We start from the raw sequence: 42557 nt of genomic DNA, 5'->3' as shown, positions 1-42557 counted from the left end.
GGGCATGATGGATTTGAACCATCGACCAATTGATTAAAAGTCAACTGCTCTACCAACTGAGCTAATGCCCCGCTCTGGGTGCTTAATTTAATAATTAATTAAGCTTACGTAAATCCGCCGATAATAGACCATTATTACTATAAATATAATGGTGGGTCATGATGGATTTGAACCATCGACCAATTGATTAAAAGTCAACTGCTCTACCAACTGAGCTAATGACCCGCTCTATTTTTGTCGCATTTCGAGTGGGGTAACCATTCGTTTGCTGCGGGCGCTTATAATACTTATTTATAAAATGAGTGCAACCGAAATTGTCTCTTTTTTTAAGTTTTTATGCTTAGCTGAACAATTTTAGACCGCTTATGACAAAAAGCAGCCTAATCAAGTCTCTTGTATTAATTTTATAAGCGCTTTGTGGCCAATTTTGCAGCAGTGGTACTTGGATACTGATTAATTAAATCGTTCAGTATTTTTTGCGCTTCGGCTGCTAAATTTTGCTCTTGTAGCAAAGTGCCTAACTTTAACATGGCATCTGGGCGCTTATTTGAATTTGGAAATTCATTAACCACCACTTTAAAATGCTCCGTTGCTTTAGCTGGGCTATTTTTTATCGTGAGCAGCTGCCCAAGCCAATAATGTGCATTTGATGCATACACAGAATTTGGGTAGGTAGTTAAAAAAGTTTGAAACTCTGGGATCGCCTGATCATAGCGTTTATCTTTCATTATTAACGCAACAGCACGCTCGTATGCTTCGTTTTCAGATAAATCGGCACTGTATGTCTGAGTATCGCTAGCTTGCGTGTGATCAACTGCAGGCGCTGTAGCAGCTGGTTGACTATAGGCTTGGCTTACGCGGTTTTCAATTTCTTGATAAAGCTCGCGCTGACGCTGCAGCACTTTTTCTAGCTTATAACTTTGCTCTTCGGTTACACCACGAATTTGGCTTACTTCATCTTGCAATAAATTAAGCTGTTGCTGTAACTCAACTTGTAAAAAGTTACGTTGTTGCATCATATTCTCTAACGACGCTAAACGCTTTTCAATACTCGATTGTGAACTTGCAGCTTCTGAAACAGGAGCGGGAGCAGCCATTAACTGGGTGCTCCCGCTCAATATCATGGCTGCCAAAATAATTTTCGGCTTCATAATATCTCTTATCTTAGTAAACTAGTACCGCACGGCGGTTTTTAGCGAAAGCTGATTCAGTGCGAGATTTAACCATAGGTTTCTCTTCACCGTAGCTTACCACTGACATTTGGCTTGCAGAAACACCTAAGCTTTGTAGGTATTTTTCAACTGCTTGGCCACGGTGCTCACCTAGCGCAATATTGTACTCTGGCGTACCGCGCTCATCTGCGTGGCCTTCAATAAGTACTTTAACAGATGAGTTTTGAACTAAAAACTCAGCGTGTGCGCGTAATAAATCAGCGTACTTGCCTTCAACTGTCGCTTTATCAAAATCAAAGTAAATTACTTGCTCTTGACGAAGTGCTTCGTATTTTTGACGAAGTTGCTCTTCTGCACGTTGCTCTGGCGAAATTGTCGCTACTTCAACTGTGTCAGTATTTGTTGATTGCTCAACCATACCTTGATTTGATTGGTTAGCTGCGCCTTCATCTATATCTGAAGATGAGCTACAAGCTGCTAAAGCCATTACTGGCACAGCAATTAGCAGGCCTTTAAGTATTTTATTAAGTTGCATTGAGTAGATTCCTATTTTGAGTAAACCAGCAATTATTACTGTAAATATGGCGACCAAGCTGGCGCCTTTACTTGTCCGTCTAGCACAGGTAACCGTGCTTTAAAGCGACCGTCCATCGATACCAGCGCAAGTACCTGTTTATTATTATGAAGCGTGCTATATATAATCATCGAGCCATTTGGCGCTATACTCGGTGATTCATCAAGGCGAGTTCGTGTTAATACTTGAAACGCACCTGTAGCCAGCTCTTTTTTAGCAAGATGGTACTGCCCGTTGGTACGGTTAACCATCACTAATTCTTTGCCATCGGGTGTTATTGAACCTGCTAGGTTCATATCACCGTCAAAGCTTAATCTTTGTGTTCTGCCAGTTTTTAAATTTAACTTATAAATCTGGGCATTACCACCCCTTTCAGATGTAAATACAATATCTTGGCCATTAGGATGCCACGATGGCTCTGTATCTATACTGCGATGACGAGTAAGACGCGTTTCTTTGCGTGTTACTAAGTCTAGTAAATAAACTTCGGTTGCACCGGTTTTATCTTTTGAAAGTACTAATAGTAACTTTTTACCATCGGGCGAAAACTGCGGTGCACCGTTAATACCAGGGTAACTAGTAACCAATTCACGTTTACCTGAGTATAGGTCTTGAATGTAAATTTGGCTCTGACGATTTTCAAACGTTACATAGGCTAACTTAGTGCCATCGGGCGACCATGCTGGCGACATTAACGGCTCTTTAGAGCGCAGTAATACTTGCTCATTAAAACCATCGTAATCAGAAACTACCAGTTGATAAGGTCTGTCGTCATTATCACGTACTATAACATAGGCTATTTTAGTTAAAAATGCGCCTTTTTCACCGGTTAACTTTTCGTAAATCACATCACTTATACGGTGTGAATAACGACGAAAGCCGGTGTCGCTAATAATACTTTCACGTGCTTCTAAAATATGGTCTTGGTTTTTAATTAATTTACCGTTAGTCATCATTTGCGTTTGACCACCGGTAATTTGCCCACGAATAACATCAACCAGTTCATAACGCACCAAGTAGCGGCCATTAGATTGCTGCTCAACTTCGCCAACTAATATCGCCTCTACTCCTTTGTTTACCCAAGAAGCATAGTTAATATCGCTATCTTTACTTGGCTGTTGCGGCATTTGTGCTACATCTACAGGCTTAAATTTACCACTGCGCATTAAATCTGCAGCAATAACTTCGCTGATTTTTTGTGGAATAGGGCCAATACCTTGATACTTAAATGGCACAATAGCAATTGGTCGTGCGCCATCTATACCCTCTGTTATTACAATTTCCAGAGCTGCATTTGCAACGCCCTGAAAACCCAATAATAAAATTAAACAGGCTACTTTTACTTTGTTGAACATATCATTCCTTTAAAATTCTGGCTTGATTGTTAAATTTATATTCTTAAGTTGGTCGAATACGTCTTTATCTTTTGATACCGGTAATGTGTCGGCCATACGCACCGCTCTTAATGCAGCTTCACACACTAATCTATCGCCGCCTAATGAAGTCACTTGCGTTACTAAGCCATTAAAGCCTAAACGAATGTTAACTCGGCACTGCTGATTTTTCATTTTTTCGTCAATAAGTAAGTTTTGCTGTATACGCGCCATTATTAATGCACGGTACTTATCTACTTCACTCACTACTTGTTGTTGGCGTATTTTACTGCGGGCAGCCTGCTCTTTAGCAAGTTGCTCTTGTAACATTTGCTCTTGCATTGCTTGCTCACGCTTACGTTCGGCTTCTGCTTCGCGTTTTTTGCGTTCAGCTTGTGCTTTTTTAAGCGCATCTTCCTCAGCTTTGCGTTTATCAGCGGCAGCCTTTGCAGCGTTTTCAGACTCTTGCTTTTGCTTTTCGGCTTGCTTAGCTTTAGCACGCTCTTGCTGCTCTATGGCACGTGCTTTTTTAGCTTGTGCTTGCGCCTCTGCCGTTTCTTTCTCTTTGGCTTTACGCTGTTGCTCTAACTTTTTAATTTGTCGTGCTTCTGATTCTCGCTCTTTGCGCGCATTACTAGCTCTGCGCTCTAAATCGCGAATACGTTTGTCTTCAGCTCGCTTTTGATCGTCTTCTTTTTTTCTAAGTTGCGCAATTTTTTGCTCAACCTGTTTTTGATCAACCGTTACCGCAGACACCGCTTTATCTACATCGGGAATAGCCGAATTAAGTGTAACTTCCATTACCTTAGGCGCTGGCGGATGAATATTTGCGGTGGCATACAAAAACCCACCTAATGCCACATGTAAAAGTACTGATTTAATTAATGGTGTTTGCATAAGGCTACTTCGTCCCCTCAAAGGATTCTGTCATTAACCCTACCGATGGCACGCCTGCTCTTTTTAAAAAGTCCATTAATAGTAATACTTCTTGATATGACACTTTGCCCGAGCCTTTTATCATTACAGGTACATCTGGATTTTTCATCAGCTGTAACTTAATTACGGCAGCTACATCTAGCGCTTCCATTGGCTCTTCAGGGTCGGTGCCTACGCTTACATAGTATCGGCCATCAGCATCTATAGAGGCAATAATAGGTGGCGTATCTTTAGTATCAACTAAGTCTGACTCTTCCATTTTTGGTAAGTCAACTTTAACACCGTGAGTAATAAGTGGTGCTGTAGCCATAAATATAATTAGTAGTACCAACATTACATCAATGTAAGGCACTACATTAATTTCTGCGACCGGACGGCGCTTTTTACGCTGATACATTCGCTTGGGCCTCTATTTGAGTAGCTGCTTGACGGTGTAGGATATTAGCAAACTCTTCCATAAAGTTAATGTAATGCGTTTCTAATTTTTCAACTTTATTAGCAAAACGGTTATAAGCAATAACAGCTGGAATAGCTGCAAATAAACCCATTGCAGTAGCAATCAACGCTTCAGCAATACCTGGTGCTACCATTTGTAGCGTAGCTTGCTTAACTTCGCCCAGTGCAATAAAGGCATTCATTATGCCCCATACTGTACCAAACAAGCCTATATATGGACTAATTGAGCCCACGGTTGCTAAAAATGACAAACTTGATTCTAATTTTTCTACCTCACGCGAAAGCGCCACGCGCATGGAGCGATGTGTGCCTTCCATAACAATGCCAGCACTTTGAAATGTATTTTTTTTATGACGTGCAAACTCTTTAAAGCCAGCGGTAAATAATGCTTCTATACCTTTTGATTGCCCACTACGTGATGAAATTTCGCTATACAGCTTACTTAAATCAATTCCAGACCAAAACTTTTGTTCGAACTTTTTGGCATTACTTAAAGCGTCTGAGATTGCTTTTTTACGCTGAAAAATAATAGCCCACGACATTACCGACATCGCTACTAACGCTAGCATCACTAGTTGCACAAGCAAACTTGCTTCTAGAATTAGATCTAAAAAATTAAGCCCTGATCCCACGTTAAACTCCTAAAAAATTAAAAACACATCAAATTGATTTATTTGGATAATATGACCTTACACCAGAACTACAAAGGGTAAGCGTCTAAAATTGTAGCTAGTGTATATAGTGTATTTCCCGCTTACAACGATCTTGCTATGAATAGACAACAAAAAACGTTAAAAAATTCTTTTATTTTTATTAAACCGTAAAATAACCCGTTTATTATAATTGCGTAATTAATATTAGTGTTTATTAATGCGCTATTATAAAGGTAACACTCAGTTAAATTAGCTGTTTATTCAAAATATAAGCATAAGCACGCAAAACAACCTAAGGTTTACTTTAACGTAATAGTAAAACTAATACCGAAATTTACTGTAAAATACAATATAAGCAAATAATTTCATAAAGTTATAATGTTAACGATTAATTAACGTGCAATAATTGAACATTCATAAAAAGCATTCAGATTAGTTTTTTTTATCTGAAATTATAAATTTTCTAGTTTGAACAAAAAACAACTCTTCGGTATTATTACCTCATACCGAACTAACGCATTAAATGAAAGTTTTCATTGCACCCAGTTCTTCGTAATATGACATTTCATCGTATTACATTGTTTTACTTTTTTAGGATAAAACCTAAGTAAGTAAAATAGAGTTCCCAAGATTACTTCCTTCAACTTGTTGTTTGCCCGCATTATTTGCGGGCTTTTTTTTGCCCATAAATAATCTTCATAACATTAATACCTAGGTATTAAGTTAGCATCACAACTTTAGCGTTTATAACAATTGCATAAAGCCTAAGCTAGTGCGCCACAGCAAACCACCTATTAGTTAACACCAGCAATATAACGCAGGCACAATAACCTTGATTGACTTAACGCATCGTGAATTATTGCTAAATTTAAGTACGCATACCAACCACATTAAAGCTCACCAAGTATAGCGCCAATAACGTGCCTATAGAATGAATATAACGGCAGCGCAAAGCAACATAAAACACGGCTAAGCATAAACTAAAAAGCCATTGCAATTAATTAATCGCAATGGCTTTTTAAATTGGGTATAGCTTTTTATTAGTCTTGCTTTGGTAGTAAACCAAAGTGATGATATGCGTTGTCTGACACTATTCGTCCACGGGGTGTACGCTGAATAAAGCCCTGTTGAATTAAAAAGGGTTCTATTACATCTTCAATAGTCTCTTTTTCCTCGCCAATAGCTGCAGCTATATTGTCGAGCCCAACTGGGCCGCCCATAAATTTTTCTATAATGGCGAGTAAGTACTTACGATCCATATAATCAAAACCGCTTTTATCTACATCTATCATATTAAGTGCCAGCTCTGCCACTTCGGCGTTTACCGTACCGTCTGACTTTACTTGGGTGTAGTCACGCACTCGGCGTAGTAATCTATTGGCAATACGGGGGGTACCGCGTGAGCGTTTAGCAATTTCAACTGCACCCTCGTCGCACATTTCTAAATCAAGAAAATGCGCCGATCGCCCTACTATGTACGATAAGTCTTCTACTGAATAAAACTCTAAGCGCTGCACAATACCAAAGCGGTCACGCAGTGGCGAGGTTAACGAACCCGCGCGAGTCGTTGCGCCAATAAGCGTAAACGAGGGTAAATCTAATTTTATCGAGCGTGCTGCTGGGCCTTCACCTATCATAATATCAAGTTGGTAGTCTTCCATTGCTGGGTAGAGTATTTCTTCAACTTGTGGGCTTAACCTGTGTATTTCATCAATAAATAATACATCACCTTCTTCAAGGTTGGTTAGCAATGCGGCTAAATCACCGGCTTTTTCGAGCACTGGCCCTGAGGTTGCCTTTATATTTACCTGCAGCTCGTTGGCAACAATATTAGCTAATGTAGTTTTACCCAAACCTGGTGGGCCAAAAATAAGCAGGTGATCGAGTGCTTCGCCTCGGCTACGGGCCGCTTCAATAAAAATTTCCATTTGCTGTTTAACATGCGGTTGACCACGGTAATCGGCGAGTAATTTTGGCCTAATTGCACGGTCTATAGAGTCTTCGTTGGGTTTTTCAGTCGCGTCAATTAAGCGATCAGCTTCGATCATAGGTTACTCACAGCATTGATTTTAAAGATTCTTTAATAAGAACCTCAGTAGACATATCGGGTTTACTTACTGATTTTACTGCTTTTTGCGCTTGTGGCAATTTATAACCTAGCGACACCAAAGCCGACACAGCATCATCGGCGGCATTATTAGCAATTGTTGCGTCGCTAAACGGCTCAATAACCGCACTGTCGCTGAAAGGGGTGAATAAATCGTTGCCCCAATTTTTTAACCTGTCTTTCATTTCGAGTACTAGCCGCTCGGCGGTTTTTTTACCTACCCCGGGTAATTTAACTAAGCTTGTGGAATCTTCGTTATTTACACAGCTTACAAATTGCTGCGCCGACATACCCGACAAAATAGCTAAACCTAGCTTTGGCCCTACGCCATTGGCCTTTAATAACTCTCTAAATAAGGCACGCTCTACTTTATTGTTAAAGCCAAACAATAGTTGTGCATCTTCGCGTACTACAAAATGAGTATAAACAATGGCATTTTCGCCAACTTTAGGTAAGTCGTAAAAGCAGGTCATTGGCATTTGCACTTCGTAGCCAACACCATTTACCTCTAATAATATTTCGGGAGGTTGTTTTTCTACTAAAATACCATTTAAGCGACCAATCATAGTTATTTCCTTAAACGTCCTCTAACGGTTTTGCTTGCGCTACCCGCTAGTTTTATTAAATTTTGTTCTGAGTGCGCATGGCAAATAGCAATAGCCAGTGCATCGGCGGCATCAGCTTGTGGCGTACCAGGTAGTTTTAAAATGTTTTTAACCATATGCTGTACTTGAGTTTTATCGGCGCCACCATTGCCTACTACGGCTTGTTTTATTTGCCTTGCTGAGTATTCAAATACTGGTAAGTCGGCCATTGCAGCGCCTACAATAGCAGCACCACGTGCTTGGCCTAGCTTTAAGGCTGAGTCGGGATTGTGCGCCATAAACACTTTTTCTATCGCGAAGGTTTCTGGCGAAAACTGCTCTATAAGCTGGGTAATGCCTTGGTAAATCATTTTAAGTCTTATATGAAACTCATGATCCGCTAATTTAATGCAACCACTGCCTAAATAAGTGAATTTAGACCCCTGATGCGCTACAACACCGTAGCCAGTTAAGCGTGAGCCTGGATCAATCCCTAAAATTATGGCCAAAAAGCACTCTCATTATTGTTATTCGTTTATTAGGCTAATAATGCCAGAGCACTGTATAAATTACCAGTAACAATAAAACAAAAACGCCCACTTAAGTGGGCGTTTTCCTTTTGCTTAAATATTGGCAACTTAACCTAACGCACGCACCAGCCCTTGGGTGTTTTGCTTAAGTGTGCGAGCAATCATAAAATAGCCTAACCCCGCTACAAACACTCCACCTGCCACCGGTCCTATTATCCAAATATGTGGATGTAATTTACCCGCCAGATCAAATAACTGCTGCTGTACAACTAATAGTGCAATATCACTAAAAAAAGCGGCAACTAAGCCGGCCAAACCACCAAGCAATAAAAACTCATATAAAGTAGCGTTTTTAATAAGCCGGCTTTTTGCACCAAGTGTGCGCAGTATTACAATTTCTTGCATGCGCTCGCCTAAGCTTGCTTGCACTTGCGATATTAATACCAGTGCACCACACAACACCACAATAGTAAGTACAAAGCCAATTGCAAGTGACACTTGCTCTATGGTTGATTGTATTTGTTTAACAAAGTTACCTACATCTATGGCGGTAACCGTTGGATAGCTGCGCAGCAATTGGCTAAAGTCGCGTTTTTGATTAGGCTCAATACGTACCGACGAAATATACGTTGCCGGAAAGTCTTTGAGCACATCAGGGCTTAAAATAATAAAAAAGTTTGGCTTAAGGGTGGCCCAGTTTACTTTACGCACACTGGTAATTTTAGCGTCAAACGACTGCGCACCAATTAAAAACGTTAACGTGTCGCCAAGTTCAACATCTAAACGCTCAAGCATAGACTCCTCAATAGATGCCTCTGCTAATGTGTTTTCATTAAACCACTGCCCTTGCACTATTTCGTTTTGCGCTGGCGGCGTTTCAAGCCAGGTTAAGTTTAGCTCGCGACCAATACCAGCGCGTGCCTCTTCATCTTTTTTCTCGTTGTCTTGCAATGATACTTCTCGCGCTACCAGCTCGCCATTTACCGCATTTACCCGGCCACGAATGGTGGGATAAAACTCCGATACCTGAATGTTTTTTTGCGCCAAATAAGTATTAATTGGCTCAAGTTCGTTTTGGGTAATATTGACTAAAAATGCATTGGGAGCATCGTCTGGTAACTGCGACTGCCAATCGGCTATCATGTCGTTTTTAAGTACCACTAAAAATAGTAATAGCTTAATAGCGAGGGAAAAGCTGATCAGCTGGACTGCATTCACATTTGCACGCTTTTGAATTGACGCAATTGCCAGCGACCAACTATTACCCGGCTTTAAGCCCAATTTACGGCCACCACCAAATATAACTTTAGACACCAAAAACAACACGCCAATTAAAGTAAGGGTTGAGGCAAACAAAATCAGAGTAATTTTTATATTATTGCTAAATAGCCACATGAGTAAAAATACGGTAAACGCACTCATAGCTAAGTGCACCCGGCTAACCGCTAGTTTATCGCCTAAGTTACGACGCAGCACTCGCAATGGCGGAATATCAAATAAATCAAATAACGGCTTGATAGAAAACATCACAGCACAAATTACACCTGTACTAATTGCCACTAACCACGGCTTAAAACCCGCCATTGGCAACGTTGTACCCATGCTTTTTGCTAAATAATGTGTCGCAATTTCTTGTAAACCATAGCCAATTAATAAACCCACTGTTACCGCCATTAAACACACCATTAATAAATGTGTAAGGTAAATTTTGCGGATCATTGCCCGGCTACCACCTAAGGTTTTCATCATAGCAACTGGGTCGTATTGGCGTTCACAATAACGCTTTGCAGACACCGCAATTGCCACTGCGGCTAAAATAATGCCCAGCAAACCTGCTAGCAACAAAAAGCTTTCTGCACGGTTTAAACTATTAGATATTGGCGATTGGCGATCTTTTACGCCATACCATTGCTGGTTTTCTTTTAACTGCGGTTTTAGCCAATCGTAAAAACTATTTATATCGCTTTCATCGCCGGCATAAAGCTGACGATAAAATACTCGGCTACCCGGTTGTATTACTTCTGTTTTTTCCACGTCGTTAATGTTTATAAGCACCCTGCGGCTACTCGAAAACACATTAAAAGGCGCGTCGGGCTCTTCTACAATTACTTTTTCAACGTTAAATAATGCAGCACCTAGCTCTACTACATCGCCTATATCTATATTTAAACTATAAAATACCGACTCGCTAAGCCACACATTGCCAAGTGTTGGTCCGCCGTTAGCAACTTCGGTTTCTCCATTTAGGCTCGATTTAACCTTAAGTTGCCCCTTTAACGGGTAACCACTTGAAGCCGCTTTTACCGAACTAAATTGCATTTCGTCGTTGGCAAATAACATAGTGTCGAAGTAAAGCATTTGTGCGGTTTTTAAATTTTGTTGCTCTGCTTTAGCTATATAAGAAGTGTCGATTACGTGATTACTGCCAAGCACTCGGTCGGCGGCAATAAAGGCGCTACTTTTTTGCGCAATGCTCTGTGCTATACGCTCGGTAACCATAGATAAAGTAAGCACGGTAAGTACCGCAAGCGCTATAGCCGCACTTATCACCGTAAGCTCACCACGGCGAAACTCCCGCGAAAATAACTTAAGCGCTAACTTAGCCCACATTTGCTATTTCCTCTGCTGAGTTTTCTACTAATCGGCCACCTTCAATTTGAATAATATGCTGGCATTTTTGTGCAAGCGCCTCGTCATGCGTTACTAAAATAAGCGTAGTACCGTGCTGCGAATTTAGATCAAACAATAGCGACTCAATCATTTTACCGTTTTTACTGTCTAGGTTTGCCGAAGGCTCATCGGCAAACAGTATTTTTGGCGTGCCAATAAATGCCCGCGCAATTGCAACGCGTTGCTGCTCACCACCAGAGAGTTGCGACGGATAATGGTCGATGCGATGACCCAAACCTACCTTTTCTAGCAAAATAAGTGCTTGCTGTTTAGCGTCGCGCTCCCCTGCAAGTTCAGCGGGTAGCATTACGTTTTCAAGCGCTGTTAAACTTTGTACTAACATAAACGACTGAAATACAAAGCCTACTTTTGCGGCGCGCAGCCCAGCACGCGCTTCTTCATCGAGATTATGTAGCGGCTCGCCATCTAAAAATATTTCACCGCCACTCGCCGTATCAAGCCCAGCTAACAAACTAAGTAACGTAGATTTACCAGAACCAGAAGTGCCCACTACCGCAACAGATTCGCCATGCTTGACATTAAAGCTGATGTCGCTGAGGATGGGCAACTCACCTTCAAAGGTAGATACCACTTTAGACAAACCATTTACTTGAATTATATTTAATTGAGAAAGCGCTGACATATGACTCATTCAATCCTACGTTTTGTATTCATTTTATTTTTAGTTATCAAGCCACTAAGTGCAGCAGCTAATAACACCATTTTAATACTTGGTGACAGTTTAAGCGCAGCCTACGGACTTAAACAAGAACAAGGCTGGGTACAATTGTTACAAGATAAATACGATGCTGAGCAAAGTAATATCAAACTTATTAATGCCAGTATCAGTGGCGAAACAACCGGTGGCGCACTGCGCCGTGTAGATGCTTTGCTAGCGCAGTATCAACCAACTCATGTACTTATTGAGCTGGGCGCAAACGACGGTTTACGTGGTTTTCCGGTGAGTAAGCTACAAGCTAACTTAACCGAATTAATCAAAAAAAGCCAAGCAGCCAATGCCACCAGCGCTTTAATGGAAATTTATATTCCACCTAATTACGGGCCACGTTACAGCAAAATGTTTACCGATAGTTTTACACAAGTAAGTAAAAATACAAACGCTTACCTTATGGACTTTTTTGTACTTAAAGTTGCTGGGCAAAACGACTTAATGCAAAACGATAACTTGCACCCTAACAAAACTGCGCAACCAATACTACGAGACGAAATGTATAACACGATCAAACTTTGGTTAAATAAAGACTAGCGCCATGCTTAACTACTTTTAATTGCGCAAGGAAACTATTTTCAGCCTGCTTGCGCAAAAAACACTCAAACAAACAAATGCTTATTGATTTTTAAAAAAATACACGTACTATTGCAACCTCAGTCGGTATGTGGCGCAGCTTGGTAGCGCACTGTCATGGGGTGGCAGGGGTCGAGAGTTCGAATCTCTCCATACCGACCAATTAACAACACCTAATATCAGAATCAAATTTAATTTCAAGCCTTCAATATTCTCATAAAAACACTTATAACTTTAATTGATAACACGAGAATGTAGGTGTAAAGTTATTTCCAGATATAAATTTATACGAGGTGGCAATTATGAATAAAAATAAGAAAAAAATCACAAAAAGTATGATTTTAAGATCTGTTGCTAGCTCTACTGCTATCGAAACTGGTGCAACAGTTAAAACAATAGAAAAAAAGCTAAAAGAAAATAAACTCAAATACGAGTCTCTTTCACTCGCTATTTAATTATATCTCTCACGAGCCTTTCAATGTGTTGATAATCTCTGTTTACACCCGCTTGAATTGACTTGATGTAGAAATCTTTATGCTCATCCCACAAGCTATAATCAAGCGTTCCTTTTCCAGCTTTGCTACACAAAAAGTCCATTAACAGACGGCTTACCCTGCCGTTACCCTCACGAAATGGGTGAATTAGAATAAACTCAACATGGCTCTGCGCTAAAAATGACACAAGCTCTTCATCGGTCATTTCTGGTAAGTTATTAAATCGAGATAAATACTCATCTTCAAATAACCTAATGTTTTTTTCAATTTGTAAAGGCGACATAAACTGAAATCCGCCTTTGCCCATATCAATACTTCTTATTTTACCTGCCCATTCATATACATTACCTAGCCACTGTCTGTGCCAATTAGCAACATTTTGAAAAGAAAAAACATCACTTTCTGTGTCTGGCGTTGTAAATATTTTTTCATATAGTTTAACTAAAAGGATAGCCTCAACATCATCCATTTCTGCTACATCAACAATCGCTAACTTGTTCGCTAAAACTAGTTTTTCAGATCCTAGTTGATATTGCGCTTCAATAGAATCAGTCTCGTATTTAGTCATTTAATTACGCCAGTAAAATGATTAGTGTAAAAGTGCTTAACAACCAATGCAAGTAACCTTTAGCGTTGTCCATTTGATATTAGTCGAAACTGACAATAAAAAATTAATGTGACACCCATTTTAATAATTAATCGCTTTAATTTTTACTAAGATAAATATCGTTTGGCTTAAAGTGTCCTAAATATTCAAAATGCTTCCGCTAGCTCAAATAACATCGTTTTTACCTACTTTTTATTCATTTTTAGGCATGCGAAATACTGTGCTTTCACAGTGAAGGGAAATAACGGGTAACTTTTTGAAGTAACGCTTTAAGCCAGTAGCTTTTCGCAGTTACTAACGTTGGTGCGCCGCTTTCTGTTTAGGTGTTCGCAGTATCCTTCGTGTGACGCTGGGCGACCTACTGCGCCATGAAATACGCGACTAAATTGTGTGGTGAGTTTTAGCCAGTTTTCGGGGGTAATGTTGACTCTTTGTAACAGGGGTAAAGTGATACTCTCAATATGGCCTTTCTTGCCTTCGCGTATACAACGTCCAGTTAATTCTACTAGTTCAAGGTAAGATTTAAGCGCAAATGGTAATCCTTTTGCCATGTGCTTTTTTGATTTACCTGAAAAGCGCAGGAGTTGCTTCGGTTGCTTACCTGCCGTGGCACTTTCAATGCGTATTTTTACACTGGTATGCTCTGATGTTTCTGGTGTTGTTGCTGCCTTTGCTCTTATTGGGTTTAAATCAACATATGCCATACAGGCGATTAATGCCGCTTCATCTAAGAGGGCTTGTGATTTAAAGCGTCCTTCCCAAAAGCGGCCGGTACAGTTATCTTCTTTATTAGCTCTGCGCGCAATGTCTTCATTTAATAAGCGCATAAACCAACTGATATTAGCTAAGCGTTCTCGGTATTCAATGATTGTTTCATTTAGAAAGAGCCATTCAATTTTACTTAGCTCTTCACCTTGCAGATATTTGTTAGTGAGTACAGTGCCTTTACAAAGCCTGTGCCACCGCTGAATAATGGCTTTATCGGTTAGTCGCTTGGCTTTTTTATCATCAACATAGAGTACTAAGTGGGTGTGATTACTCATTACTGCATACGCACACACATCAATACAAAACACGTTAGCGAGGGCAAGTAATTTGCTTTCAACCCACTCTCTGCGATGTTCATACGATTGATTAGTAAAGTTGTCTACGCCGCATAAAAATGCACGGCGTACACAGCGCGAAATACAGTGATAGTATTTTGTATCGACCAAACTAACCTGACGTTTTCTTGCGATAGCCATGTGACACCCTGCTTAATTATTGCACTAACCAGAGCTTAGTTAATTACACTGATATTACAAATATTAAGATGGGTGTCTGTTTAATATCTTTTTACAAATATTAAGATGGGTGTCTGTTTAATACCTCTCCATACCGACCAACTTTAAAAGCCTTTTAAATAACCAAAATCAATTACTTCGCAACACGCTCAGTTACTTTATTGCTACCTTTCCTGAATTTAAAAAATATACAGTAACCTAGTCTGGCATGCAGCTTCCGCTATAAACCACTTTGCTATATTCACCTGAAAAATCACTCATGCTTACCGAATTTATTATAAATGCACTTTTGCTGATCAGCCATTGACCGTCTCTTTGCTTTTCAAATTCGTCGAGGTAGTAGCCACCTAATTGCACATGGAGCTTATCTTTGGTGTTGATACTTTGAAAGCGAAGGTTAATTTTAGTCTTGGCTGTATTGTTGGTGAGCTCTAAAAAAACCGGATTTTGTGCGTGATGCATATCAACTATATGGTCGTGGCAACCAAGATCTTTAAAAACAGCCACAAAATCTTCTCGTCGGTTAAATTGGCCAATGTGACCAAAGTTAATATCTACTTCGCCGCTAATAAAACAATTAGTTACCACCTCAGGTTGTTTTTCATCGCAGGCATTTAGGTAGCGATATTTCAACTCTAATATTGATTGCTTGTCTTCTAGTTGCTGTAAACGTTGCTCGGTAGTCTTTGTATATTTCATAGCAGCCCTTTGTTTTTTGGTCGATTTTTAAGCTAGGCTTTTATACTAAGGCTTTACATGCTAATTTCAATACAAATATATCTTTATTACTAGTACGACTACTATCGAAACTAAATTGAGCTGGTTAGCCAATTTAACCTTTAGTACTTTTAATGTGTCATCTTTTTAAATGAGGGAATCCATGCAACAGGAAGAAGCAAAAGTTGCCATTGTAACCGGTGCTAGCCGCGGTGCAGGCAGAGGCATTGCCTTAGCTTTAGGTAAAAAAGGCATGACAGTTTATGTTACTGGCCGCAGTATAAAAACAGGCTCAGTTTTAGGGTGGGATGGCTCGGTATTACCCGGAACAGTATATGAAACTGCTGAGCAAATTAATCAAGCAGGTGGTATAGGTATTGCTGTGGTGTGCGATCACAGTGACGATGCACAAACCGCCGCATTGTTTGCTCAGGTTGAAAAAGAGCAAGGCCGATTAGATATTTTGGTTAATAACGCTGCATTTATTCATGATCAATTAGTTGAACAAAAGCCATTTTGGGAAAAAGAGGTTAATGCGGGTAAAATTTTAGATGTAGGTTTACGCTCTGCTTACGTGGCTAGTTGGCATGGCGCAAAACTAATGGCTAAGCATAACAGTGGCTTAATTATGTTTGGTTCTTCATTTGGTGCTAGTTGTTATATTCATGGGCCTGCTTATGGTGCACAAAAGGCGGGCCTTGATAAGCTTGCTCATGATATGGCGGTAGACTTTAAAGGCACAGGTATGCGTGCTGTATCTATTTGGATGGGGCCACTCTTAACCGAACGTTCGGCCATTATAGGTAAACTAGATAAAGAGCAATACCAGCAGTTTATGGCAACCGCAGAGTCACCAGAATTTATTGGTGATATTGTTTATGCTATTGCTAATGACCCTAAAGGTGACGAGCTTAACGGGCACACTGTAATTGCTGCCGAAATAGCTAAGCGTTTTAATATTACCGACAGAGAAGGTTTGCAGCCACCATCTTATCGCGAAATGTTAGGTTCGCCGAATAAGCCAAACCCTGCCGTTATTTATTAATAAGTTATAAATGAGGCTGTTGAAGTTGATAGCGCCTATAAACCTTAAATAAGCTTATAGGCGTTTTAACTATTATAGTTAATGCTTGCGCCCTACACCATTACGTACCATGTATTGCCCTGTTTGGAATACGTTTTCTGTAATCATGCGTGCTAAAAGTAGCTTTTGATTATCGTCAAACACAGCAACAAAACGGCTGCCATCTGCGTTATTTGTTGCCATACCAATGCCTGCAACACCTTTTAAGCCAAAGCCACCGCTTTCTACATTAAGTAAAAAACTTTCAAGGTCGGCTAGGTTATCAATTACACTTTGCTCTTCACTCATTTTTTATAACTCTTTTAATCATGCTCCGCGTACTGCAAAGCTTAGTAATACAATATGCTCGCTATTTTATATACTCTTGGTAGAAACTTAAACCTTTTCGCCAACAACACCGCATATCAATATAAGTGCTACACTGTGGCCTGGTTATTATGCTAACTGGCAAACTATGAAAGACTGTAATCAATGCGGTAAATGTTGTATTAAATACGGCGATGGCGACTTGAGTGCTACCCAAGAAGAAATTGATTTATGGGAAATATTTAACCCTGAAATCTTTGAATTTGTTAAAAATAATGAAATATGGTTCGATCCTAAATCGGGCGTTAGGCTAAGCAGATGCCCTTTTTTAGAGGTTGAGCCTAAAACAAACCCTCAAGCGCAAAATAAATACACTTGCAGTATTTACTTAGACCGCCCCGAAGACTGCCGTCATTATCCGAGCCTAATAGCTGAAATGATCAGAGATGAATGCGAAATGATTGAAATAACTGATCTGTCGCAGCCAATAAAAGCACAAATAAAACTAGATTTTATCATGCGTGATAGCCGCCCTGCTGGCTACTAAGTATTAAAACGGCCAATGTAGTTTTATAAACAATATTTTGGCCGTTTTAATTAAACACGCTCTAGTAAACTTTCAGAACTAAAATGTACTCACTGCAAGTTCTAAATGACTTATAGCACAGCCATATTGATCCTTATTAATACGATGATACGCAGTGTTAGCTTGTACACTTAAGCTCAATATAAACTGATCTTGTTGAGCAACTGTACTTTGTTCTTGGCTTAAGCACATAGCTTGAATAAGTGAGCGTAATTTTGCATTCGTTAATATAGAGCCAAATCGTTGTAGCGGTAATGCTGGTATTTTAATACTTGCTAAAGCTTTATTAATGCTGCGCTGGCTTAGGGTAAAATCTTCATTTGCAATATCAATAACGCTGCCTACAGGCCAGTATGAGTAGTTATAATGCTGATTGCCTTTTGCTTTTAAATATACCACACCACTTTTACCTATTACGGTCATTAAGTTACCTGCGGATGACTTTATAACGACTAATGCCGTGGCTTCATCAATACCAAAACCAAACTTTTGTTGCGTTTTATCAAGTACTGTTGCCAACCTTAATGTACGGTTTTGTTCACTAAAGTGAGTATCGATCATGCCATAATTAAATGTTGCAAGGCCACCAGCAAGATTAAACATAGAACTATCGTTAATATCTGCCTGTAAAGCCAAAAGGCTCGATCCTTTAGTAATTGTAGCTATGTTACCACTTGTGTTTTTGCCACCGCTTTGAATAGCCGCCCCCGCGCCGCTACCTATAACAACAGGGCGTGTTTGCAATGCTTTAGTCCACGGGTAAGCTTGGTTGTTTTCATCAAACAGTACGCTGCGCGTTAAGTCTTGCTCGCCATTATTAAAAATCACTCCTGTACTGTTGTTTATTAGCTTTACCAAGCTATTAACGCCATTACTGCAAAGGGTATTTTCTGCTTGGATGCGATCGGGATAAATAGCCTCACGGTTATACAAGCGCATTTCTGATTGCCTATATTGTGGTAATTTTTCACAGGTGTTTGTAGTAATTGCTTTAACTAATGCAGGGGTCAATGCTAACCATTGGCTGTTTACACTTGCCGTGCTCAATAAACCTTGAGTAAAATCGGCAGCAGCATAAGGGTCTCGGCTTGCTGCTGTAATTGCCAACACACTTGGTTGCTCGTTAGCTACCTTTAAACTACCCGTTATAAATTGCAGTATATTGTTTATAGCCGGTTCATTATTCAAACTAGGGTTAACTTGCTCCGCTAATCGCTGCCCTTGAGAACTCAACTGAGGCACTTCAAGCATATCCATAACAAAATGATACTCTTGCTCCGATAGGCTATTAAGCTGGGTATTATCAATATCGCGCCAGTGCCATAACAGTGCAGGCTTAGTTATTGATGTTGATGATTTAGCCTTTATCGCAAGTAAAACTTTAACTGTACTGCTTTTAACTTCTTGATTAGTACTCGGCCACTGCTGAGTGATTTTTTTAACTTTTTTAACCGTAACGCTAAATAAATGCTCTGCTTTACCCGCTATTTGGGTGTTTTTATCGCACTGTTGCATGTTTAAACTACTGCAGCTACTTAGCTCGCTACCAACTAAAATTAACGTTTGGCTTTGCTCTGCGGCCGTTAAACTAGCACAAAACGTAATGCTTAATAACACAGCTAAAAAGCGGACCAATTGTTGTTGTCTATAATGTGTAAATGCATGCGTCATGATATAACCCAAATAAAAAGTGGCTTGTAATTACATCATGTTAATTTTTAATAACTTGGGCTGCAACTTTATATCTTAATCTAGCTCTAGGGTTAAGCTAATAACGCGCCGTATCGCTTTGTTTAGCTAAAGATACTAACTACCTAAAACGGTTAAAGACTAACTAAACAAAATTAAACACGCTGTTTATTGAGCCGGTGTTTTGTTTAACTTATGCTTATATTTTAGGCAACCCGAGTATGGAATATGGATTTTTCTGCTGAAGAAATAGACTTTTTATCTGACTTATTTAAATCCGATCAAAAACCTGCATTACCTCATGAGCCTATGTTAACCATGCAAAGCAGTGTGCCTGTTAGTATTGCGCAGTTACTTAGCAATGCCAATTTAACTCTACTGGCTGAGGTTGCCCATTACCAACTGTGGTTTCCGCTACACTTAAAAATTAATAGCTCCGGCACAATTACACCTACTTTAAGCGCTCCTGAAGTTATTGATACTAAAGGCACTCAACGCAGTTGGCGCTGGAGCCATTTAAATATTAAAAGCCAAGGCTTTTGCATTGAATCAATTTCAAGCACAGGTGTATTTTTAAAGCCCACCGGTAAACACAAAAACCTATCAAAAGTTCAACACGTAGAATTTACCCTACCAAATAAAGAATCTGTATCTATGGATATTGAGCCTGTCAGGCAAAGCAAGCATGGCCTTGCAGCTAAAATAAAACACATTCATACTGGTAAAGAACAATTAAGAGCTTATTTATTTGCCGAACACCAACGTCAATACGCTAATTTATATCAGCATGAACCATTAATTAACTCACCAAGTTAGCGCTTAACAACAGCCTCTGGTTACAGTCACTGCATACTATTGCTTTTTGTTATTTGCTAAACAAAGTAGATGCAATATGAATTGGATAGTTGTCATTTATTAATTCTTTAACAAATAACGACGGCTGTTTAGCATCGGCAATTAAGTAAGCCTTATGTTTTGCTCGGGTAAGTCCCACATATAATAAACGCCGCTCTTCTGAATAAGCAAAGGTGTCTTGGCTAGGTAGTAAAGCCTCCAGCAGCGGATTATTTTGCTGACTGCTCGGAAAGCCAAACTTCCCCTGCTCTAACCCTATAATAATACAGTAATCTGCTTCTAACCCTTTGGCGCTATGCAGGGTTAAAAATGCTACGTTTGCACTTTTTTGTTGTGAGGCTAAACGCTGTTGCACTTTGTTGAGCGTATAACGATAACGGCTCAATACAGCAATACTCGCGTTTGCATGGTGTTTTTGAATAGTATTGATAGTTTGCTGGGTTTTTAGCTCTAACGACTTTTTACCTTGGTACACGTCATCTAATAAAATAACTTGAGGCTCAGCCACTTGTGTATGAGTAATAATGAGCTTTTTATACTGCTCAGGGTTTTGCATAACAAAACGCCCCGCTACGTCACTTATACTATTGTTATACCTAAATGTTTTTTGCAACAACGTTAACGAATGACTACCCACTAACTCATTAAAACGTGTGGTAAGTGCTAAGTTACCACCAGAAAACCGATAAATTGACTGCCAGTCGTCACCTACAGCGGTAAAACGCACCTTATGACCATGCTTAATTAAACTGTTTAATAAAGCCATACGTGCAGCAGAAATATCCTGAAATTCATCCACTAAAATATGCTGCCATGGCACATTCACTTGCTGCTTATTTACAGCCTGAGTAGCTTGTAAAATCATATCGTCAAAATCAATACAGTTTTGCGCAATGAGTTGCGTTTTATAAGCGCGATGCATAGCAATTAATAACTGCGCGGCCGCACTGTGATGATTAGTGCTTTTTTGATTGCTATTAACTTGACTCGTATTTAATTGATTGGTACTTAGTTGAACAGTATTTAATTGATTATTTTGGCGCTTAAGCCGCTGAGTAATTTCGCTATCGGTTAACTGTTCAGCCCTTATAGCTGCTAAGCATTTTAAATATTTATCAACCTCATGCTTAAGCTGCCCTGAGTCTTTTAATATTGCCAGTACTTGCGTAGCATTAAACTTACTTTTATGAGTATCGCAGGATACTAAAGGCTTATCGAGCATAGCAATAAAGGCGCTTAATAATACCGGTTGGGCTTGTACTTGCTCACTTAGCCATGATGTTAGCCAGCTCGGCAGCGCGCCAAAATCACTTACAAAAGGCGATATGTTGCAACCTTTACCTGCCTGCTGTAGCAGCTGCAACCCTAACGCATGAAAAGTTAAAACCTCTGGTGACTTGCTTGATAATTTAGCCTGCTGGGCGCGTTTAATAAAGCGTGTTTTAAGCTCTTGCGCCGCTGTTTTATTATAAGCAAGTACCAGTATTTGCTCTGGCATTGCTTGTTTTGTGGCAATTAGATCAAGTGCTTTGGCTACCATAACTGAGGTTTTACCGGTACCTGCAGCAGCCAATACTAAATTTTTATCGTTATTGCGTATTACAGCAAGACGCTGCTCATTAGTTAATGGGTTTGACTCCACGTTATTATAAAAATCAGCTCGTTGAGCAAGTTGCTTGCGCTCATATTTATTACGCAGTTGTGCAATAGCATCATTCTTATTTTTTGCACTGGCCAATACCGATAAAAACTGGCTACTATTTGAAGGTAAATACCCTTGCCACACATTGCGGTTTTGCTGATAGCGCTTGCTCAGTGAAAACACCTCAGCGCTTAAAATTGTGGTATTACTGTCGCGTAAATACTCATCTAACGCAGTGCGCTTTAATAAAGCTTTAGCATTATTTATTTTGTGTTCAAGCGCTTGCGAAAAATATTGGTTAATTGCAATGTTTAGTGCTTTTGCCTGTGCTTTGTTTAAAAAGCTAATAGTAGTATGAGCACTATTTTCACCTAGAGTTAAATTAATTTTGGCGCTAAATATCCGGTTTTGCAACTGCGAAAAATCGTTAAAATCCTTGATTAAAAACGATTGCTTAGTCGCGTTTTTAAACTCAATCACTAAGCTTTCCTGCTCAATACTGAGTAATTTAATACGGGTGAAAAAACGGCCTAACCAACTAGGTGTGGCAAAATACTGCGCCATAATACTCAATATCTAAGTAGGTAATAAAACAATTGTAACATACTCTTTTATAATACATTTAATTTAACAACTTACTATAACTGAGCTTAGTAAATAGCTAATTTAAAAAATTAAAACAGCTGTTTATCGTTTTAATTTGCGCCTTATTTTAGTCAGCGTTAAGCTGTGCTTTTATTTACTAATTATATTAACTGCATTTGCTATATAGCCTTGCTATATAGCCTTGCTATATAGCCTTGCTATATAGCCTTGCTATAAGGTTAATTATAATTATTATTAAAGGTTTATTATGACTAACAGCACATATCCTATTGGCACACCTGGCACTAAGTGGAATAACAACGATAAAGCCGATTGGTTAACCCGCCAAAATATTAAACGCAGCTATCAAAATGAAGTAGTAACCCTCATTAACGAGCTCAAAGATGCGCTTAATGTAGAACAATATGGCGAACTAAATTACGTTGCAGGCAAATATCCTTTATTTGTTTTAAAAACCGCTGACTTTAACACTAACAAACCTACCGTTTTAATTACCGGTGGTGTACACGGCTACGAAACTAGTGGCGTACACGGCGCGCTTAGGTTTGCAAAAACGGCAGCGCAAAAATATAGTCTGCATTTTAATATTGTAATCGCACCTTGTATTAGCCCTTGGGGGTACGAAACGATAAACCGCTGGAACCCAGAAGCCATTGATCCTAACCGCTCATTTTATGAAGGTAGCCCAGCGCAAGAGTCGGCGGCGATTATGGCGTATGTAAAATCCCTTGAGTTAGATTTAATTGCTCATATTGATTTGCACGAAACGACCGACAGCGACAACAGCGAGTTTCGCCCGGCACTAGCTGCACGCGAAGGCACAGTAAATACTAATTGGAATATTCCCGATGGTTTTTATTTAGTGGCCGATAGCACTAAACCTGAGGCTGCATTTCAAAAAGCCATTATTGATAGCGTAGCAAAAGTAACCCACATTGCCCCAAGTGATGAAAATAACCAACTTATTGGTGTGCCACAAGAGCAATTTGGGGTGATCAACTACGCTGCTCGCGAATTAGGTTTATGTATGGGCTTTACCAATGCACCTTATGTAACCACCACTGAAGTATACCCAGATAGCCCTACAGCAAGTGACGAAGAATGTATTTTGGCACAAGTAGCCGTAATTACGAGCGCATTAGATTACATAATTAATCTGTGATCTGGGTTTAAATATATACAATTAATAATCCTATTAAAATGCCCAAGTAGGTAAACTAGCTTGGGCATTTTTATACTTTTAATTTTTATAAAAGTAACTATCTTTCGTTATGCTAATGCTCGGATCTTCTTCTGCAAAAATAATAAATTTAACTTTACTTACCTTGTTTGAAATATCAAAGCCATCTGCAGTCACCGTTACGGGTATACGCCTCATCATTCCAGGTTGAATTAGTGTTGTATCTGGGCTAGTTAATTTAGCCTCTGCTAAGCCTGATATAGCAATAGTGTAGTGCAATGTTTGTTGGGTTTTATTTATAATCGTTAACGTATAAGGGTTTTCTACTAAACCCTCATAATTTACTCTGTACAAGGCGCCTCTATCGCGCAGTACCGAGGCTTCAATTGGTGTTCTTTGTGCCACCCAAGCAAACATAGCTACAATTAGCATCACGGTCAAAACACCATATCCAACCAATTTAAGCCTAAAAGGGTTGGTTTTTTTACCCGCCATTTGCTCTCCACTAGCGTATTTTATTAACCCTTTTTCATAACCAAATTTATTCATAGTATCGTCGCAAGCATCAATACATAAGCCACAGTTTATACATTCATATTGCAAACCATTTCGAATATCTATTCCTGCTGGGCATACCTCTACACATAAATTACAATCTACGCAGTCACCTAAGTTAAGTGCTTTTGGGTCGGCCTTACGTTTACGTGGGCCACGGTTTTCACCGCGTGCGCTATCGTAAGTAACCACGAGTGTATCTTTATCAAACATAACCGATTGAAAACGCGAATACGGACACGCCACAGTACACATTTTTTCACGTAAAAACCCTGCGTTACCATATGTACACAAAGCAAATAAAAACACCCAAAAGCTGGTAATACCCGACCACTCAAAAGTAAGCATTTCTAAGTACAATGTTTTTGCGGGTATAAAATAAGTTAAAAATGAAGTGGCAGTTAATAGTGATAGCACTAACCAAGCACTGTGTTTAGTAAGCTTTTTACGCCATTTGGTAAAACCCCATGCAGATTTATCAAGCTGTATACGCTGATTACGTGTGCCTTCAACGCGTTGCTCAACCCACGAAAACATCAACATCCAAATAGTTTGAGGGCAAGTATAACCACACCAAACGCGGCCTAACCAGTTGGTTACAAAAAATAGCGCAAAGGCCCCCACCATAAACAACATGGCTACAATAATAAAATCTTGCGGGAATAAAGTTAAAGTGAAAATAGTAAACTTTTGCGTTGCTACATCTAATAGCACCGCTTGTTGGCCGTTATATTGGATCCACGGTATTGCAATAAACGTAAGCATTAATAACCAGCCTAAGTTACGGCGTATACGTTGAAAAAAGCCTTTTTGCTCACGTATATAAATTGGCCCTTCGCTTTTGTAGGGCTTGATGATCATATCTTCTTCTTTAATATCAAACTTCATAGTACTTACTTAATCATAACGGATGTTAGTTAAGTATTTGCAACTTTCAGACCAAACTGAAAGCAAAGGCATTGTATTGATATTTAAGTGATTTATTTATTATTGAAAACCTCAAACTCGCGAAATAAAGCGATACTCGCGATATATCACGAAATCTTGCTAATCCCTAACTTGTACATTTTAGAGCGTAAGGTACTCTCTGGCATACCAAGTTTTGCAGCGGCACCTTTACTCCCCGATATTTGCCAAGCCGACAGCTTAAGCACAGTAATAATATGCTGTTTTTGCATTTCATTGAGCGTTAATGCTGGGTTTATAGTACTTTGTGATATTGCTTGTAATGGCTGACTTAATTGTAAAATAGCTTGCTTAGATAAAATGGCCTCGCGCTCTAGTACATTTTGTAACTCTCTAATATTACCTGGCCAGTCATAAGCTTGTAGTTGAGAAATTGCCTTATTACTTAATCCCTTAAGCTGCTTAGTTAAACGTTTATTTAACTGCACTATTAAATTACTACATAAATAAGGAATATCTTCCTTGCGCTCTCTCAGCGCTGGCACTTTTATAGGAAATACATTTAAGCGATAGTATAAATCGATTCTAAAACTGCCTTTTTGCACCATTTCCCATAGATCGCGGTTAGTTGCTGCAATAACGCGAATATCTACCTTTAATGTATTGCTTGCCCCAACACGTTCAAATTCTTGCTCTTGCAACACTCTAAGCAACTTACTTTGCGCTTCAAGCGGCAGCTCTGCTATTTCATCTAAAAATAAGGTACCTTTGTCGGCTAGTTCAAAACGCCCTTTACGGCGCTCATTAGCACCAGTAAACGCGCCTTTCTCATGGCCAAACAGCTCTGACTCTAATAAGCTTGGCGTAAATGCTGCGCAGTTCACTTTTATAAAGGGCTGTTTATTACGCTTACTTAATCTGTATAGGTTTCGGGCAACCAGCTCTTTACCTGTACCATTTTCGCCTAAAATAAGCACTGTGGTATCGGTTTCGCTCACTAACTTAATTTGCTCTAACATGGTTTGAAACACGTGGCTTTTACCTACTAAGCCAGAGTCTTGCCAATCTTCGTTTAATTCTGCTATTAAATAATTATTTTCATCTTGTAACTGTTCACTCAAATGTTTTACTTGTGCAAGTGCATCTTGTAATGCATTTTGTGTTTGTTGCTGCTGAGAAATATCGCGAAATACCGCTACCGCACCTATCAATTCATTATTTCGATAAACTGGTGTCGATGTGTACTCAACCGGGAAAGAGCTGCCATCTTTGCGCCAAAAAACTTCGTTTTTCACTTCACGGCGTTTACCGTCAAACATGGTGCAATATATTTGGCATTCGTCGGCTGGATAAGGCGTGCCATCGGCATGAGTATGATGATGGTATTGATGAATTTTTTTACCTAATAGTGTCTCTGCACTCCAGCCCGTCATGCGCTCGGCCGCAGGGTTAACAAACACGGCATTACCCGACAGATCAAAGCCATAAATTCCTTCGCCCACTGCGTTGAGTAATAAACTAGGATCGTTTAAAAATTGTTTTATCATAAAATAGCCCTCGCGAAATATCGCGATCATTATGACAATTTAATTCAAAAAGTGCACTGCAAAAATTATTATTAGTAATTAATAGCGCTGGAGGAAGGGAGTGACAATAGAATTACGAAAATACAAAAATTTATGACAAAAAATAAAGCCTAGTTACCTTATTATGCTAACTAGACTTTATTTACAACTAACTTAAAGGCGTGGAACCAATTTTATAGCGCCTGCAACCACTTTCATATCAAGTGGTAGTTTACTTAGCAAGGCCATTTTAGGATCGTTCATATTTAGCTCATACACTGGGTTTACAGCTAAAAAGCGGTTAATAATATCCATAGCTTGTTCGTCTAGCGCACCTAAATTACCTTTAAAACCACCAGCATCAACACTCGAATCTAGTAATTTTATATTACGTAAAAACACCGCTTTTTTCTCGCTGTCGTAAAATGGGCTACCTTCTATTTGCAGCTTTAAGCGTACTGGGTATTTTAATGCAAAAGCACTAATGTTAGCGCTTGAATCGGCGCCTAGCACTACAACATCACGATTTTCTGGACCAATATTTACACTCACATCGTTTACATCAAACTCTACTGGTAATCCCATTAAACTTACCTGTTCGCTTAATTTAGGAAGCTGTTTTGTTAATAACGACTCCACGTCGGCGTTAGTAAATGAATAAACAGACATTCCTTGTGTAGCGTTACATGCAGTTAAAAATAATGCGGCAATAATAAATAATATTTTCATAAAAAACTCTCTAAATTATTATAAGTGATGGGTATAAAAAAGCCGCTTACGAGCGGCTTTTAAAAGAGTAATACTCTATTAGGTGTAACTACACTAAGCTGTAAAAACAGCCTTTAGCCGTGCTAGTGTGTCAGCATCAACTGAACCTTCACTGAGCGCTAACAACTGCTTTAAATAATAGCTTATATCTGCATGTTCGCCACGATGCTTATCATCTAACATGGCAACTTGCTCTGCCATTCTTTGCATTGCATCATTACTACTTACATTAGCTAAAATTTCCATTCTAGTAAGTAACTGTGCGCTACTAAGTGATGTTTTAAGTGCAGCTTGGTACTGGCTCGGTATCGCTTCATTATTTTCAAGAGCGTTAAATAAGGCCACTAAATTAGCTTGTTCGGCTTTGCTCGTTAGCCCTGCAAGCTTCTCTTCTATGGCGCTAAGTAACGACGTTACTTTTGGCGATAGTGACTTAAACTGGGTATACCCTTTAACTTTAGTTTCTAAGTCGTGTAATTGCGCTTTTTCGTTAATTTGACCCAGCGCCAATTCAAGTTCGTTAAGCTCAGCGACTACTTGCTTGTCGTTTTCGCTTTGATCTAACTTTTGCTGTTCAAACTCGCTACTGCGTTTAGTAAAAGTTTCGTCGTTAAATTGACGAAATTTTTGCCATAAGGCATTTTCAGCTTTTAAGCCGGCAAAGCCAATTGCTTGCCACTGCTGCTGTAATTGTTTTAGCTCTTGGCATGCTGCTGCTAGGTCATCACTTTGTGATAATTGCTGCGCTTGCTCTACTAATGCATTTTTAAGTGCAGCATTGCCTTTATGAAACGCATTTAACGCCGCTAGCACACGCTGCTGCTCGTTTTTGTAACGATCGTTTAATACACGGTACGTTTTAGGGTCAACTTTACCCACACTACGCCATGCTTTGTTTAAACGATTGTATTGGCTTTCAAACTGCTTCCAATCAAAACCCTGCTCGTCAGTTGCGAGTAAGTGCAGTGCATGCATGTCAGCAATAATACTTTCGCGCTGCGCTTTTGACGCTTCACGTTGTACTTCTTGCTCTGCAAAATAGTTACGGCAAGGTGCAAACAATAATTCGATTTTTTGATCAAATTGCTCACCTTGTTGCTTTTCTTCGTCTGTATCTAAGCGGCCAAGCTCATTCCAACGTTTACGCAACACTTTAACTTGATCAGCCCGTTGCTGGGGATCTACGCACTCCTCTAAAGCGAGCGTGCTAACTTCTTCAAGTAATGCTTCGCGCTTTGGTGCTGCAGCATATTTTTGCCAATCTTTGGCGTCAGCTAGCTGCGCTTCTAAATCGGTTTTTAAGCTTACAAGTGGTTGCTGATACTGCTCAGTTAAGGTATTAAATAACTCTTCAAAGCCTTTAAACACACCAAATGCAACGTTAAAACGACCTTCTTCTATTAGGCGCTTTACATCACGGGCTTTGCGTTTAGCTTGGCTTTGATTTTTTTCAAGCGGTTTTATCAACTCATTCATTGGCACTAAAAATTGCTTTTTATGCGCATTAAGTTGTGTTTTAAACGTACCTTGCAATGCACTATCTAATATATTTAGATGATTACGCGCTGCTTTAAAACCACTATTAAATGCAGCTAGGGTTTCGTCGTATTGGGCTAAATCGGCTGCTGGTTTTATTTCACACAGTGCAGTAAATGCCAGCTTATAATCTTTAATAGCAGACGTTAGCTCAGGTAATTTAGCTACTTGAGTAAATGACTTTTCTAACTTATTAATAACCTGCTTTGATTGCGGGTTATTGGCTAACTCTGTTTCATTTATTGCTTGTTGAGCCTGCGCTACTTTTGCATCAAGCCAATCTTGCTGAATTTGCTCTGGCGTTTCTAGGCCAAGTTGTAATGCATTTTCAATTTCTTCACTTAAAGCTTCAAGCGTTGCTAATGCCAACAGTTGACGCTGTTGTAGTGCAAGTAATTGCTGCTCTTTTTCGTGCTCACTGCGAAGCTGTGCAATATGGGCATTTAGCTTTTCGGTAATTGTGCTGTACTTTTCGTTTAGCAGTTTTACTTGCTCGGTGCTAAGCCACTTAAGCTCTAAGGCTTGCCATTGCGCCATTAACTCACCGGCTTTTGGGTTTACTAATGCAAAATCATTTTTATCGCGCAAAGCATTTAGCTTGGCTAAAATAACACGGGTTTCCCCCTCAACTTGCGCTGGCATTTCAATTGCTAAACGCTCGTTTTCTAAATGCGTGTTAAGCGCTGTTTTAGCACTGTTTTGTGCATGCTTTAATAATGGTTTAGTTAACTGGTGGGTAATAACCAGCTCAACTAGTTGCGCTTGTAACTCTTCGCTGCCCTCTTTAAAGGCTTTTTCTATTAGTTTAGGGTTTCCTAGGCGCTTTAGTAACTTAACCCGCACTTGCAACTCTTTTTCTGCAAAGGCAAGTTTTTCAAGGGTTTTTACTGGTGCAAAACGCTCTATATATTCGCTTTTAATTTGCGGCGACAGTGTACTTTCGCTACTTAAAACAGCGGTAGATATTTGTTGTTCAGCAATATCTTTTAATGCTTGATCTTGTTTATAGGCTTTCCACCACAGTGGCAAGTCGTTTACTTTTTGCAGTGCCTTACGACGAATTTCTGCTGAGCTATCTTCCAGCGCTAAAGTGCTTAAAATTATTGCGTCGCGTTGTACATCTAACTTTTCGATTGCGTCTAGACGTATTTGCAGCTTTGGGTGTTTCCATTTTGGCGTAAAAAGGTGTTTAAAGATCATGTTCACTAAACCTAGCTATTTCGTTATCTGAGTTAAATTCTTTTTGCAGTTGTGCTTTTGTTTTTTGCACCATTTCGCCATTTGCACCAATAGTAAATTGCTCATTCGATTGAGCAACTTTTGCTTGATACAACATAACTAACTGCACTGTTTGCTGTTTTTGTTCATCTGATAAAGGAGTGCCATCTGGCCATTTGCCAGTTGCTGCTCCGTATTGCAAACGTTCAAATAATTCTGGGGTAATATTTTGTACAAGATTGTCGATATTCATGTCATTTTTTCTTTTTTAGAGTCACTAAAATAATACGATTAATAAGGTACCAAATACACCCCACGCCAATAGCGATGGTGTAAGCATACCACTGAGGTGTTTTTTCTTGCGGTTGTAAGAAGTACAAACAGAAAAAACCGCCTAAAAATAGGATAAGTGCTAAAAATGAGTGAGTTATAAACATTTGCTGTTTTTTAATTCGCTGCTCACGTTGAAGCTGTTGAACTTGCTCATTATTTAAGTCGGCAACGTTACTTTCGCAATGCGGACATTGCGCGTGTTTATCTGATATTGATTTGGCACATTTAGGGCAACGGATAATCGCCATACATCTCTCCATACTACGCATAAAAAAAGCGCCTTGCGGCGCCTTTATTGTACTTGTTTTATTTCTCGTTGTCTTTTTTGAATTTGACCCAGTAGTCATCTACCGATTCTTTCATCTCTTTACGCAATAACATAATGCCAATTAAGTTAGGTAGTGTCATTACAACAATAGCCACTGCCGCTAACTTCCATACCAAGGTAGTATCGGCGAACGATGCCCAAAAGAATGCAGCCACATAAAATACGCGATACGGCATTACTGAGCGATGCCCTAATAAGTAAATCATTGCGCGATCTCCATAGTACGACCAAGCAATGGCAGTAGAGAACGCAAACAGCAATAAGCCTATTGATACAATGTACTGGCCACTATCGCCAAAGTAACCACGTTTAAAAGCCTTGGTAGTTAGCTCTGCTGAATGTACCAATGATTTGCCCACTAAACTAATGCTGTCATCTGTTGGCATGCCATCTATTACTTCTACAACACCTGTGTATTTGTGCTTTTCAGTAATACCAAAGCGTACATCCTCTGCAATTGAGCGTGAATGTAGTACCGTAAAACCTGTACTCAATGCCTCACCATTAACCACTTCAATATTGCCGGTAAACGTCTCTATATTACTTTTTTGACCATTAAGGTATTTATAGAGGTCTTCGCGCTGTGTTTGGTTTTCTTCTGTGTAATCGCCTTTAATAATACTCATAGCCGAGCGCTCAAAATGAGTTTGAAATTTTTCATTCCACACCCCCGAGGATAAAATAACCAACCCCGTAAGCGTACAAATAATAATGGTATCGATAAACGGTTCTAGGATAGATACTATACCCTCTGATACTGGCTCATCAGCTTTTGCCGAAGCATGCGCTATAGGCGCAGAACCTTGACCCGCTTCGTTAGAGAATAAACCACGGTTTACACCCCGGTTAAACGCATAAGCAAATGACGCCCCCAAGAAGCCACCTGCGGCAGCAGAGCCAGAAAATGCGTCCATAAATACAGCAGAAAATGAAGGACCGATGTTTTCAGCGTTATAAAAAATAACAGCCAGAGCACCAATAATATAAATAGCCGCCATTAACGGTACTACGCGTGATGTAATTGCTGCAATACGCTTAATGCCGCCTAATATAACCAAGGCAAGTAAAATAGATAACACTGCACCTGTGGCCATAGGCGCAAAACCAAAGGTGGCTTCCATACCTTGTGCAATATTATTAATTTGTGGCAGGCTGCCTGTACCAAACGAGCTAATTACAGTGGCTACGGCAAATAAAATGGCCAGCCATTTCATGTTAAGGCGTTTATCCATGTAATACATTGGGCCGCCAGACATAGTGCCATCTTCAGTTTTTTCACGGTATTTATGCGACAAGGTAACTTCTACAAACTTGGTAGTCATACCAAAAAATGCGGTCATCCACATCCAAAACAACGCCGCAGGCCCACCAATTGATATAGCCAGTGCTACGCCACCAATATTACCTGTGCCTACTGTGCCCGATAGTGCTGTAGCAAGTGCTTGAAAGTGAGTGGTATCCCCTTCTGTATCTTTTTTATCAAACTTACCCGAAACAACTTGGCAAGCATGTTTAAAATACCGTATTTGGGGAAATTTTAAATAAATAGTAAAAAATAAACCAACCCCTAATAACACATAAGGAAACCATACTGCTCCTCCTAACATGCCATCTAGGCTATCTAAAAGTTGTCCGAATGCATCCACGCTAAATTCCTCTTATTATTTTATTTTGAAATTGCTGACTAAACATTCGTTAAGCCACAGTTTATTGTGCCGTTGCGCACTTTTTATTTTTGTAAGTGTTGTAACAAAAAAGGGCAACATTTTAATGTTGCCCTTACCTTATACTAATTTATCTTAATTTATCAACGACATTTACGATAGCCGCCAAAGTATCTTGGCCAAATTGATATGAACGACGATCTGACCAACCGTAATCTGGGTCGGGTAAGTCGTTATTATCTTTAAATGGCATTTCGACTGTATAGGTAAGCGCCTTAAATTCTTCTGCTGTTGCAGATGAACCTACTGTAAGGTTAGCTTGGCCTGGCTCGTCTTTAGGGTAGCCATGCTCGTCTTGAAACTCAGGAGTAATGGTTAACAAAGCAGCTTTAAAGCTATCTTCTAGATCTTTTAAGCGCGCATCATAACTTGGAATGCCTTCACTGCCGGCTACAAAGTTATACGGGATTGCTTCATCCCCATGAATATCAAGGTGCATATCTAGGCCTGTTTCACGCATTTTATTAAGCACTAAATAAACTTCTGGGCTATTTTCCATGCTCGGCGTTTGCCATTCACGGTTTAAGTTAACGCCTTTAGCGTTAGTACGTAAGTGCCCACGAGCACTACCATCTGGGTTCATGTTTGGCACAATATAAAATACTGCTTTTGATAGTAATGCAGCAGCATGCGGGTCTTCGTCATCAAGTAGTTTGTGAAGTATTCCCTCTACAAACCACTGCGCCATTGTTTCACCCGGATGCTGGCGAGCTGTGATCCAAATGTTTTTCTTATCTGCACTTGGCTCACCAATTTTAAGTACGCTCATGTCGCGGCCATCAAGGGTTTCGCCCAATGTTTCTAATTGGCAAATTTGCTGGCTTTGCGCCCACGTAAGTAAATCTAAATGACGCTCATAGCTATATGGTGCAAAATAAGCAAAATAAACACTGCCGCACTCTGGCTCTATTTCAAAGCTTAATGTGCCATTTTCGTAGCTTGAAGGTACACGAAACCACGTTTGACGGTCATACGATGCAACCGCCTGATAATCTACCCAGCCATCTGGATAAGCTGAATTTTCGAGCTTGTTTATATTTAGCTTATGTAATTGGTAAGGGGTTGTTTCTAGGCGAAAATGAAACCACTGATAAAATTCAGACTGGAAATCGTTATTAATCTCTAACTGGATATTTAATGGATCGGTGGCTTCAATAACCTTAATATTACCACTATCGAAATTGCTACTGATTTTCATGACAAAAAACCTATAAGTTGACTAAGTGTCTCTGGACTGCATAAATAGCCAGGATGTAAGTACGCTGCGATTAGCCGTATCTAATGTATAAAGCGTACCATAAGCGCTGCGCTTTAAAAATATTGATAATCAAAAAAGCCAGCAAATGCTGGCTTTTGTATAACGACTAATAAATTAGTGAGGTAAGCTTGGGAATGCCACTTCGGCCATATCGCGCATACAACGTACCACTTGGCAGCTGTAACCAAATTCATTATCGTACCAAACGTAAAGTACAATACGGTTGTCATCAACAATAGTTGCTTGCGAGTCAACCACACCAGCGTAACGACTACCTACTAAATCGGTAGATACGATTTCAGTAGAAGCGGTGTAATCAATTTGGTCGCGCAGGTCTGAGTGAAGTGCGGTATCGCGTAAAAATGCATTTAGCTCTTCTACCGAGGTGCTCTTTTCTAAGTTTAGGTTCAAAATAGCCAGCGACACGTTAGGTGTAGGTACGCGAATTGCGTTACCCGTTAGTTTGCCCTCAAGCTCTGGTAGTGCTTTTGAAACCGCTTTTGCAGCGCCTGTTTCAGTAATTACCATGTTAAGTGCAGCAGCACGGCCACGGCGGTCTGCTTTGTGGTAGTTATCAATTAAGTTTTGGTCATTAGTATACGAGTGAACCGTTTCTACGTGACCATTTTTAATGCCAAACTTATCGTTTAATGCTTTAAGTGTTGGTGTAATGGCATTAGTTGTACAGCTTGCTGCACATACAATTTTGTCTTCAGGTAAAATATCTTTGTTATTTACACCATATACGATGTTTTTGATATTACCTTTAGCAGGAGCCGTTAATAGTACTTTAGCAGCGCCTTTACATTCTAAATGCTGACCAAGGCCTGCTTCATCTTTCCAAATACCTGTGTTATCAACAATAAGTGCATTGTCGATGCCGTAGGCTGTGTAATCTATTTCGCTAGGAGAGTTAGCGTAAATAACCTGGATGTAGCTACCATTAGCTTTAATTGCATTACGTTCTTTATCAACAGTGATAGATCCATTAAATGGACCATGAATTGAATCACGACGTAATAAACTGGCACGTTTTTCAAGGTCGCCATCTTTACCACCACGTACAACAATTGCGCGTAGGCGTAAGTCAGCATAAGGACCTGATTTTTCAATTAGTAGGCGTGCAAGTAAACGGCCAATTCGACCAAAGCCATAAAGCACCACATCGCGTGATTCTTTAGCTGGTAAATCAGCAATTTCAGCGAGCTCATCTTTTACAAACTCTTCAACAGAACGACCGTTTGCAGCATCATTATACAAATAGCTGTAAGCAAGCTTACCAATATCGATACGTGCAGAGTTTAAATCCATTTTGCTAATCGCTTCTAAAAATGGGAAGCTTTCACGTAAACGTAATTTTGTACCTTCAAACTGCGCAACTGATTTGTGAGATTTGATAATTTCAATTGGGCTTGCATTTACAAGTGGGCGGCCATAAACAGCAATTTCGATACCACGACTACGATAAAGCTTACCAATGATTGGTTGCATGCTTTCTGCGTAACCTTGGCGTTCTTGCCAACTATTTGTGTATTCTAACTCGTGAGATGAGGTCATTTTATTTACCTAAGTTAAACATTTTTGAACGGATAGCCCTAGAGCATTTAACCATCAAAAGTTGAAATGATTTCGACCCTGATAAGTCAACGCACTCTAGTGACTTCCCTATTCTAATTTAATCTTGCTTTATTCTCTACTGTTAGAGGCTAAATGATTGCGTTAGAATAACATTATATTAATATATTTAAGGGTTGAGGATGGTTATAAGACTAATAGTAGTGCTTGGAGTACTCACCTTAGCCGGATGTGAAAAGCCACTAAGCTTGGCCCAAGTATGTAAAGAAACGCCCGGTTTTTGCAACGATCTAAATAAAGATAATCATTGTCGGGAGCAGCGTTCTAACACTATTTTGCAGCGTTATATTGAATATAAGCACCCAACTGATGAAAATAAATATCAGCTACTTAAAGAGTTTGAATCATATAATCAGTGTATTACGCTTGCAGCTAAAATTGAGCATATAAAATTAAAAGAAAAAAAGACCTCACGTGTAGAAGGTAAATTAACCAGTATTAAAGAAATGACGCGATTATATCAAGATACTAAAAGTACTAATCACCCAGGCTTACTTTACTATCATTGGTCGCGTAATAACGATCAGCGAGCACTGACTAAATTTTTAGCTTTGGAGCATGATGAAAGGGTGACAACAAGTGCTGAAATGCAACTTTTTTTGGCATCGTATTATATTAAATTTGATGATGATAAAACGATTGATTTGCTCTACAAAACATTAGAACTTAATAAAGCACAGCAAATACCTGATCCCGAGGTGTTTACCTCTTTGGTCAGTTTGTTTTATAAACAACAAAATTATAAACATGCCTATGTTTTTTCTAAAGTTGCGCAGATGTCGGGGATAGAAAACGTTGATATATTTGCTGTAGAGCAGCAATTGGCAAGCAGCAGAAAAAATCTTGATAGTTTAGATTCTTTAGCGCAACAAACTTTTCAGCAAATTCGCGCTGGTAAGTTTGTATCACCTAGGGAGTTTTAAGTAACCTAGGCGTAGTTAAATAAAACATTAATAATAAAAAAGGCAGCTTACGCTGCCTTTTTTATATTACTTTGCTTTACTTGTGCCCACTTCTACTCGGGTTTTAAGTTTTTGCCCAGGTCTAAAGGTCACCACGCGACGCGCCGAAATAGGAATATCTTCCCCTGTTTTCGGATTACGTCCCGGTCTTTCTTTTTTATCACGAAGATCAAAATTACCAAATCCAGAGAGCTTAATCTGCTCGCCTTTTTCAAGCGCTGAGCGGATTTCTTCAAAAAACGCTTCAACTAAATCTTTGGCATCTTTTTTATTGATCCCGAGTTTTTCAAATAGGTGTTCAGCTATGTCGGCTTTAGTAAGCGCCATATCTAGTCCCTCAACGATGCATTAAACTGTTCGGCCAGTGTGGCCACCACGTTATCAACTACTAGATTGATATCTTTCTCTTCGAGTGTTCTATCAACCGATTGCAGTGTTAGAGCAATCGCCAAACTCTTATAATTTGGCTCAATACCTTTGCCCTTATACACATCGAATAAGTTTAGGTCAACTAATTGATTTCCGCCAACTTTTTCTATCGCTGTTAAAATATCGCCAATATTTACGCTCTCTTGCACTAAAATCGCGATGTCGCGGCGATTTGAAGGGAATTTAGACACCCCTGCAACTTGCGGTAAATTTCTTTTTTCGATTGCCGACATTTCAATTTCAAACACGAAAGTAGCATTATTGATATCTAACGACTTTTGCGCTTGAGGGTGTAATGCACCAAAAAAACCAACCTTTTTACCAGCAACATAAATTACCGCTGATTGACCAGGATGCAAACCATCTGACTGCTCTGCTTTAATTTCAAAGCGGCTCATATCATTGGTAATTGCCAGTAGTGCTTCCACGTCACCTTTCACATCGTAAAAATCGACGTTGCGTTTTTCTTCAACCCAATGTTCGCCATGCGCAAGACCGGTAATTACACCGCCAATTACTGGCACTTGGTTAACACCATTTTCGGCATTTTCGTCACTTAAAAATTTAAGGCCGTGTTCAAATAGACGAATACGCGGTTGCTGACGATTTTGGTTATACGCTAGCGACGCCAATAAGCCAGGCATTAAGCTTACTCGCATTGCAGACATTTCAATTGAAATTGGGTGCGGTAATACTAGCGGCTGACTTTCTGGGTGCAAAATAGCTTGCGCTTTAGGGTCGACAAAACTGTACGTAATAGCCTCTTGATAACCACGGGCTACTAGCGTATTACGAAACTTGCTTAGTGCGATAGTCGCTTCGTTATGGGTGGTCATTTTAAGCTTAGCAGTCGGTGCAACATTAGGAATACTGTTGTAACCGTAAACACGCGCCACTTCTTCAATTAAATCTTCTTCAATACGCACATCAAAACGGTAACTAGGTACATCTGCACTCCAGCTGTCGTTTTCAACTTTTACGTTAAAACCTAAGCGAGTTAAAATATCAGTAACTTTTTCATCTTCAATATGATGGCCAATAACACGGTCTAAACGGCTACGACGTAAACGAACCTCAGTCACTTTAGGTAGTTTATCTGCGGCAACGGCTTCAACCACTGGGCCTGCTTCACCGCCTACTATTTCAAGTAGTAACGCTGTTGCACGCTCTATTGCATCATGCTGTAGCGCAAAATCAACACCACGCTCATAACGATGCGATGCATCTGTGTGTAAACCGTAGCTACGTGCTTGCCCAGCTATTGCTACAGGGTTAAAAAATGCGCTTTCAAGTAATATATCAGACGTTTTATTTGTAACACCCGATTGCTCGCCACCAAAAATACCCGCAATGGCTAGTGCTTTATTATGATCGGCTATCACTAATGTAGATTCGTTTAATTTAACGCTATTACCGTCAAGTAAAACTAGCTCTTCACCGGCGTTTGCACTACGTACTTTAATTCCACCTTCAATCGCATTTAAATCAAATGCATGCATTGGATGGCCAAGTTCAAGTAATACATAATTAGTAACATCAACTACTGGGTCGATTGAACGCACACCGCTGCGACGTAGTTTTTCAACCATCCATAACGGCGTTGCTGTATCAAGGTTAATGCCTTTAATCACACGCCCAAGGTAGCGAGGACATGCATCTTCATTAACTAATTCAATCGATACTTTATCGTCAATTGTTGCTGTAACCGCTGGAATTTGTAATACGTTTACGTCAATGCTGTTAAGTACGCCCACTTCGCGCGCTAAGCCTTTTATACCTAAACAATCACCACGGTTTGGTGTTAAATCAACATCAATAATATTATCATCAAGGCCTAGGTATTCACGTAAATCTGTACCTACTGGCGCATCGCTTGGCAATTCCATAATGCCATCGCCTTCTTCGCTAATCCCTAGCTCAACAAAGGCACACAACATGCCATTTGAAGGTTGGCCACGTAACTTGGCTTTTTTAATTTTAAAATCACCAGGAAGCACTGCGCCAACAGTTGCAACCGCAACTTTAATGCCTAAACGACAGTTCGGTGCGCCACATACGATATCAAGTAGTTCATCACCACCGACATTAATTTTGGTAACGCGTAGCTTATCTGCATCAGGATGTTGTCCACATTCAACAACTTCACCTACCAATACACCATTAAATTTTGCTGCTGCAGGTGTTACGCCATCAACTTCTAGGCCAGCCATAGAAAGCTGTTCCGACAGAGCTTGCGTATCAATGGCTGGATTAACCCACTCTCTTAACCACTTTTCACTAAATTTCATATTATTGTTTCACTCTTAACGGAACTGGTTTAGGAATTTTAAGTCATTTTCAAAAAATGCACGTAAATCGTTTACGCCATAACGCAACATAGTTAAGCGCTCTACACCCATGCCAAAAGCAAAGCCGGTGTATTTTTCAGGATCAATGCCCACAGACTTAAGAACGTTAGGGTGTACCATGCCGCAGCCTAATACTTCTAGCCACTTGCCGTCTTTACCCATTACGTCTACTTCTGCTGAAGGTTCTGTAAAAGGGAAAAATGAAGGACGGAAACGAATTTCCATGTCTTCTTCAAAAAAGTTACGCAGGAAGTCGTGTAAAATACCTTTAAGTTCAGTAAAGCTCACATCTGTGTCGACCATTAAGCCTTCAACCTGATGAAACATAGGCGTATGCGTTTGGTCATAATCGTTACGATATACACGTCCAGGAGAAATAATACGCAGCGGCGGTTGCTCAACTTCCATTGTACGTATTTGTACGCCACTCGTTTGCGTGCGCAATACCAGCTTAGGGTTGAAGTAAAAAGTGTCGTGATCAGCACGGGCTGGATGATGCTCAGGAATATTTAACGCATCAAAGTTATGAAAGTCATCTTCAACTTCAGGACCCGATTTAACTGCAAAGCCTAACTCACCAAAAAAGCTTTCTATGCGCTCAATGGTACGTGTAACCGGATGTAGGCCACCAGTAGGCATAACACGCCCAGGTAATGTTACATCGATAGTTTCAGCGGCTAGCTTTTCTTCTAGCGCTTTACTGGCTAACAGCTCGCGTTTATCGTTTATAGCAGCTTGCACATCTTGTTTAGCTTGATTAATAACTTGGCCCGCTTCTTTACGCTCTTCAGGGGCAATTTTGCCTAACGTTTTAAGTAAGCTGGTGATCTCGCCTTTTTTGCCAAGGTAATTAACCCGCATTTCTTCTAACTGCGCGATTTCACTGGCACTGGCTACCGCCTCAAGTGCTTGCGCTAATATATTTTCTAAGTTCATTGGATACCTGATCTTTCACAGAAGGTGATTGCTGTTAAGTAATAACTTATGATAACTGAAAGCAGTGCCTAGATTCTAGACCTACTAGAGCTTTAACGTTGATTTTATAAAAGGAATTGTTAATTTTCGTTGTGCGGCCATAGATGCATGATCTAATTTGTCTAATACGTCGAGTAATGTACGCATATCACGGCTTAAGCGCGTTAATAAAAATCGGGCGCATTCGTCACTTAGCTCTAAGCCACGCATTTTTGTGCGTTTAACTAAAGCTTGTGCTTTATCGTCATCGCTCATTGAACGAATTTGCAGTGTAGTTCCCCATTTTAGCCGCGATTCTAAGTCTGGTAAGCTAATATTTAGCATGTCGGGGAGTAAGTCAGCGGTCACCACTAACATTTTTTTAGGCTCGTTAAAGCGATTAAAAAAATTAAATAAGGCCTTTTCCCACGCATCATCACCCGCTACCAAATGCACATCATCTATGCATAAAACATCAAGGGCTTCTAAGCCTTCTAATACCATAGGGCCAAAATCAATAACTTCTCGCATAGATAACAGCATATTTGATAAGCCGCGCTCTTGCGCTTGAATACACGTAGCGTACAAAAGGTGAGATTTTCCTGAATCGCCCAAACCACATAAATAAGTGTATTGAAAAGATTGCGACAATTTTGAAAAACTGTCTTTTAAATGACTTACTTCTAAAGAGTCCTCACCACCAAAGTACGAGGTAAAGGTTTCGTCATCGGGCAAAGTAACCGGCAATGCCATTTGCATTGGCTCATGAGTTAGCATTACTCACCAATCCATTGATACTCTAAACTGTTTTTATCAACAATATGATAAAAAGCACTTGGATCAACATAATCTCTAAACGCAGCATCAAGCCCTAATGCTTTTTTTAAATCAACCACACTACCCGTATGATTAAGTTTGAACTCAACTAAATCTGGGGTTTTTCGTATAATAGTAGCCTGAGTTACCACACTTAAATTTGATAACCGGCGTTTAGCCAACTCAATATCAACAAAGCTTTGCGTACCTTTTAGAGTTAAAGTTGCCGCTGCTTGCTCGTAATAAGCATTTGGATCAATTGCATATTCATTAGCTAGCCCTTTCGCTAACGTATCTATCATTTGCGCAACAACTTGTTGTTTATCACCCGTTAATCTATTTAATTCAAAAAGATCATCGTTAGTAAATCGCCAATCTAAAACCCAGTTTTCACTATCTGGTTGCTTATACATTCTGGCTGTAATACTGCGCTCAGCACTATAACGCTTAGAGGCCTCTTCTACTGGCTCTGAAAAGTTACCCCATACTTCAGGAATACCTACTAGACGTCTGTCTTGTAAATCAAGTAAAGGCACCACAACCGGTAAACCACGTCGCCCTGCTTTATCGTATATTAACTGTTCTAGTTGTGGGTAGCTTTCTTGAGTAACTAGCTCTCTGCGCCAGTTATCTTCAATACCTAACCATATTGCAATTAATGGCCGTTGCACACCCCATAAGGGTAAACCGAGCTCTTTAATTAATGCATTAATTTTTCGCGCTTCAAATTTAACAACAAGTTTTAAGTTACCGGTTGTACTCTCGTCGTACTCAAACTTGAGCATGTAGTCTGAAATATCTTGAGTTTTTTGTTGCGCTAAGCTGTTTTGATCAGCACTTTCATCACCGCTGACTTTCACTAGAACATTCAGCAATGCTTTACGACTTGCTGCTAAACGCGTGTCTCGAGTTTTATCATCAACTTTTAAAATATCTTGATAAAGATCAGTTACTTCAACCGCTGATGCAGTAAAGCAAAATATAATTGATAAGGCACTTAATAATAATCTATACACAGGCTATTTGTTCTTAGTTTTAAACTGATTTGATCCTAAATCAAAGCAACCCACAAAGCAAAATTATATTTTATTTGTAGGAAAAAGTGCTAGGTGCTAGCAGAGATTGCTGATGGGGTTATTTTTGTCTAACAATTTAATGTTTTTATACTAATCGCATAAAGTTAATGAGTAATTTAATATTAAATAACGAGCTCAATAACAAAGCGATAATTAGAATCGGAGTCTTTAATTAGGCCTGGTAGTGTCTTAATGCCCACAGCAGTGGAGAGTCACAGTGCAAATACACCACACTCATTGACTAGTGACGATGTTTTTATGATTTGAATGTCGGTGCGCTACTTCGTAGCGACAACGCAGTAGAATGTCGTAGTGCCCACAGCGGTAGAAAATCACAGTGCAAATGCACCACATTCATTGGCTAGTGGTGATGTTTTTATGATTTTTTATGATTTGAGTGTCGGGTGTCGCTACGCTCGCCCGACCTACGCGGGAGACTTGTGTACATTACTCACCCACATTTCACTTTTCTGCAGACGTAAAAAAGCCCGAATCGTTAAATTCGGGCTTTCTACAATTTGGAGCCTGGTAATGTCGTGGTGCCCACAGCAGTGGAGAGTCACATAGCAAATGCTACACTATCATCGGTCGTGGTTCGCCTTCGAGCTGTTTCGTTTCACTACTGAGTTCGCATGGGTTTTTGGCTATTTATTAAATTCCAGACGTAAAAAAGCCCGAATCGTTAAATTCGGGCTTTCTACAATTTGGAGCCTGGCAATGTCCTACTTTCACATAG

38 protein-coding genes and 2 tRNA genes are annotated in these 42557 nt (G+C 39.7%); 8 read left to right on the top strand and 32 right to left on the bottom strand.

The features are described from left to right. Positions 1 to 149 precede the first annotated feature (149 nt). The 12 genes from I6F41_RS16315 to I6F41_RS16260 all read right to left on the bottom strand — a co-directional run bounded on the left by I6F41_RS16315 (position 150) and on the right by I6F41_RS16260 (position 11698). Positions 150 to 225: transfer RNA gene (locus I6F41_RS16315), tRNA-Lys, on the bottom strand. Positions 226 to 404: 179 nt separating this feature from the next. Then, a complete protein-coding gene (ybgF, locus tag I6F41_RS16310) occupies positions 405 to 1151 on the bottom strand; it encodes a tol-pal system protein YbgF (protein WP_197108770.1) in 747 nt (248 codons plus the stop codon). 13 nt (positions 1152 to 1164) lie between these two features. Next, a complete protein-coding gene (gene pal / locus I6F41_RS16305; protein WP_011328542.1) occupies positions 1165 to 1707 on the bottom strand; it encodes a peptidoglycan-associated lipoprotein Pal in 543 nt (180 codons plus the stop codon). Between the two features lie 35 nt (positions 1708 to 1742). Continuing rightward, entirely contained in the window at positions 1743 to 3101 is a 1359-nt protein-coding gene (gene tolB, locus I6F41_RS16300; RefSeq protein WP_011328543.1) for a Tol-Pal system beta propeller repeat protein TolB, read from the bottom strand. A 9-nt stretch (positions 3102 to 3110) separates the two neighbouring features. Further along, positions 3111 to 4016: a cell envelope integrity protein TolA gene (gene tolA, locus I6F41_RS16295; RefSeq protein ID WP_011328544.1), complete on the bottom strand. Its 906-nt coding sequence runs from the start codon at positions 4014 to 4016 to the stop codon at positions 3111 to 3113. A 4-nt stretch (positions 4017 to 4020) separates the two neighbouring features. After that, a complete protein-coding gene (gene tolR, locus I6F41_RS16290; RefSeq protein ID WP_041454479.1) occupies positions 4021 to 4452 on the bottom strand; it encodes a protein TolR in 432 nt (143 codons plus the stop codon). Continuing rightward, on the bottom strand, positions 4439 to 5143 hold the full coding sequence (gene tolQ, locus I6F41_RS16285; RefSeq protein ID WP_041454480.1) for a protein TolQ: 705 nt from the start codon (positions 5141 to 5143) through the stop codon (positions 4439 to 4441). The genes tolR and tolQ overlap by 14 nt, the downstream gene beginning before the upstream one ends. A gap of 1061 nt (positions 5144 to 6204) precedes the next feature. Further along, entirely contained in the window at positions 6205 to 7212 is a 1008-nt protein-coding gene (gene ruvB / locus I6F41_RS16280; RefSeq protein WP_011328547.1) for a Holliday junction branch migration DNA helicase RuvB, read from the bottom strand. A 7-nt stretch (positions 7213 to 7219) separates the two neighbouring features. Continuing rightward, the gene (gene ruvA / locus I6F41_RS16275; protein ID WP_089368500.1) at positions 7220 to 7837 is read right to left on the bottom strand and encodes a Holliday junction branch migration protein RuvA; all 618 of its coding nucleotides are present in this window, start codon (positions 7835 to 7837) and stop codon (positions 7220 to 7222) included. Between the two features lie 2 nt (positions 7838 to 7839). Beyond that, the gene (gene ruvC / locus I6F41_RS16270; RefSeq protein ID WP_011328549.1) at positions 7840 to 8364 is read right to left on the bottom strand and encodes a crossover junction endodeoxyribonuclease RuvC; all 525 of its coding nucleotides are present in this window, start codon (positions 8362 to 8364) and stop codon (positions 7840 to 7842) included. A gap of 129 nt (positions 8365 to 8493) precedes the next feature. Further along, positions 8494 to 10995, bottom strand: a complete 2502-nt coding sequence (locus I6F41_RS16265; protein ID WP_197108768.1) for an ABC transporter permease — start codon at positions 10993 to 10995, stop codon at positions 8494 to 8496. Beyond that, positions 10985 to 11698 (bottom strand): ABC transporter ATP-binding protein, encoded by a 714-nt coding sequence (locus I6F41_RS16260; protein ID WP_011328551.1) that lies wholly within the window; start codon positions 11696 to 11698, stop codon positions 10985 to 10987. The genes I6F41_RS16265 and I6F41_RS16260 overlap by 11 nt, the downstream gene beginning before the upstream one ends. Between I6F41_RS16260 and I6F41_RS16255 the strand changes: the two genes are divergently transcribed. The 3 genes from I6F41_RS16255 to I6F41_RS16245 all read left to right on the top strand — a co-directional run bounded on the left by I6F41_RS16255 (position 11699) and on the right by I6F41_RS16245 (position 12816). After that, a complete protein-coding gene (locus I6F41_RS16255) occupies positions 11699 to 12322 on the top strand; it encodes an arylesterase (protein WP_011328552.1) in 624 nt (207 codons plus the stop codon). A gap of 124 nt (positions 12323 to 12446) precedes the next feature. Then, positions 12447 to 12523: transfer RNA gene (locus I6F41_RS16250), tRNA-Pro, on the top strand. 140 nt (positions 12524 to 12663) lie between these two features. After that, positions 12664 to 12816, top strand: a complete 153-nt coding sequence (locus I6F41_RS16245; RefSeq protein ID WP_197108767.1) for a hypothetical protein — start codon at positions 12664 to 12666, stop codon at positions 12814 to 12816. Here the strand turns inward: I6F41_RS16245 and I6F41_RS16240 are convergent. From I6F41_RS16240 to I6F41_RS16230, 3 genes are all read right to left on the bottom strand, one after another. Then, the gene (locus I6F41_RS16240) at positions 12809 to 13423 is read right to left on the bottom strand and encodes a Fic/DOC family protein (protein WP_197108766.1); all 615 of its coding nucleotides are present in this window, start codon (positions 13421 to 13423) and stop codon (positions 12809 to 12811) included. The genes I6F41_RS16245 and I6F41_RS16240 overlap by 8 nt on opposite strands. 308 nt (positions 13424 to 13731) lie before the next feature. Beyond that, positions 13732 to 14706, bottom strand: coding sequence for a transposase (locus tag I6F41_RS16235; protein WP_197108765.1), 975 nt, complete (start codon positions 14704 to 14706; stop codon positions 13732 to 13734). 237 nt (positions 14707 to 14943) lie between these two features. Continuing rightward, a complete protein-coding gene (locus I6F41_RS16230) occupies positions 14944 to 15444 on the bottom strand; it encodes a nuclear transport factor 2 family protein (protein ID WP_197108764.1) in 501 nt (166 codons plus the stop codon). Between the two features lie 181 nt (positions 15445 to 15625). On the opposite strand from I6F41_RS16230, the gene I6F41_RS16225 reads away from it, so the two are divergent. Next, on the top strand, positions 15626 to 16507 hold the full coding sequence (locus I6F41_RS16225; protein ID WP_197108763.1) for an SDR family NAD(P)-dependent oxidoreductase: 882 nt from the start codon (positions 15626 to 15628) through the stop codon (positions 16505 to 16507). Between the two features lie 78 nt (positions 16508 to 16585). Here the strand turns inward: I6F41_RS16225 and I6F41_RS16220 are convergent, their stop codons facing one another. Further along, entirely contained in the window at positions 16586 to 16834 is a 249-nt protein-coding gene (locus tag I6F41_RS16220) for a hypothetical protein (protein WP_197108762.1), read from the bottom strand. Positions 16835 to 17000: 166 nt separating this feature from the next. On the opposite strand from I6F41_RS16220, the gene I6F41_RS16215 reads away from it, so the two are divergent. Then, positions 17001 to 17399: a YkgJ family cysteine cluster protein gene (locus I6F41_RS16215; RefSeq protein WP_197108760.1), complete on the top strand. Its 399-nt coding sequence runs from the start codon at positions 17001 to 17003 to the stop codon at positions 17397 to 17399. Between the two features lie 78 nt (positions 17400 to 17477). Here I6F41_RS16215 and I6F41_RS16210 read toward each other — a convergent pair whose 3' ends face one another. Then, the gene (locus I6F41_RS16210; RefSeq protein ID WP_197108758.1) at positions 17478 to 19109 is read right to left on the bottom strand and encodes a cyanophycinase; all 1632 of its coding nucleotides are present in this window, start codon (positions 19107 to 19109) and stop codon (positions 17478 to 17480) included. Positions 19110 to 19355: 246 nt separating this feature from the next. Between I6F41_RS16210 and I6F41_RS16205 the strand changes: the two genes are divergently transcribed. Beyond that, on the top strand, positions 19356 to 19943 hold the full coding sequence (locus tag I6F41_RS16205; RefSeq protein ID WP_089368506.1) for a hypothetical protein: 588 nt from the start codon (positions 19356 to 19358) through the stop codon (positions 19941 to 19943). 49 nt (positions 19944 to 19992) lie between these two features. On the opposite strand, the gene I6F41_RS16200 is transcribed toward I6F41_RS16205, so the two are convergent. Then, positions 19993 to 22188: a UvrD-helicase domain-containing protein gene (locus I6F41_RS16200; protein WP_197108757.1), complete on the bottom strand. Its 2196-nt coding sequence runs from the start codon at positions 22186 to 22188 to the stop codon at positions 19993 to 19995. A 289-nt stretch (positions 22189 to 22477) separates the two neighbouring features. Here I6F41_RS16200 and I6F41_RS16195 point away from each other — a divergent pair, with 289 nt between their 5' ends. Further along, complete coding sequence (locus tag I6F41_RS16195) at positions 22478 to 23392, top strand: M14 family metallopeptidase (RefSeq protein WP_193039009.1); 915 nt, start codon at positions 22478 to 22480, stop codon at positions 23390 to 23392. Between the two features lie 78 nt (positions 23393 to 23470). Here the strand turns inward: I6F41_RS16195 and ccoG are convergent, their stop codons facing one another. The 9 genes from ccoG to I6F41_RS16150 all read right to left on the bottom strand — a co-directional run bounded on the left by ccoG (position 23471) and on the right by I6F41_RS16150 (position 35158). After that, positions 23471 to 24853 (bottom strand): cytochrome c oxidase accessory protein CcoG, encoded by a 1383-nt coding sequence (ccoG, locus tag I6F41_RS16190; protein ID WP_167376935.1) that lies wholly within the window; start codon positions 24851 to 24853, stop codon positions 23471 to 23473. 146 nt (positions 24854 to 24999) lie between these two features. Next, a complete protein-coding gene (locus tag I6F41_RS16185; protein ID WP_197108756.1) occupies positions 25000 to 26418 on the bottom strand; it encodes a sigma-54 interaction domain-containing protein in 1419 nt (472 codons plus the stop codon). A gap of 192 nt (positions 26419 to 26610) precedes the next feature. After that, on the bottom strand, positions 26611 to 27165 hold the full coding sequence (locus I6F41_RS16180; RefSeq protein ID WP_011328566.1) for a DUF1439 domain-containing protein: 555 nt from the start codon (positions 27163 to 27165) through the stop codon (positions 26611 to 26613). Between the two features lie 93 nt (positions 27166 to 27258). Next, complete coding sequence (locus I6F41_RS16175) at positions 27259 to 29940, bottom strand: DUF349 domain-containing protein (protein ID WP_197108755.1); 2682 nt, start codon at positions 29938 to 29940, stop codon at positions 27259 to 27261. After that, positions 29930 to 30211 (bottom strand): YeaC family protein, encoded by a 282-nt coding sequence (locus tag I6F41_RS16170; protein ID WP_011328568.1) that lies wholly within the window; start codon positions 30209 to 30211, stop codon positions 29930 to 29932. The genes I6F41_RS16175 and I6F41_RS16170 overlap by 11 nt, the downstream gene beginning before the upstream one ends. A gap of 1 nt (position 30212) precedes the next feature. Then, positions 30213 to 30539: a hypothetical protein gene (locus I6F41_RS16165; protein WP_011328569.1), complete on the bottom strand. Its 327-nt coding sequence runs from the start codon at positions 30537 to 30539 to the stop codon at positions 30213 to 30215. A 58-nt stretch (positions 30540 to 30597) separates the two neighbouring features. Next, positions 30598 to 32265: an alanine/glycine:cation symporter family protein gene (locus I6F41_RS16160; RefSeq protein ID WP_011328570.1), complete on the bottom strand. Its 1668-nt coding sequence runs from the start codon at positions 32263 to 32265 to the stop codon at positions 30598 to 30600. 148 nt (positions 32266 to 32413) lie between these two features. Then, on the bottom strand, positions 32414 to 33541 hold the full coding sequence (locus I6F41_RS16155) for a M14 family metallopeptidase (RefSeq protein ID WP_011328571.1): 1128 nt from the start codon (positions 33539 to 33541) through the stop codon (positions 32414 to 32416). Positions 33542 to 33715: 174 nt separating this feature from the next. Beyond that, the gene (locus I6F41_RS16150; protein WP_011328572.1) at positions 33716 to 35158 is read right to left on the bottom strand and encodes a glyceraldehyde-3-phosphate dehydrogenase; all 1443 of its coding nucleotides are present in this window, start codon (positions 35156 to 35158) and stop codon (positions 33716 to 33718) included. Between the two features lie 200 nt (positions 35159 to 35358). On the opposite strand from I6F41_RS16150, the gene I6F41_RS16145 reads away from it, so the two are divergent. After that, complete coding sequence (locus I6F41_RS16145; RefSeq protein WP_089368513.1) at positions 35359 to 36159, top strand: DUF2989 domain-containing protein; 801 nt, start codon at positions 35359 to 35361, stop codon at positions 36157 to 36159. Positions 36160 to 36225: 66 nt separating this feature from the next. Here the strand turns inward: I6F41_RS16145 and ihfA are convergent, their stop codons facing one another. The 5 genes from ihfA to I6F41_RS16120 form a co-directional block, all read right to left on the bottom strand. Beyond that, positions 36226 to 36525: an integration host factor subunit alpha gene (ihfA, locus tag I6F41_RS16140; RefSeq protein ID WP_011328574.1), complete on the bottom strand. Its 300-nt coding sequence runs from the start codon at positions 36523 to 36525 to the stop codon at positions 36226 to 36228. Between the two features lie 2 nt (positions 36526 to 36527). Beyond that, entirely contained in the window at positions 36528 to 38915 is a 2388-nt protein-coding gene (gene pheT, locus I6F41_RS16135; protein ID WP_086994471.1) for a phenylalanine--tRNA ligase subunit beta, read from the bottom strand. Positions 38916 to 38930: 15 nt separating this feature from the next. Further along, positions 38931 to 39911 carry a phenylalanine--tRNA ligase subunit alpha gene (pheS, locus tag I6F41_RS16130; RefSeq protein ID WP_011328576.1) on the bottom strand — a complete coding sequence of 327 codons (981 nt, stop codon included), beginning with the start codon at positions 39909 to 39911 and terminating at the stop codon, positions 38931 to 38933. 84 nt (positions 39912 to 39995) lie between these two features. Next, complete coding sequence (gene hda, locus I6F41_RS16125; protein WP_172459224.1) at positions 39996 to 40706, bottom strand: DnaA regulatory inactivator Hda; 711 nt, start codon at positions 40704 to 40706, stop codon at positions 39996 to 39998. Continuing rightward, entirely contained in the window at positions 40706 to 41761 is a 1056-nt protein-coding gene (locus I6F41_RS16120; protein WP_011328578.1) for a DUF2066 domain-containing protein, read from the bottom strand. Before I6F41_RS16120 ends, hda begins: the two co-directional genes overlap by 1 nt. Between the last annotated feature and the right edge of the window lie 796 nt (positions 41762 to 42557).

It is taken from the genome of Pseudoalteromonas sp. SCQQ13, from assembly GCF_015864415.1.
GTDB lineage: Bacteria > Pseudomonadota > Gammaproteobacteria > Enterobacterales > Alteromonadaceae > Pseudoalteromonas > Pseudoalteromonas nigrifaciens.
The sequence above is the reverse complement of the archived record's forward strand: the minus strand, read 5'-3'. Positions and strand labels throughout refer to the sequence as shown.

What these genes read in the sequence shown, in the direction of transcription:
- hda (WP_172459224.1), bottom strand. Translation starts at nt 40,706, where the DNA reads ATGCTAACTCATGAGCCAATGCAAATGGCATTGCCGGTTACTTTGCCC.
- tolB (WP_011328543.1), bottom strand. Translation starts at nt 3,101, where the DNA reads ATGTTCAACAAAGTAAAAGTAGCCTGTTTAATTTTATTATTGGGTTTT.
- I6F41_RS16155 (WP_011328571.1), bottom strand. Translation starts at nt 33,541, where the DNA reads ATGAAAATCAGTAGCAATTTCGATAGTGGTAATATTAAGGTTATTGAA.
- I6F41_RS16220 (WP_197108762.1), bottom strand. Translation starts at nt 16,834, where the DNA reads ATGAGTGAAGAGCAAAGTGTAATTGATAACCTAGCCGACCTTGAAAGT.
- pheT (WP_086994471.1), bottom strand. Translation starts at nt 38,915, where the DNA reads ATGAAATTTAGTGAAAAGTGGTTAAGAGAGTGGGTTAATCCAGCCATT.
- tolR (WP_041454479.1), bottom strand. Translation starts at nt 4,452, where the DNA reads ATGTATCAGCGTAAAAAGCGCCGTCCGGTCGCAGAAATTAATGTAGTG.
- I6F41_RS16225 (WP_197108763.1), top strand. Translation starts at nt 15,626, where the DNA reads ATGCAACAGGAAGAAGCAAAAGTTGCCATTGTAACCGGTGCTAGCCGC.
- tolA (WP_011328544.1), bottom strand. Translation starts at nt 4,016, where the DNA reads ATGCAAACACCATTAATTAAATCAGTACTTTTACATGTGGCATTAGGT.
- ccoG (WP_167376935.1), bottom strand. Translation starts at nt 24,853, where the DNA reads ATGAAGTTTGATATTAAAGAAGAAGATATGATCATCAAGCCCTACAAA.
- I6F41_RS16265 (WP_197108768.1), bottom strand. Translation starts at nt 10,995, where the DNA reads ATGTGGGCTAAGTTAGCGCTTAAGTTATTTTCGCGGGAGTTTCGCCGT.
- I6F41_RS16235 (WP_197108765.1), bottom strand. Translation starts at nt 14,706, where the DNA reads ATGGCTATCGCAAGAAAACGTCAGGTTAGTTTGGTCGATACAAAATAC.
- I6F41_RS16230 (WP_197108764.1), bottom strand. Translation starts at nt 15,444, where the DNA reads ATGAAATATACAAAGACTACCGAGCAACGTTTACAGCAACTAGAAGAC.
- I6F41_RS16195 (WP_193039009.1), top strand. Translation starts at nt 22,478, where the DNA reads ATGACTAACAGCACATATCCTATTGGCACACCTGGCACTAAGTGGAAT.
- I6F41_RS16260 (WP_011328551.1), bottom strand. Translation starts at nt 11,698, where the DNA reads ATGTCAGCGCTTTCTCAATTAAATATAATTCAAGTAAATGGTTTGTCT.
- I6F41_RS16180 (WP_011328566.1), bottom strand. Translation starts at nt 27,165, where the DNA reads ATGAAAATATTATTTATTATTGCCGCATTATTTTTAACTGCATGTAAC.
- I6F41_RS16255 (WP_011328552.1), top strand. Translation starts at nt 11,699, where the DNA reads ATGACTCATTCAATCCTACGTTTTGTATTCATTTTATTTTTAGTTATC.
- ruvB (WP_011328547.1), bottom strand. Translation starts at nt 7,212, where the DNA reads ATGATCGAAGCTGATCGCTTAATTGACGCGACTGAAAAACCCAACGAA.
- pheS (WP_011328576.1), bottom strand. Translation starts at nt 39,911, where the DNA reads ATGAACTTAGAAAATATATTAGCGCAAGCACTTGAGGCGGTAGCCAGT.
- I6F41_RS16150 (WP_011328572.1), bottom strand. Translation starts at nt 35,158, where the DNA reads ATGACCTCATCTCACGAGTTAGAATACACAAATAGTTGGCAAGAACGC.
- ruvA (WP_089368500.1), bottom strand. Translation starts at nt 7,837, where the DNA reads ATGATTGGTCGCTTAAATGGTATTTTAGTAGAAAAACAACCTCCCGAA.
- I6F41_RS16215 (WP_197108760.1), top strand. Translation starts at nt 17,001, where the DNA reads ATGAAAGACTGTAATCAATGCGGTAAATGTTGTATTAAATACGGCGAT.
- I6F41_RS16185 (WP_197108756.1), bottom strand. Translation starts at nt 26,418, where the DNA reads ATGATAAAACAATTTTTAAACGATCCTAGTTTATTACTCAACGCAGTG.
- I6F41_RS16175 (WP_197108755.1), bottom strand. Translation starts at nt 29,940, where the DNA reads ATGATCTTTAAACACCTTTTTACGCCAAAATGGAAACACCCAAAGCTG.
- pal (WP_011328542.1), bottom strand. Translation starts at nt 1,707, where the DNA reads ATGCAACTTAATAAAATACTTAAAGGCCTGCTAATTGCTGTGCCAGTA.
- I6F41_RS16165 (WP_011328569.1), bottom strand. Translation starts at nt 30,539, where the DNA reads ATGGCGATTATCCGTTGCCCTAAATGTGCCAAATCAATATCAGATAAA.
- I6F41_RS16245 (WP_197108767.1), top strand. Translation starts at nt 12,664, where the DNA reads ATGAATAAAAATAAGAAAAAAATCACAAAAAGTATGATTTTAAGATCT.
- I6F41_RS16200 (WP_197108757.1), bottom strand. Translation starts at nt 22,188, where the DNA reads ATGGCGCAGTATTTTGCCACACCTAGTTGGTTAGGCCGTTTTTTCACC.
- I6F41_RS16240 (WP_197108766.1), bottom strand. Translation starts at nt 13,423, where the DNA reads ATGACTAAATACGAGACTGATTCTATTGAAGCGCAATATCAACTAGGA.
- I6F41_RS16210 (WP_197108758.1), bottom strand. Translation starts at nt 19,109, where the DNA reads ATGACGCATGCATTTACACATTATAGACAACAACAATTGGTCCGCTTT.
- I6F41_RS16145 (WP_089368513.1), top strand. Translation starts at nt 35,359, where the DNA reads ATGGTTATAAGACTAATAGTAGTGCTTGGAGTACTCACCTTAGCCGGA.
- ybgF (WP_197108770.1), bottom strand. Translation starts at nt 1,151, where the DNA reads ATGAAGCCGAAAATTATTTTGGCAGCCATGATATTGAGCGGGAGCACC.
- I6F41_RS16170 (WP_011328568.1), bottom strand. Translation starts at nt 30,211, where the DNA reads ATGAATATCGACAATCTTGTACAAAATATTACCCCAGAATTATTTGAA.
- I6F41_RS16205 (WP_089368506.1), top strand. Translation starts at nt 19,356, where the DNA reads ATGGATTTTTCTGCTGAAGAAATAGACTTTTTATCTGACTTATTTAAA.
- ihfA (WP_011328574.1), bottom strand. Translation starts at nt 36,525, where the DNA reads ATGGCGCTTACTAAAGCCGACATAGCTGAACACCTATTTGAAAAACTC.